At 61.2% G+C, this 54,920-nt stretch carries 59 protein-coding genes and 1 tRNA gene (1 of these 60 running past the window's edge); 29 read left to right on the top strand and 31 right to left on the bottom strand.

Annotated features, from left to right (window positions below):
* Positions 1-136: 136 nt before the first annotated feature.
* Positions 137-211 (bottom strand) — tRNA-Gln (locus IB244_RS19900).
* 161 nt (positions 212-372) lie between these two features.
* Between IB244_RS19900 and IB244_RS19905 the strand changes: the two genes are divergently transcribed.
* Both IB244_RS19905 and IB244_RS19910 read left to right on the top strand, forming a co-directional pair.
* Entirely contained in the window at positions 373-669 is a 297-nt protein-coding gene (locus IB244_RS19905) for a cupin domain-containing protein (RefSeq protein ID WP_018860464.1), read from the top strand.
* The gene (locus IB244_RS19910; protein ID WP_018860463.1) at positions 670-1,587 is read left to right on the top strand and encodes an MBL fold metallo-hydrolase; all 918 of its coding nucleotides are present in this window, start codon (positions 670-672) and stop codon (positions 1,585-1,587) included.
* Positions 1,588-1,661: 74 nt separating this feature from the next.
* On the opposite strand, the gene IB244_RS19915 is transcribed toward IB244_RS19910, so the two are convergent.
* Positions 1,662-2,570 carry a DUF1499 domain-containing protein gene (locus IB244_RS19915; RefSeq protein WP_018860462.1) on the bottom strand — a complete coding sequence of 303 codons (909 nt, stop codon included), beginning with the start codon at positions 2,568-2,570 and terminating at the stop codon, positions 1,662-1,664.
* Between the two features lie 218 nt (positions 2,571-2,788).
* Between IB244_RS19915 and IB244_RS19920 the strand changes: the two genes are divergently transcribed.
* A complete protein-coding gene (locus tag IB244_RS19920; RefSeq protein ID WP_018860461.1) occupies positions 2,789-3,175 on the top strand; it encodes a hypothetical protein in 387 nt (128 codons plus the stop codon).
* Between the two features lie 17 nt (positions 3,176-3,192).
* Here the strand turns inward: IB244_RS19920 and IB244_RS19925 are convergent, their stop codons facing one another.
* Positions 3,193-3,438 carry a hypothetical protein gene (locus IB244_RS19925; protein ID WP_018116436.1) on the bottom strand — a complete coding sequence of 82 codons (246 nt, stop codon included), beginning with the start codon at positions 3,436-3,438 and terminating at the stop codon, positions 3,193-3,195.
* A gap of 182 nt (positions 3,439-3,620) precedes the next feature.
* Between IB244_RS19925 and IB244_RS19930 the strand changes: the two genes are divergently transcribed.
* Entirely contained in the window at positions 3,621-3,896 is a 276-nt protein-coding gene (locus IB244_RS19930) for a hypothetical protein (RefSeq protein WP_083929893.1), read from the top strand.
* On the opposite strand, the gene ppdK is transcribed toward IB244_RS19930, so the two are convergent.
* The 4 genes from ppdK to IB244_RS19950 all read right to left on the bottom strand — a co-directional run bounded on the left by ppdK (position 3,829) and on the right by IB244_RS19950 (position 11,825).
* Positions 3,829-6,546, bottom strand: a complete 2,718-nt coding sequence (gene ppdK / locus IB244_RS19935; protein WP_018859032.1) for a pyruvate, phosphate dikinase — start codon at positions 6,544-6,546, stop codon at positions 3,829-3,831. The genes IB244_RS19930 and ppdK overlap by 68 nt on opposite strands.
* A gap of 397 nt (positions 6,547-6,943) precedes the next feature.
* On the bottom strand, positions 6,944-10,405 hold the full coding sequence (locus tag IB244_RS19940; protein ID WP_192305322.1) for a chromosome segregation SMC family protein: 3,462 nt from the start codon (positions 10,403-10,405) through the stop codon (positions 6,944-6,946).
* 78 nt (positions 10,406-10,483) lie between these two features.
* The gene (locus IB244_RS19945; protein ID WP_169682671.1) at positions 10,484-11,176 is read right to left on the bottom strand and encodes a DsbA family protein; all 693 of its coding nucleotides are present in this window, start codon (positions 11,174-11,176) and stop codon (positions 10,484-10,486) included.
* 160 nt (positions 11,177-11,336) lie between these two features.
* Positions 11,337-11,825: a DUF721 domain-containing protein gene (locus IB244_RS19950; protein WP_018859029.1), complete on the bottom strand. Its 489-nt coding sequence runs from the start codon at positions 11,823-11,825 to the stop codon at positions 11,337-11,339.
* Positions 11,826-11,922: 97 nt separating this feature from the next.
* Here IB244_RS19950 and mutY point away from each other — a divergent pair, with 97 nt between their 5' ends.
* From mutY to IB244_RS19965, 3 genes are read left to right on the top strand one after another with little or no spacing between them, the layout of a single operon-like run.
* Entirely contained in the window at positions 11,923-13,014 is a 1,092-nt protein-coding gene (gene mutY, locus IB244_RS19955) for an A/G-specific adenine glycosylase (RefSeq protein WP_026372017.1), read from the top strand.
* Between the two features lie 3 nt (positions 13,015-13,017).
* On the top strand, positions 13,018-13,626 hold the full coding sequence (locus tag IB244_RS19960) for an HAD family hydrolase (protein ID WP_018859027.1): 609 nt from the start codon (positions 13,018-13,020) through the stop codon (positions 13,624-13,626).
* A gap of 2 nt (positions 13,627-13,628) precedes the next feature.
* Positions 13,629-13,994, top strand: a complete 366-nt coding sequence (locus tag IB244_RS19965; protein WP_025661121.1) for a nuclear transport factor 2 family protein — start codon at positions 13,629-13,631, stop codon at positions 13,992-13,994.
* Here the strand turns inward: IB244_RS19965 and IB244_RS19970 are convergent.
* The 4 genes from IB244_RS19970 to IB244_RS19985 all read right to left on the bottom strand — a co-directional run bounded on the left by IB244_RS19970 (position 13,982) and on the right by IB244_RS19985 (position 16,598).
* On the bottom strand, positions 13,982-14,449 hold the full coding sequence (locus IB244_RS19970; protein ID WP_169682675.1) for a DUF6790 family protein: 468 nt from the start codon (positions 14,447-14,449) through the stop codon (positions 13,982-13,984). The two genes, IB244_RS19965 and IB244_RS19970, sit on opposite strands and share 13 nt — an antisense overlap.
* Before the next feature lie 177 nt (positions 14,450-14,626).
* Positions 14,627-15,757: a site-specific DNA-methyltransferase gene (locus tag IB244_RS19975; RefSeq protein WP_016553038.1), complete on the bottom strand. Its 1,131-nt coding sequence runs from the start codon at positions 15,755-15,757 to the stop codon at positions 14,627-14,629.
* 161 nt (positions 15,758-15,918) lie between these two features.
* Positions 15,919-16,272, bottom strand: coding sequence for an antibiotic biosynthesis monooxygenase family protein (locus IB244_RS19980; protein WP_018116426.1), 354 nt, complete (start codon positions 16,270-16,272; stop codon positions 15,919-15,921).
* A complete protein-coding gene (locus tag IB244_RS19985) occupies positions 16,269-16,598 on the bottom strand; it encodes an NIPSNAP family protein (protein WP_018859024.1) in 330 nt (109 codons plus the stop codon). The genes IB244_RS19980 and IB244_RS19985 overlap by 4 nt, the downstream gene beginning before the upstream one ends.
* A 72-nt stretch (positions 16,599-16,670) precedes the next feature.
* Between IB244_RS19985 and IB244_RS19990 the strand changes: the two genes are divergently transcribed.
* The 3 genes from IB244_RS19990 (at position 16,671) to IB244_RS20000 (ending at position 19,239) form a co-directional block, all read left to right on the top strand.
* On the top strand, positions 16,671-17,357 hold the full coding sequence (locus IB244_RS19990) for an ArsR/SmtB family transcription factor (protein WP_192305325.1): 687 nt from the start codon (positions 16,671-16,673) through the stop codon (positions 17,355-17,357).
* A gap of 120 nt (positions 17,358-17,477) precedes the next feature.
* Positions 17,478-18,167 (top strand): HAD family hydrolase, encoded by a 690-nt coding sequence (locus tag IB244_RS19995; RefSeq protein ID WP_018859022.1) that lies wholly within the window; start codon positions 17,478-17,480, stop codon positions 18,165-18,167.
* A 190-nt stretch (positions 18,168-18,357) separates the two neighbouring features.
* Positions 18,358-19,239, top strand: coding sequence for an MBL fold metallo-hydrolase (locus IB244_RS20000; protein WP_169682678.1), 882 nt, complete (start codon positions 18,358-18,360; stop codon positions 19,237-19,239).
* A gap of 43 nt (positions 19,240-19,282) precedes the next feature.
* Here the strand turns inward: IB244_RS20000 and IB244_RS20005 are convergent, their stop codons facing one another.
* Together IB244_RS20005 and IB244_RS20010 are read right to left on the bottom strand one after the other, a co-directional pair.
* Entirely contained in the window at positions 19,283-20,203 is a 921-nt protein-coding gene (locus IB244_RS20005) for a diacylglycerol/lipid kinase family protein (RefSeq protein WP_192305327.1), read from the bottom strand.
* Positions 20,204-20,252: 49 nt separating this feature from the next.
* Complete coding sequence (locus IB244_RS20010) at positions 20,253-20,897, bottom strand: hypothetical protein (protein ID WP_025661113.1); 645 nt, start codon at positions 20,895-20,897, stop codon at positions 20,253-20,255.
* Positions 20,898-21,134: 237 nt separating this feature from the next.
* Between IB244_RS20010 and thrC the strand changes: the two genes are divergently transcribed.
* Genes thrC through IB244_RS20030 form a run of 4 tightly spaced genes read left to right on the top strand, consistent with a single transcriptional unit; the run spans position 21,135 to position 27,404 of the window.
* A complete protein-coding gene (gene thrC / locus IB244_RS20015; RefSeq protein ID WP_409564075.1) occupies positions 21,135-22,526 on the top strand; it encodes a threonine synthase in 1,392 nt (463 codons plus the stop codon).
* A 26-nt stretch (positions 22,527-22,552) separates the two neighbouring features.
* Complete coding sequence (locus IB244_RS20020) at positions 22,553-23,851, top strand: M16 family metallopeptidase (RefSeq protein WP_025661111.1); 1,299 nt, start codon at positions 22,553-22,555, stop codon at positions 23,849-23,851.
* Positions 23,852-23,880: 29 nt separating this feature from the next.
* Positions 23,881-24,495, top strand: a complete 615-nt coding sequence (locus IB244_RS20025) for a GNAT family N-acetyltransferase (protein WP_062370482.1) — start codon at positions 23,881-23,883, stop codon at positions 24,493-24,495.
* Complete coding sequence (locus IB244_RS20030) at positions 24,492-27,404, top strand: sensor domain-containing phosphodiesterase (protein WP_192305329.1); 2,913 nt, start codon at positions 24,492-24,494, stop codon at positions 27,402-27,404. Before IB244_RS20025 ends, IB244_RS20030 begins: the two co-directional genes overlap by 4 nt.
* 29 nt (positions 27,405-27,433) lie before the next feature.
* On the opposite strand, the gene IB244_RS20035 is transcribed toward IB244_RS20030, so the two are convergent.
* Together IB244_RS20035 and IB244_RS20040 are read right to left on the bottom strand one after the other, a co-directional pair.
* Positions 27,434-28,501 (bottom strand): putative zinc-binding metallopeptidase, encoded by a 1,068-nt coding sequence (locus IB244_RS20035; protein WP_169682683.1) that lies wholly within the window; start codon positions 28,499-28,501, stop codon positions 27,434-27,436.
* Positions 28,502-28,656: 155 nt separating this feature from the next.
* On the bottom strand, positions 28,657-29,256 hold the full coding sequence (locus IB244_RS20040; protein ID WP_018859013.1) for a YqgE/AlgH family protein: 600 nt from the start codon (positions 29,254-29,256) through the stop codon (positions 28,657-28,659).
* Positions 29,257-29,396: 140 nt separating this feature from the next.
* On the opposite strand from IB244_RS20040, the gene IB244_RS20045 reads away from it, so the two are divergent.
* The 6 genes from IB244_RS20045 (at position 29,397) to IB244_RS20065 (ending at position 33,567) form a co-directional block, all read left to right on the top strand.
* The gene (locus IB244_RS20045; RefSeq protein WP_192305330.1) at positions 29,397-30,233 is read left to right on the top strand and encodes a protein-disulfide reductase DsbD domain-containing protein; all 837 of its coding nucleotides are present in this window, start codon (positions 29,397-29,399) and stop codon (positions 30,231-30,233) included.
* Between the two features lie 62 nt (positions 30,234-30,295).
* The gene (locus IB244_RS20050; protein WP_018859011.1) at positions 30,296-30,781 is read left to right on the top strand and encodes a peroxiredoxin; all 486 of its coding nucleotides are present in this window, start codon (positions 30,296-30,298) and stop codon (positions 30,779-30,781) included.
* A 135-nt stretch (positions 30,782-30,916) separates the two neighbouring features.
* Positions 30,917-31,045, top strand: a complete 129-nt coding sequence (locus IB244_RS32785; RefSeq protein ID WP_272481253.1) for a hypothetical protein — start codon at positions 30,917-30,919, stop codon at positions 31,043-31,045.
* Complete coding sequence (locus IB244_RS20055; RefSeq protein ID WP_018859009.1) at positions 31,042-31,782, top strand: metal ABC transporter ATP-binding protein; 741 nt, start codon at positions 31,042-31,044, stop codon at positions 31,780-31,782. The genes IB244_RS32785 and IB244_RS20055 overlap by 4 nt, the downstream gene beginning before the upstream one ends.
* Positions 31,779-32,651, top strand: coding sequence for a metal ABC transporter permease (locus tag IB244_RS20060; protein ID WP_018859008.1), 873 nt, complete (start codon positions 31,779-31,781; stop codon positions 32,649-32,651). Before IB244_RS20055 ends, IB244_RS20060 begins: the two co-directional genes overlap by 4 nt.
* A 16-nt stretch (positions 32,652-32,667) precedes the next feature.
* Positions 32,668-33,567: a metal ABC transporter substrate-binding protein gene (locus IB244_RS20065; protein ID WP_113471795.1), complete on the top strand. Its 900-nt coding sequence runs from the start codon at positions 32,668-32,670 to the stop codon at positions 33,565-33,567.
* Between the two features lie 37 nt (positions 33,568-33,604).
* On the opposite strand, the gene IB244_RS20070 is transcribed toward IB244_RS20065, so the two are convergent.
* Positions 33,605-33,913 carry a Dabb family protein gene (locus IB244_RS20070; protein ID WP_018859006.1) on the bottom strand — a complete coding sequence of 103 codons (309 nt, stop codon included), beginning with the start codon at positions 33,911-33,913 and terminating at the stop codon, positions 33,605-33,607.
* Between the two features lie 258 nt (positions 33,914-34,171).
* On the opposite strand from IB244_RS20070, the gene fdhA reads away from it, so the two are divergent.
* Positions 34,172-35,362 (top strand): formaldehyde dehydrogenase, glutathione-independent, encoded by a 1,191-nt coding sequence (gene fdhA, locus IB244_RS20075; RefSeq protein ID WP_018859005.1) that lies wholly within the window; start codon positions 34,172-34,174, stop codon positions 35,360-35,362.
* A gap of 66 nt (positions 35,363-35,428) precedes the next feature.
* Here the strand turns inward: fdhA and IB244_RS20080 are convergent, their stop codons facing one another.
* The 6 genes from IB244_RS20080 to IB244_RS20105 all read right to left on the bottom strand — a co-directional run bounded on the left by IB244_RS20080 (position 35,429) and on the right by IB244_RS20105 (position 40,023).
* Complete coding sequence (locus IB244_RS20080; protein WP_169682685.1) at positions 35,429-36,232, bottom strand: endonuclease/exonuclease/phosphatase family protein; 804 nt, start codon at positions 36,230-36,232, stop codon at positions 35,429-35,431.
* A gap of 91 nt (positions 36,233-36,323) precedes the next feature.
* Entirely contained in the window at positions 36,324-36,764 is a 441-nt protein-coding gene (gene rnhA / locus IB244_RS20085; RefSeq protein ID WP_018859003.1) for a ribonuclease HI, read from the bottom strand.
* Positions 36,761-37,726: a homoserine kinase gene (locus tag IB244_RS20090; protein ID WP_018859002.1), complete on the bottom strand. Its 966-nt coding sequence runs from the start codon at positions 37,724-37,726 to the stop codon at positions 36,761-36,763. Before IB244_RS20090 ends, rnhA begins: the two co-directional genes overlap by 4 nt.
* Before the next feature lie 107 nt (positions 37,727-37,833).
* Complete coding sequence (gene ispH, locus IB244_RS20095) at positions 37,834-38,835, bottom strand: 4-hydroxy-3-methylbut-2-enyl diphosphate reductase (RefSeq protein ID WP_018859001.1); 1,002 nt, start codon at positions 38,833-38,835, stop codon at positions 37,834-37,836.
* 62 nt (positions 38,836-38,897) lie between these two features.
* Positions 38,898-39,647 carry an SURF1 family protein gene (locus tag IB244_RS20100; RefSeq protein ID WP_025661099.1) on the bottom strand — a complete coding sequence of 250 codons (750 nt, stop codon included), beginning with the start codon at positions 39,645-39,647 and terminating at the stop codon, positions 38,898-38,900.
* Complete coding sequence (locus tag IB244_RS20105) at positions 39,640-40,023, bottom strand: DUF983 domain-containing protein (protein ID WP_018858999.1); 384 nt, start codon at positions 40,021-40,023, stop codon at positions 39,640-39,642. Before IB244_RS20105 ends, IB244_RS20100 begins: the two co-directional genes overlap by 8 nt.
* 131 nt (positions 40,024-40,154) lie before the next feature.
* Here IB244_RS20105 and IB244_RS20110 point away from each other — a divergent pair, with 131 nt between their 5' ends.
* Positions 40,155-40,796 carry a chloramphenicol phosphotransferase CPT family protein gene (locus IB244_RS20110; RefSeq protein WP_018858998.1) on the top strand — a complete coding sequence of 214 codons (642 nt, stop codon included), beginning with the start codon at positions 40,155-40,157 and terminating at the stop codon, positions 40,794-40,796.
* 62 nt (positions 40,797-40,858) lie between these two features.
* On the opposite strand, the gene IB244_RS20115 is transcribed toward IB244_RS20110, so the two are convergent.
* The 6 genes from IB244_RS20115 to coxB all read right to left on the bottom strand — a co-directional run bounded on the left by IB244_RS20115 (position 40,859) and on the right by coxB (position 46,175).
* A complete protein-coding gene (locus IB244_RS20115) occupies positions 40,859-41,737 on the bottom strand; it encodes a cytochrome c oxidase subunit 3 (RefSeq protein ID WP_018858997.1) in 879 nt (292 codons plus the stop codon).
* A gap of 58 nt (positions 41,738-41,795) precedes the next feature.
* Complete coding sequence (locus tag IB244_RS20120) at positions 41,796-42,401, bottom strand: cytochrome c oxidase assembly protein (protein WP_018858996.1); 606 nt, start codon at positions 42,399-42,401, stop codon at positions 41,796-41,798.
* Between the two features lies 1 nt (position 42,402).
* A complete protein-coding gene (locus IB244_RS20125) occupies positions 42,403-42,540 on the bottom strand; it encodes a hypothetical protein (protein ID WP_018858995.1) in 138 nt (45 codons plus the stop codon).
* Positions 42,540-43,496, bottom strand: coding sequence for a heme o synthase (locus IB244_RS20130; RefSeq protein WP_018858994.1), 957 nt, complete (start codon positions 43,494-43,496; stop codon positions 42,540-42,542). Before IB244_RS20130 ends, IB244_RS20125 begins: the two co-directional genes overlap by 1 nt.
* A gap of 69 nt (positions 43,497-43,565) precedes the next feature.
* On the bottom strand, positions 43,566-45,263 hold the full coding sequence (gene ctaD / locus IB244_RS20135; protein ID WP_018858993.1) for a cytochrome c oxidase subunit I: 1,698 nt from the start codon (positions 45,261-45,263) through the stop codon (positions 43,566-43,568).
* Positions 45,264-45,281: 18 nt separating this feature from the next.
* The gene (coxB, locus tag IB244_RS20140) at positions 45,282-46,175 is read right to left on the bottom strand and encodes a cytochrome c oxidase subunit II (protein ID WP_192305332.1); all 894 of its coding nucleotides are present in this window, start codon (positions 46,173-46,175) and stop codon (positions 45,282-45,284) included.
* A 337-nt stretch (positions 46,176-46,512) separates the two neighbouring features.
* Here coxB and IB244_RS20145 point away from each other — a divergent pair, with 337 nt between their 5' ends.
* From IB244_RS20145 to IB244_RS20155, 3 genes are all read left to right on the top strand, one after another.
* On the top strand, positions 46,513-47,100 hold the full coding sequence (locus IB244_RS20145) for an invasion associated locus B family protein (RefSeq protein ID WP_007793136.1): 588 nt from the start codon (positions 46,513-46,515) through the stop codon (positions 47,098-47,100).
* An 84-nt stretch (positions 47,101-47,184) separates the two neighbouring features.
* Positions 47,185-48,600: a metalloprotease TldD gene (tldD, locus tag IB244_RS20150; protein WP_018858991.1), complete on the top strand. Its 1,416-nt coding sequence runs from the start codon at positions 47,185-47,187 to the stop codon at positions 48,598-48,600.
* Between the two features lie 19 nt (positions 48,601-48,619).
* On the top strand, positions 48,620-49,117 hold the full coding sequence (locus IB244_RS20155) for a GNAT family N-acetyltransferase (protein WP_018858990.1): 498 nt from the start codon (positions 48,620-48,622) through the stop codon (positions 49,115-49,117).
* Here IB244_RS20155 and IB244_RS20160 read toward each other — a convergent pair.
* The gene (locus tag IB244_RS20160) at positions 49,114-49,422 is read right to left on the bottom strand and encodes a pyrophosphatase (RefSeq protein ID WP_018858989.1); all 309 of its coding nucleotides are present in this window, start codon (positions 49,420-49,422) and stop codon (positions 49,114-49,116) included. The two genes, IB244_RS20155 and IB244_RS20160, sit on opposite strands and share 4 nt — an antisense overlap.
* 58 nt (positions 49,423-49,480) lie before the next feature.
* Complete coding sequence (locus IB244_RS20165; RefSeq protein WP_025661095.1) at positions 49,481-50,758, bottom strand: D-alanyl-D-alanine carboxypeptidase family protein; 1,278 nt, start codon at positions 50,756-50,758, stop codon at positions 49,481-49,483.
* A 226-nt stretch (positions 50,759-50,984) separates the two neighbouring features.
* Between IB244_RS20165 and IB244_RS20170 the strand changes: the two genes are divergently transcribed.
* Entirely contained in the window at positions 50,985-52,037 is a 1,053-nt protein-coding gene (locus IB244_RS20170) for a polysaccharide deacetylase family protein (protein ID WP_112642984.1), read from the top strand.
* Between the two features lie 5 nt (positions 52,038-52,042).
* Here the strand turns inward: IB244_RS20170 and pdxH are convergent, their stop codons facing one another.
* Entirely contained in the window at positions 52,043-52,663 is a 621-nt protein-coding gene (pdxH, locus tag IB244_RS20175) for a pyridoxamine 5'-phosphate oxidase (RefSeq protein WP_113471801.1), read from the bottom strand.
* A 66-nt stretch (positions 52,664-52,729) separates the two neighbouring features.
* Here pdxH and IB244_RS20180 point away from each other — a divergent pair, with 66 nt between their 5' ends.
* From IB244_RS20180 to fabI, 3 genes are all read left to right on the top strand, one after another.
* Complete coding sequence (locus IB244_RS20180; protein ID WP_018858985.1) at positions 52,730-53,188, top strand: RT0821/Lpp0805 family surface protein; 459 nt, start codon at positions 52,730-52,732, stop codon at positions 53,186-53,188.
* Positions 53,189-53,439: 251 nt separating this feature from the next.
* A complete protein-coding gene (locus tag IB244_RS20185; RefSeq protein WP_169682689.1) occupies positions 53,440-54,609 on the top strand; it encodes a DnaJ C-terminal domain-containing protein in 1,170 nt (389 codons plus the stop codon).
* Positions 54,610-54,732: 123 nt separating this feature from the next.
* On the top strand, positions 54,733-54,920 hold the 5' portion of the coding sequence (gene fabI, locus IB244_RS20190) for an enoyl-ACP reductase FabI (RefSeq protein ID WP_025661091.1). 631 nt of this gene lie beyond the right edge of the window; the window shows 188 of its 819 coding nt (coding positions 1-188); it begins with the start codon at positions 54,733-54,735; its stop codon lies beyond the right edge, outside the window.

Below are 54,920 nucleotides of genomic sequence, written 5' to 3' on the forward strand. Positions count from 1 at the left end.
ATGGACTACGATCTGGGATACTTCGATGATGAGACATGCAGGCTTGAACCTTTGCCGAACCCTTTCGGTCCAAAAGTGTTACCTATGTCTCAGGAATAAAACGTAACCTATGTGTCCAGAACGGACCGGAATTCAATGGCTGGGGCGCCAGGATTCGAACCTGGGAATGCCGGTACCAAAAACCGGTGCCTTACCGCTTGGCGACGCCCCACCAGAGCTTGAAAGCGGAGACCCGCTTGCCAAATCGACGCCTGCTTAGCAAAGCTCGCTTGACGTCACAATCATTAAGTTTCGGGCCATTGCATATTTCTGTGCGCATTTTGCGTCACCATGCTAGGTCTCGCGTCAGCCGTCCAGGACGATGGAGTAACGATGAGCCAGTACCGCGCCCGCCCGCCTGCCCTCGCAACGCTGCTGCTCGACGATGCCGTGGTTCGGATCACGCGCTGGGACTTCGAGCCGGGAGCCGATACGGGCATCCATACACATGGGATGGGCTATGTCGTCGTGCCGATGACCGATTGCCAGTTCCTGCTGGAGGAAAAGGACGGCAGCCGCAGGGTCGATATTGCCAAGGGCGCTGCCTACCGCCGCGACGCCGGGATCGAGCACAATGTCGTCAATGCCGGCGATCAGCCGATGTCCTTCATCGAGATCGAATACAAGTAAATGGCAAGTCCCGAGTTCAATTTGGCCTTCGAGCCCGCCTATGGCCAGGCCGTGCCTGTTGCCTCAGACGTGCAGCGCATTACGGTCAACAATCCGAGCGCCTTCACGTTTCACGGCACGAACAGCTACATCGTCGGGGATCGCTCCGTGGCGGTCATCGATCCTGGGCCGGAGGACGAGGCACACTTGCAGGCATTGATGGCAGCGCTCGATGGACGCGAGGTCACCCATATCTTCATCAGTCATACCCATCGCGACCACTCCCCGCTGTCTCGGCGCCTGCAGGCGGCGACCGGGGCGCGGATCGTCGCCGAGGGACCACACCGCGCTGCCCGGCCACTGCATCAGGGCGAGATCAATCCCTTCGCCGAAAGCTCGGACCTGGAATTCCGGCCCGACGTCACAATCGGCGACGGCGAGACGATCGAGGGCGACGGCTGGGGGCTGACGGGCGTGTTGACGCCCGGGCATACCGCCAATCACGCGGCCTTCGCGCTCGAGGGAACCGGGATCCTGTTTTCCGCCGATCATGTCATGGGGTGGGCTACCTCCATCGTCGCGCCGCCCGATGGCTCGATGGCCGACTACATGGCCTCCCTCGACAAGCTGATCGAGAGGCACGACCGCCTGCTGCTTCCCGGACATGGCGGCCCCGTCCGCAAGCCGATCTCTTTCATGCGAGCCCTGAAGACGCATCGGCGGATGCGCGAACGCGCCGTGCTCGGCCGCATCCGCGCTGGCGATACGAACATCCCCGACATGGTGAAGGTGATCTATCGCGAGACGGATCCGCGCCTGCATGGCGCTGCCGCGCTTTCGGTTCTTGCCCATATCGAGGATCTGGTGGAGCGGGGTGAGATCGAAACGGATGGACCGCCTGCCCTTTTCGGCTCCTACCGACCTGCAACACGGAAATAGCTTACGTCGGCGCCTGTATTTGCCGACGACAAGCCTGTCATCGTCTTCGATGGCAGATATTGAGGCGAACGAGGCTAGCTGCCAGCGATGCCGAGCAATTCGGAATCGAGCGCCTTGAGGTAGTTCTCCGCGATATCGGCGCTGAGGCCGAGATCATGCGGGCCGTAGCGCGAGGCGACCCTGACGTCGACGAACGTGGTTTCCGCTTCCTCCCGCAAGCGGATGACGATGTCGAAACGCAGGCCGAGAACCAAGGTGCGGGTTTCGCCCTGCAGCGTTACGCCATTGGCCCGGCGAATCAGCTGCGCAACGTCGTCGTCGTAGGGCCGTGGCGTCGGGACCGGCACGGCTTCTGGCGCCTCAGCAACCGCGGCGTCATCTGGCTGCGGCTTCGCCGGTCGCTTCTCGAGATCGGGGCTTGGCTCGCTGTCACCGTCGGCGCGGGTAATGCGGATGCCATTCTCCTTGGCGACCTTCTTGACGGCTTCGAGCACGCGGTCGATAGCGCCGTCGTAGCGACGGCCTGTGAGTTCCGGGTAGGCTTCGAGCTGCTTTTCGCGGTCCTCAGGCGTGACCGCCGGCTCTCGCTTCAGCCAGATCTGATCTGCGTTCGGCGTCTTCAGCCAGTCCGGCGCCGAGACGATATCGGTTGACACGTCATAGATCGCCGGCAGCGCGAAATAGCGTTCGGCGGCAATCCCGCCGATGGCGAGCGGAAGGGCCACATAAATCAAGGCTTTCAAGGCATCGAGCCCGCCTTCGGCACCCGTCAGCCAGAGGCTGCGCAGCCCGGCAACGGCAAGCAAGGTCCCAAGCAGCGCGAAGCCCGCGGAGACGAGCAGAACCAGCACAAGGTATGGCGTAGAAAGGCCGGCGAAGCGATGACCAACCAGAGCCGCAAGGCAGAGAACCAGGGCAAACGCTGCGAAGCGCCGCGAGAAGCGGGCAGCATTTGAAACAGGGCGGTCGAAACGGATTGCCATCAAACTTACCGGTTACTCGCAAGCGGCGCGTCCCGCATGAACGCGCAAAATCGCCCTCCACTTGTTTAGTGCAAGATTCGCCTAAATTGAAACTGTTGTGTCATTCCGATGGGCGCAATCCACGGGGAAGACGACAATGGCGTGCGTAAGCATTTTCTGATATTCCTTGATTTGCAGTTGTATGGTTTGGGTCGCAACCGACCAACAGGAGAAGGGCAATGATTGCACCGGAGCCCGCATCGGGAACCCAGTCGCCGACGCTGGGCGCAGCCGATCATGCAGATCCGCTTCTGCCGATAGAGCTTCTGGAACTGGAATTGTCGCTCGACGGATACGATGGCAAATCCGACTTCTGCGAAACCGTCCGCGTAGCATCCGCCAAGGCTGGCGGAGAATTCCTGTTTGATCTTCCCGCCGAGGGATTGATGGACGATTGCAAGCGCATTGCAGTGCTGCGCATCCCGTCCATGAGCGAACAGATGCGTGTCGTTCTTGCCGTGCTGGATCACAGCGGCACGGAAATCCGCATGGAAGCGCCGGATCCTGCGACGGCCCACCTCATCCGCTTCGCCGACGCCTTCATCAAGGTTCTTGAACGGTTCTGACCTAGAGCCTTTCGGCTCTAATCGCGTTGCGCCGCTGCTTCAGCCAGGCTGCGGAACGGGAATTTGCGCCCGCACTCACACTTGATCATGGAAGTTTCCTGATGGTTGGACGCGCGCTGGATGAAGAAGCCGCGCGGTAGATGATCGACGCTAAAGCCCGGATGCTTGCGCTTCGGATCATCCGTCTCGGACGCTTCCGCAAAGCCGGCGTTGCCGCATTGCGGGCAGGTCAGTTTCTTCGAGAATCGATCGCGTAGTGCCATGTTTATCTTCCAATGTCGTCCGAGCCGTCTTCTTACAGACGATCCTCCACAGACGGAAGGCCACAGGCGTTGAAAGCAGCGATGCAAGCGCACCGCTTCGGCCTAAGTTATTCTTTTGGTTGACTGTAACCGCCGATTGGCGTCATCTGATGGCGCAGAGTTTTGATTGCAGAGACATGTCGATGCGTACGCTCGTTTTAGCTCTCGCGCTTGCCGCGCTATCAATCGGCCTCTCGGCCTGCCAAACAATGACGCCGGAAGAGCGGCGCGCCGCCGACGAGGCTCAATGCTTACGCTATGGCTTCCGGCGCGGCACGGAGGGCTTCGCGACCTGCATGCAGCGCATCGATCTCTATCGCCGTGCCCAGGCGCGTTACGACAGCGATATGCTCATGTTGCAGATGTCCTATGATCTCGACCGTCCTTACTACGGTCGCGGATACGGGCGCCATTGGTAATCACCGCCTGCGCGGCGGCAAGCCGGGCAATCGGCACGCGGAAGGGTGAACAGGACACGTAGTCCAATCCGATTTCCTCGCAGAAATGGATGGATACCGGATCGCCGCCATGTTCGCCGCAAATCCCGAGCTTCATGTCATTGCGCGTGCGCCGACCGCGTTCGGCGGCAATGCGGATCAACTCCCCGACACCGTCGAAATCCAGCGAAATGAAGGGATCGTGCTCGATGATCCCCTTGCGCTGATAGGTCGGAATAAAGGCGGATGCATCGTCGCGCGAGATGCCGAAGGTTGTCTGCGTCAGGTCGTTGGTGCCGAAGGAGAAGAACTCCGCCGCTTCGGCGATGATATGGGCCCTGAGGGCTGCACGCGGCAGTTCGATCATCGTGCCGACCAGGTAGTCGATCCGCATGCCGGCCTCCGCCATGACGTCCCCGGCGATGGCGTCGATGCGCTCCTTGACGTAGTCCAGCTCGGAGCGCAACCCAACCAGGGGCACCATGATCTCGGGCACGACGGCAGCACCCGTTTCATGGGCTGCCGCGACCGCCGCCTCGAAAATGGCGCGCGCCTGCATCTCGACAATTTCAGGGTAGGAAATCGCCAGTCGGCAGCCGCGATGGCCGAGCATCGGATTGAACTCATGCAGCGCATCGACGCGCTGGCGCAGTGCTGCAGCGTCCATGCCCATTGCGGCGGAAACGTCGGCGATCTCCTCGTCCGTCTTAGGCAGGAATTCGTGCAGCGGCGGATCGAGCAGACGGATCGTCACCGGCAGGCCGTGCATGACGTTGAACAGGCTGGTGAAATCGTGGCGCTGGACCGGCAGCAGGCTATCGAGAGCGGCGCGGCGGCCGGTTTCATCCTCCGCCAGGATCATCTCGCGCATCAGATGAATGCGGTCGCCCTCGAAGAACATGTGCTCGGTGCGGCAAAGGCCGATGCCCTCGGCACCGAAGGAGCGAGCCGCGCGCGCATCAGCCGGCGTATCGGCATTGGTGCGCACGGTCATGCGCCGCGCCCGATCGGCCCATTGCATGATGCGCCCGAAATCGCCGGAGAGCTCCGGCTGGATCATCTGCACGTCACCCTTCAACACCTGCCCGGCCGAACCGTCGATGGTGATGACGTCGCCCTTCTTCAGCGTGACGCCGACGCCGATCAGCCGCTCGTTGCGGGCGTCGATGCGCATGCCACCAGCGCCGACCACGCAGGGGATGCCCATGCCGCGTGCGACAACGGCGGCATGGCTGGTCATGCCGCCACGTGTCGTCAGAATGCCCTCGGCCGCGTGCATGCCGTGGATGTCTTCTGGACTGGTCTCGACACGCAGCAGGATAACCTTGCGCCCCTCCTCGGACGCTGTCACGGCCTCCTCGGCGGTGAAGACGATCTCGCCGGTCGCCGCGCCGGGCGAGGCCGGCAGGCCGGTGCCGATGATCTCGCGGGTAACACGCGGGTCAATCGTCGGGTGCAGGAGCTGGTCCAGTGACGAAGGTTCGATGCGAAGCACCGCTTCTTCTTCGGTGATGAGTTTCTCATCTACCATGTCGACGGCGATCTTCATCGCAGCCCGCGTCGAGCGCTTGCCCGCGCGGGTCTGCAGCATCCAGAGCTTTCCGCGCTCGATGGTGAACTCGATGTCCTGCATCTCGCGATAATGCGTTTCAAGCTCGGAACAGATGCCTGACAGCTCCTTGAAGGCATCCGGCATCAGCTTTTCCATCGACGGTCGTTCCGAACCGGAGCTGATGCGCCCCTCCTCGGTAATGCTCTGCGGCGTGCGGATGCCGGCAACCACATCCTCGCCCTGCGCATTGACGAGGAATTCGCCATAGAGCGATTTATTGCCCGTCGACGGATTGCGCGTGAAGGCAACACCGGTCGCGGACGAATTACCGTGGTTTCCGAAAACCATCGCCTGGATGTTGACCGCCGTGCCCCAGCCTTCGGGAATATTGTGAAGCTGGCGATAGGTGACTGCGCGGACGCTCATCCAGCTGGCGAAGACGGCGCCTACAGCGCCCCATAGCTGCACCTCGGGATCTTGAGGAAACTCCTCGCCCAGCTCCTCCTCAATCAGGCTCTTGTAGAGCGAGACCACGTGCTGCCATTCGTTGGCGGTCAGTTCGGTATCAAACTCATAGCCGAGCCGCGCCTTCTCGTCCTCGAGGATCTCCTCGAACACCTCGTGATCGAGACGCATGACGACGTCGGCATACATCTGGATGAAACGGCGGTAGCTATCCCAGGCGAACCGTGCGTCGCCGGCATCGTGGCCGAGCGCTTGTACGGTTTCATCGTTGAGGCCGAGATTGAGGACGGTGTCCATCATCCCCGGCATCGAAACGCGCGCTCCCGAGCGCACGGACAAGAGCAGCGGCCGATCGCCCGCGCCGAACCGCCGGCCGGTAATTTCTTCGATCCCTTGAATGCCCGCGCGGACCTGTGCCTTCAGCTCTTCTGCAATCTGCCGTCCGTTCTTGTAGTAGGCAGAGCAGGCGCCGGCGATGATCGTCAGACCAGGAGGGACAGGCAGACCCAGGTTGCACATTTCCGCGAGGTTTGCGCCTTTGCCGCCCAAACGCTCGCCCTCAAGGGCACTACCCTCTGCCTGACCATTGCCAAATGTATAGACCCACTTGGTCATATTCCCCCCAACACCAAATCCGGATCAACTTAATCCCTTGGTGTTGAAATGAAAATCGACAAATGCGGCCGAAATGTTGCGGCGCACAATAACTGCGACAGACTGAAGCGATTGAGGGGAGAAAAAGCTTTGCGGGACTGCAACAAAGTCCCGCAAAGCCTTATGTCCGTCCAGCCAGGAAAACCGGACGGGGGGTTCCGTCCATACGGACTGTCAGAGCCAAAACCATATTGCTCCGAGCGCGTCGCGCAGGAAACCATGCAGCCGATACCTTTTCGCGGTAATTCGGCGACACCATGAAGGAATCTCTAATACAAGATCGGTAGGAAAACATTACCTGAATGGTGGAGTCAGCCCATTCTGGCAGACTTTTTTTGGGCTTTTCCCAGCCTTTGGCTCAGGCAATCTCGCGCAGTTGTTCGGCGGTCTGAAGATCGACCGACACGAGCTGCGATACCCCCTGCTCCGCCATCGTCACGCCGAACAGCCTGTTCATGCGCGCCATGGTGATCGGATTATGTGTGATGATGACGAAACGCGTCTCGGTGGAGGCGGCCATTTCGTCCATCAGGTTGCAATAGCGCTCGACATTGTGGTCATCGAGCGGGGCGTCCACTTCGTCCAGCACGCAGATCGGGGCCGGATTGGTCAGGAAGACGGCAAAGATCAGTGCCATTGCCGTCAGCGCCTGCTCGCCGCCCGAAAGGAGCGTCATCGTCTGCGGCTTCTTGCCCGGCGGACGGGCGAGAATTTCCAGGCCTGCCTCGAGCGGATCATCGGATTCGATCAGTTGCAGTTCGGCCGTTCCTCCGCCGAAAAGATGGGTGAAAAGGCGCTGGAACTGGCCGTTGACCACGTCGAACGCGGCGAGCAGGCGCTCGCGACCCTCGCGATTGAGGCTCTGGATCGCGCCACGCAACTTGCGGATCGCATCGATCACGTCGTCGCGTTCCTTGATCAGCGCCTCGAGCTTCCCGCTCAGTTCCTTCTGTTCTTCCTCGGCGCGCAGGTTCACGGCGCCAAGGCGCTCGCGCTCCATCTTGAGGCGTTCGAGTTCGCGCTCGACCTCGCGAAGATCGGGTGCTGCCTGCAGCGACTCAAGTCCGGCAAGCCGAAGCGCCTCGTGCGGCGCAACGTTTAGCGCCTCACGAATTCGGGCCTCGGTTTCCTGTCGCTTTTCGCGCGCCGAGACCAGCCGCTCTTCGGCGCGACCGCGGCGCTCGCGGCTTTCGGCGAGTTCGGAAAGCGCTGTCGCCGCCTTGCGGTCGGCGTCACGCTGGACGAGCTCGGCTTCAGCAAGCACATCGGCCGCGTGGCGACGTGCTTCCTCGGCCTTCTGGAGTTCGGTCCAGAGCGCGCGGCGCTTGTCGTCGAACTCATCGGGCGCCATTTCGAGCTCAGACGCTTCCTCCCGCGCCTCCTCCTCGCGGTCGCGAAGTGTCGCGATGTGGTCCTCGGCACTGGCAGCGCGCTGGCGCCAGGTCTCGCGCTCCTGCCCGATGGCAATGATGCGGCGCTGACGGGCTTCGTTCTCGCGGTTCAGGCTTTCATGGCGTGCCCGCGCTTCTGCAAGTGCGCCACGATCGGTCGCGACTTCCGCCTGCTGCGCTCGAAGCCGTACGTCGATCGCCGTCAAATCAGGGGCGTCTTCCAACTCGATCCGGGCGTTCTCTTCCTGGATCGAGAGATCTTCAAGCTGGATCTGAAGCTGGCTGACAGATTCTGTAATGACATCACGGCGGCGGATGAGATCGCCAGAGGCCCGCTCGGCCGCTGCCAGCGCTTCGCGCGCCTCGGCGAGTTGCCGCGCGGATATACGGCTCTTCTCGCGCGCCTCGGCGAGGCGCTGTTCCTGAAGTCGGATGGCATAGGCCGCACTCGCCAGGCGTTCCTCCGCTTCATCAAGTATGTCGCGGGCAAGCGCGGCTTCGCTTTCCAGTTCGGCGAGCCGGTTCTTCTGTGCCAGCCGGAGTGCCGCCGCACTCGGCGCATCCGCGCCGGTGACATGGCCGTCCCATCGATAGACGGCGCCCTCCTTGGTCACCAGGCGTTGGCCTGGCTTGAGGTCCCTCATCAGGGTTGCCGCATCCGAACCGGAGACGAGGCCGATCTGCTTCAGGCGGCGCATCAGTGCCGCAGGAGCGCGCACATGGTCGATCAGCGGCGTCGCGCCAGCCGGCAATGCCGGGTCGGCGGCACCGTCACCATGGCCGGACCAATGCACCGGCGCCTTCGGATCGAGCGGGGATTCGATGTCGTCGCCAAGGGCCGCACCGAGCGCCGTCTCAAAGCCGCGATCGACGCGAAGTTCATCGGCAACGGGTGCAAATTCGCCTGCCGCGGCACCGGCAGCCAGCATGCGCGAAATGGTCCGGGCTTCCGTTTCGATGGCGTTCAGCTTCGCACGCGCCTGATCGACAGGCGATCGGGAAAGAGCCTCGGTCTGGCGGGCAGCGGCCAAGGCCTGCTCGACGCCCTGGATTGCGGCTTCCGCCTCGGCAAGAGCCTGCTCGCCCGCCTCGACCACGTCCCGCTTCTCGTCCGGATCGGGCAGGCTGGAAATCTTCTCCCCGATGGCCGACAGCTCGCGGTTGGCCTCATCCATCTGCCGTTCAAGGCGCATCTTGCGATCGGCAAGGTCGCGAATGGCGCGCTCGAGCTGGTTGCGCCCGGCTGCAGCCTCGGCGCGTTCGGCTGTCAACGCGGTAAAAGTGCGCTCACTGTCGGCGAGCTTTGCGGCAGCCTCCTCGAAGGCCTCGCGTGTCTCCTCGGCAAAACGGCCGGAATCGGCAAGGATCTCAGTGATCTCGCTCTCTTCGGCATCCAGCCGCGCCAGGATTTCGGCGTTATCGGCAACCAGCCGCTCCTCGCGGCGGATATCCTCGCCGAGCTGCGCAAGACGGCGGGTCAGTTCGTCACGACGGCGCAGGATGCGGTTGGCATCCTCCTCGAGCTGGGTCTTGGCGATCTGCAGGCGCTGCAACGCGGCAGCGGCGCGTGCTTCGGCGTCCCGCAATTCCGGCAGCTTCAGGCTTGTAATGCCCTGAACCTTGGCGGCCTCCATCTGCATCTGCGCCTTTTCGGCGACGACGACGGTGGCCTGATTGAGCGCGCTATCGGCCTCGGCTTCGGCCTCCTTGGCCTGAACCCAGCGGATGTGCAGAAGCAGCGCCTCGCGGGCGCGTATATCCGCGGACAGCGACTTGAAACGGCTTGCCTGGCGGGCCTGACGCTTCAGGCTCTCGATCTGGCTCTCCAGTTGAGAAGTCACGTCGTCGAGACGTTCGAGATTGCTTTCGGCGGCACGCAGGCGAAGCTCGGCTTCGTGACGGCGCGAATGCAGGCCAGATATGCCGGCTGCCTCTTCAAGCAACTGGCGGCGGGCCTGCGGCTTTGCCGAGATCAACTCGCCGATCCGTCCTTGCCCGACCATGGACGGCGAACGGGCGCCGGTGGAGGCGTCGGCAAAGAGAAGCTGCACGTCCTTGGCGCGGCTTTCCTTGCCGTTGATGCGGTAGATCGATCCCTGCTCCCGCTCGATGCGGCGCGTGACCTGGATCTCGTCGCTGTCGTTGAAGGCAGCGGGCGCCGTACGCTCGGCATTGTCGAGATAGAGTGCTACTTCAGCCGTGTTGCGGGCGGGACGATTGCCGGAGCCGGAGAAGATGACATCGTCCATGCCGGACGCGCGCATGTTCTTGTAGGAATTCTCGCCCATCACCCAGCGCAGCGCTTCGACGAGGTTCGACTTGCCGCAGCCGTTCGGGCCGACGATACCGGTCAGTCCGCGCTCGATGATGAATTCGGTGGGTTCGACGAAGGACTTGAAGCCGACGACGCGAAGCTTGTTGAACTTCATGCCGCGTCCCCGCGCCTGATAAAGCAAAAGACGGGCGTACGGCTTCCGCCGTCGCCCGTCGATCGGATACGGTTCAGATTAGAGCAGGCTGTCGATAAGGGCCGACATGGTGTCAACCGTCATGTCTCCAGAAAAGCGCTTGCCGTTGATGAGGAACGTCGGCGTGGCATTGACGCCAAACTCCTTGGAACCTCGTTCCCGCGTTGCGTTCACTTCATCCAGCAGCTTCTGGTTCGTCAAGCACTTCGTGAAACTATCCTCAGTAAATCCAGCAAGTTTGGCCATCTGCAGCAGTGCAGCGCGGCCATCATCGGCAGCGGCCCAGGTCTGCTGCTGCTTGAAGAGCATGGATACCATCGCGAAATACTGTTCCGGCGTGCTCATTTCTTCCGGCTTCTGCGGATTGCAGCGGGCCAGCATGAAGGCGGCAGCGGCGCGCGGATCAAAGGGGAATTCGCGGATGATGAAGCGGACCTTACCGGTGTCGACATACTTCTTCCTGATCGCGTCGAAGGTCGTCGTGTGGAAGTGAGCGCAGTGCGGGCAGGTCATCGACATGTATTCGACGATCGTTACCGGGGCGTCTTCCTTGCCAAGCACCATTTCCGGCAGCGGGCCCGGCTTCAGCACGGCGGCCATGTCGACCTCGCCATCGGGCTGAGGCACTTCGACAGCGGCATGCGCGCTACTGAAAACCGCCAGGGTCGCGGTCGCGGCAGCCACGCCGCCCAGAAGCTGGCGTTTCGTCAGTTGCATTTCAGAAATCGGCATGAAGGTCCCCATAAATGAGAGTAATGGCTGTGAGTCCGATATAGCGCCTCGAAGTCCTGAACAAGACACGGCTCGCGAACTTTCTTCAAAGAATTGTGACCTTGGTTGGACAGCCCGATTAAATTGCGGACAGAATTGCCGCGCCAACACTTGCAAGGCGTTAGCGACCGCGCTTGCCCAGCACGGCCGTGCCGAGCCGCTTCACGGCTTCGCGCAGCTTGTCGCCCTCGATCCCCTCCATCATATCCTCCAGCTTTGCCGCAGCCGCCCCCTTCAAGGGAGGAGGCGTGCGGGAGCGCTTCACCGCCGGATAGACGGGTTTCTGGACGATACGGATCTGGTGGACGGCGGCAAATCCGAAGAAGCTGTTGACGCGCTGGATCAACTCGCCTTGCGCATGGGTCAGGAACAGCGCGCGGGCGCCCTCGCAGGCAATCGTGAGCACACCGGGCCGAAAGCTGCCCTCGTCGTTGCCGCGCGCCCAGGCGATCTTTTCCGGACGCGTGCAATCGGCGAACTCCGCACCGGCGATTTCATCCCACGAGCCAAGCAGCGCAGTGTTGATTCCGGCACGGCGCGCCAGCACGGGATCGATCAGCCCGTTGGCCAATTCGGAGATCTGCTTTTCACCTTTGCGTGGATAACTCATCGAATCCTTCAGATCGCCCTGCGTTCAGGCACCACTGCCTTGATCGCGCGGCATTGCTTCGCCAAGTATAGGGCACTTCCCCTCACGACGGCAAATGATGACATCGACGACACTGGACGCGCCTGCCGCCAAGCCCCTTCTCGACTGGTACGACCGCCACCATCGCGATCTGCCATGGCGCGTCTCGCCGCCGATGGCGGCGCGCGGCATCAAGGCCGATCCCTATCACGTCTGGCTTTCCGAGGTGATGCTGCAGCAGACGACGGTGCCGGCGGTGAAACCCTACTTCGCCAATTTCCTGGCACGCTGGCCGAGCGTGCGTGACCTCGCCGATGCCGCCAGCGAAGACGTTATGGCGGCCTGGGCCGGGCTTGGATACTACGCCCGCGCCCGCAACCTCAAGAAATGCGCGGAGGCCGTCGCGTCCGATCATAACGGCATCTTTCCAGATACCGAGGAGGGGCTGAAGTCGCTTCCCGGCATCGGGGACTATACGGCGGCCGCGGTGGCGGCGATAGCCTTCAACCGGCAGGCAGCCGTGATGGATGGCAACGTCGAGCGGGTGATCTCGCGCCTTTACGCGATCGCTACGCCCCTACCCGCTGCCAAACCATTGATGAAACAGAAGGTGGCTCTGCTGACGCCGCAGGATCGGCCCGGCGACTTTGCGCAGGCAATGATGGATCTCGGCGCCACGATCTGTACGCCGAAGCGGCCCGCCTGTTCGCTCTGTCCCTTCAGGGGATCCTGCGAGGCGCTGCGCCTGCACGATCCCGAGCGCTTTCCGGTCAAGGCAGCCACGAAGGAAAAGCCGATCCGCCAGGGCGCAGCCTTTATCGCGGTCACGGCGGATGGCGACCTCATGTTGCGGCGGCGCATCGAGAGCGGCCTGCTCGGCGGCATGACGGAAGTGCCGACGACCAATTGGACGGCGCGGCAGGACGGGGAAAGCTCGGCCGATGCTGCGCCTTTCCCGGCTGCCTGGGAGCCTTGCGGGACCGTCACCCACGTCTTCACCCATTTCGAGCTCAGGCTCTCGATCTACCGCGTCGCGATCCCCTCGCGAATTCAAGTGGATAACGGTTGGTGGGAGCCGGTTACAAATCTAGACTCGCAGGCACTGCCGACCGTCATGAAAAAAGCAATCACCGCGGCTATCCCGCTCGCGTTCAAACATGCCAAGGATTAATCGATGCCCATCGACCATATTGTTTTCGACATCGGAAAAGTTCTCATCCATTACGATCCGAATATTCCGTTCAGCCGCCTCATTCCCGATGAGGCCGAACGCAAGTGGTTTTTCGAGAATGTCTGCACTCATGACTGGAACGTCGAGCAGGATCGCGGCCGCACCTGGGAGGAAGCTGAAGCCCTGCTGATCGAGGTTCATCCGGATCGCGAGGAGCATATCCGGGCCTTCCGCAAATACTGGCACGAGATGGTCCCCCACTCCTACGACGACAGCGTCACCATCATGGAAGGCCTGATTGCCGATGGCCAGGACGTGACGATGCTGACGAACTTCGCTTCCGACACCTTCCGCGAAGCGCAGGTCCGCTTTCCGTTCCTGACGAAGCCGCGCGGCGTTACCGTTTCCGGCGACGTCGGTCTCATCAAGCCCGACATTGCGATCTACGAAACACACGCCAAGAGCTTCGGCCTCAATCCGGCGGCGACAATCTTCATCGATGACTCCGCCCCCAACGTCGATGGCGCCAAGGCGGCCGGCTGGGATGCGGTTCTCTTCACCGGCGCCGACAAGCTGCGCGCCGATCTTGCAGCGCGCGGCGTGAGGCTCTGACGATGGCATTCGATCCGGTTGAGGAAATCAAACGTTTTCACGGCGCGATCAACGCGCTCGACTTCGATATGATCGAGGACTATTTCGCGGACGACGCGACCTATGTCTCGAACGGGGTCGGAAGCCTGTCGGGGCGGGCTGAGATCATGGTCGCCTTCCGCAAGTATTTCGAGGACTACCCGGACCAGACGGCAATCAACACGCTGGTCGAGAAGGTCAGCCCGAATGCCGGCCGCGCCGTGTGGTCCGTTCGCGCAACGCACAGCAAGACGGGCAAGCCACTCGTCCGGGAAGGCGAAGAGACGATCACCTTCAACGACGACGGTCGTGTCACTCACGTCGAGGTAACGGACTATCAGGCGTTTTGAAAGAACGCTGCGGAAAGATAAAAAGCGAGCACGAAGAAGAGCCACAGGTCGGAGAACATCGCGATCTTCCTCGACCTGTTTCTCGGCCGCTCGAGAAGATGCTTCAGACCGGCGAGCCCGTAGAAAAGGCAGGCGGTGATCGCTGCCGGGACAATCCACCGCGGCTCGAAGAGGCTGAATATGCCAAGCATGCCGATCGAGAGATTGCCGAAGCCGATCTCCTGCACCAATGCCTGCGCCTTGTGATCGGTGACACCGAAGATCGTCTCCGCAGTGAAGGCCGGGTTGATGATCTGCTTCAGGCTTGCCACGAGCAGTCGCAGGCCGACGCCCCAAAAGACGAACCATTTCCCGACGAGGAAGACGACGTTGGCGTCCGCGCTCCAATGGGCTTCGGCGGCAACCGAACCCAGCGGCAGGACAAGCATCAGCAACAGTATGATCGCAAGATACATGGCGGGGTCCTTGCCTCTTTCGGATCATCAGCCGCCGATACATGACACGGAATTGCGCTGCCGCGCGAGCCAAAATGAAGAGCGCCCGGGGTGTTGATCCCGGGCGCCAGGCCTTCTTCCGTAACTGGAGGTACAAAACACCGGAAGAAGGGAGTCTCGATCAGGTCGAGGCGCGCGTCATTCCGCCTTTGCCAGATCACTGCGGATCACGGACCGCAATTCGTCGATCGGGCGCAGGGACTGCCCGTCGTCGAAGTGCCAGAATGTCCATCCGTTGCATGCATCAAGGCCCTGAACCTTTGCCCCAAGGCGATGAATGGAGCCGGCCTCGCCACCGGAGGCGACCGTGCCGTCAGCACGAACGATCGCACTGTAGCGACGGCGCGCATCAGTCAGCACCTGGCCGGGCTTGATCAGGCCGCTTTCGACCAGCACGTTGAACGCCACGCGGACTTCCTGCTTTTTGCCGGTCATGACAGTGAGTTCAGCCTTGCCCAGCGGCTCCACCGCTTCGATGCGGGCGGAGGCCGCGTCGATGTAGTCCTGCTCGCGCTCGATGCCGACGAAGTGGCGGCCGAGGCGCTTGGCGACGGCGCCCGTCGTGCCGGAGCCGAAGAACGGGTCAAGGATGATGTCACCGGGCTTCGAGGAAGCCATGATGACGCGAGCAAGCAGCGCTTCCGGCTTCTGCGTCGGGTGCACCTTCTTGCCGTCGTCGCCCTTCAGGCGCTCGTTGCCGCTGCAGATCGGAAACAGCCAGTCGGAACGCATCTGCACGTCGTCGTTGGCAGCCTTCATGGCGTCGTAGTTGAAGGTGTAACCCTTGGCCTTGGCGTTCGGGCTCGCCCAGATCATCGTCTCGTGCGCGTTCTGGAAACGACGGCCCTTGAAGTTCGGCATCGGGTTGGTCTTGCGCCAAACGATGTCGTTCAGGATCCAGAAGTTCAGATCCTGCAGCGTGGCGCCGACGCGGAAGATATTGTGATAGGAGCCGATCACCCAGATCGTGCCCGTCGGCTTCAGGACACGGCGGCACGCGAGCAGCCAGGCGCGGGTGAAGGCGTCATAGGCTTCGAACGACGCGAACTGATCCCACTCGTCATCGACGGCATCGACCAGCGATTGATCGGGACGATGCAGCGTGCCGCCAAGCTGCAGATTGTACGGCGGATCGGCGAAAATTACGTCTACGGAGTGGTTCGGCAGGGCTTCAAGGGCAGCAACGCAATCGCCCTTGATGATCGTGTCGATCCAGGAGTCCGGCTTTGCGGAGGCCTTGAGATCGGCAAGCGGAAATACTGACGCCATCTGGAAACTCGCTCATACACATTACGCTTTTTACTGTCTGTTATGGTTACTCAGTTTGGTTACCAAAGCCTGAAGGCATGAGCGATTTCGGGAAAATAAGTCGCAGGCGCTTTGGCGCCGAAGGAGTTGGGCAGCGGCCCCTGCCCTTACGGCTGCTCTCGTTAGGCCGCCACGTCGTGCACCTTGCGGCTATCCGCCGGCGCTTCGCCGCGGTCATTCATGCCGTAGTCGCGGACGATGTGGCCGATGCGCAGCCGATAGTCCGCGAAGACGCCGTTGCGGCCGGCGTGCTGGGCGGCGCGGTGCGCCTCCAGGTTTCTCCACGTCTTCACAGCCTCCTCGTCACGCCAGAAGGAAAGCGAAAGCAGCTTGCCACGATTGGTGAGGCTTTCGAAGCGCTCGATCGAGATGAAGCCGTCGATCTTTTCCAGTTCACCGCGAAGCTCGCCGGCGAGATCGAGATAGGTGTGGCGTTCGCCCATGAAGGGCAGGACTTCGAAGATAACAGCGATCATGGCATCACCAGCTTTGCATGAGGAAGGGAAGTGTTTTTGAGGAAGATACGATCTTCCTTGAGAATGAAACGTTCGCGTTTGGCGAACTCGTAGTTTTCCTTGCCGAGCGTATCGGCGGCAAGACGGGCGCGATAGGCCTCGTAGGCGACGAGGCTTTCGATATTGTACACGCCGTAAGCCGTCGTGGCCGAACCCTCATGCGGTGCGAAATAGCCGATCAGGTCTGCACCGTTGCGCGGGATCGCCTGGCCCCAGTTGCGGGCATACTCGGCAAAGGCTTCCTTCTTGAACGGATCGATCTCGTAGCGGATGAAGCAAGTAATCATCGTGGTCTCCTTGTTGTCTGGAGATAGTTTTCGCACATTGTCCGACGACGATGCTTCGGTTATGATCGAAGTATGAAGGAAGGACCTGATATAGCTCAGATCGGCGCACTGATCGGCGACCCCGCCCGCGCCAACATGCTGACTGCATTGATGGGCGGCAAGGCGCTGACGGCGACCGAGCTTGCAGCGGCGGGCGGTGTTACCGTGCAGACGGCGAGCACGCACCTTGCCAAGCTGGAAGCGGGCAATCTGCTCGTGCAGCGCAAACAGGGCCGCCATCGCTATTTCACGCTGGCGGATGACAGCGTCGGCAAGTTCCTGGAGAGCATCATGGGCTTTGCGGCAGGGCGCGGCCATCTGCGCCATAAGCCAGGGCCAAAGGAACCGGCATTGCGCAAGGCCCGCATCTGCTACGATCACCTCGCCGGCGACTACGGCGTTCGCATGCTCGACAGCCTGATTGCCAAGGGAGCGATCGATGCCATGGGCGACGGTCTTGCCCTGACGGAGAGCGGCAAAACCGAGCTCAAAACTATCGGAATCGACGTCCACGCCCTGAAATCGTCGCGTCGGCCGCTCTGCCGCTCCTGTCTGGATTGGAGTGAACGGCGGGCGCACCTCGCCGGCAGCCTCGGCAAGGCCCTGCTTTCGAATTTCCTCGAGAAGGGCTGGGCCCGCCGCACGGCGGAAAGCCGCTCCGTGGTCTTTTCCCCGGAAGGCGAACGGCAGTTTCTTGCACTGTTTCCAGCCACCAAATAGCCGCGAACACCCGTAAAATCGAAGCCGCCCGCGACACGCAATCCAGCCATGCCCCGCTGTCGGTTGAGCTTCTGCGAGGCATCGTGTAAACGGGCATCATCCCAAACAAGGCGTGAGTAAATGGAAGGCTTCGACCTCATTATCTTCGACTGCGACGGCGTTCTGGTCGATTCGGAAATCATCGCTGCGGATGTCGAATCCAAGCTTCTCACCGAAGCAGGCTATCCGATCAGCATCGAGGAAATGGGCGAACGCTTCGCCGGCATGACGTGGCAGAATATTCTCTTCCAGGTCGAGCGCGAGGCCAGCATCCCGATATCAGCCTCGCTGCTCGACAAGTCCGAGAAGCTCCTCGATATGCGCCTGGAGCAAGACGTGCAGGCGATAGCGGGCGTCGAAGCCGCTCTTTCGCGTCTGAATCTGAAGCGCTGCATCTGCTCCAACTCCAGCACCGCGCGCCTCGACATGATGCTTGGCAAAGTTGGCCTGAAGCGCCTCTTCGCGCCCCACATCTTCTCGGCAAAGGATCTCGGGGCCGATCGCGTGAAGCCGAAGCCGGATATCTTCCTGCACGGCGCCAAGCAGATGGGCGTTTCGACCGAGCGTGTTGTTGTGGTTGAAGACTCCGTTCACGGCATCCACGCCGCACGCGCAGCAGGCATGCGAGTCATCGGCTTTACCGGTGCCTCGCACACCTATCCGTCACATGCCGACAAGCTGACCGATGCCGGCGCTGAAACCGTCATCTCCCGCATGAACGATCTGCCCGGCGTCGTCGCCGCGCTCGCCGAGTGGGAAGGCGCAGTGTAACTCCGGTTACTCTCGAGCAGCAGCCGCCGGAACAGTCCCCATTTGAAGTTCAGCTACAAGATCGGTCGCAGAGTCGAAACTCTGCGACCGATCTTGCTATGGGGACCGGGGTCCCCGCATAGCATCGCGACAGAACGAACTCATTCAGCTATCAAAGTAACTGTCTGTGTCTGAATGCTGGTTGTCTCGCATGACTATTTCCGTGGAACTGTGCACCCATCCCGAACTCGACGATCGGATTTCCATCCTCAGGGCGGGCGAAGAGGTTGACGCCGTCTTCGTCCGCACAGAGAGATTCAACGTCCTCGTCGACACTCTCGGAACGCCTGAGTTATGCCGGATGGCATTGGAGTTGCTTGACGACGACATGCGCGCTCGTCCTCTCATCGTTGTCAATTCCCACATGGACTGGGATCACTTCTGGGGCAACGCCGCGATTGCCGGCAAGGCCCCGATCATTGCCCACACGGCTGCGCGTGCACGTCTGAGCGACACTTCCTGCTGTCAAGTTCTGGACGAGAAGATGCGTGAGGAGCCGCGGTTCCGAAACGTCGAACTCATCGCGCCCGATATCACCTTTTCAGATTCGATGGCCCTTCATGGCGGCGACCTCACTCTGGAGCTCATCCACACACCGGGGCACACGCCTGACCATGTTGCCATCTGGATTCCGGAGATCCGTGTCTGCCTGGCTGTCGACGCCGTCGAGACGCCCATTCCGGAGGTCTGGAGTAAAAGCTCCGACGACCTTCGGCTGATCTGTTCATCGCTCGAACGGATCCGCGACTTGCACCCCAAGTTCGTCATCCCCGCACATGGACGGACGATCTCGCCGTCCACTGTTGACGACAACCTGTCTTATTTCCGAGCACTGGCGGCCCGGGTCGAAAACCTAAGCGCGACTGAACTCGCAGACCCGGAATTGGGAAAATTGGTGAGCCTTCGACTTCAGGATTTCGTGGCCATCCCGGCCGACATGTCGCCGGAAGCGGTGGCATTCTACGAGACGTTTCACGAAACCAATCTCGGGGCGATGATTCAAGCACGCCTGGAAGGGTTGAACGTCGCATGAGAGCCACGGCCTTGCCGATCGTCCCTTTGTTATCCTGCAATTGCTAGATTTTCAGGCTTAGCGCACCGACCATAATCTCGAAGCGCGCCGGAAGCTGCCCAGGGGCTTCGCCGTCGCTGTCGATCGGCACCGGCTCCCTGCCGATCGGCCAAGCCTCGACGAGCCTTGCGCGATGGATGCTGACGAGCGGGCTTTTCAGATGACCGCCGCTGTAGATGCTGTTCATCAGCGTCAGGACCTTCAGCCTGCCGGCGCCGCGGATGATGATTACGTCGAACAGGCCATCGGCAACATCGGCCTCCGGAGCGACCTTCATGCCGCCGCCGAACCATGCGCCGTTGGCAACGGCAACCGCGGTGATCGGCCCTTCATAGATATCCTCGCCGTCCAGCCTGAGACGGATGTCGCGTGGCGTGTAACGCAGGATTTGAAGCAGGCTGTGGAAGAAGAAGACCATCGGTCCCGGCAGACGCCTGCCCTTGGGCGCCTCGTTGACGGCCTGCACGATGTGACCGGAAACGCCGAAGCTCGCGATGTTGGCGAAGTGGCGGCTGACGGTGTCCCCATCCTCGTCGTCGCAGGTGAGCAATCCGGCATCGATCTGCCGTACCGTTGGAGAGGTCAGGCGGTTGGCGATCGTAGCAGGATCGCGTGACACCGGAAAATTGCGGGCGAAGTCGCATCCGGTGCCGGTTGCAATAAAGGAGAAGGCCGTGCCCGGCCGATGCGACTTCAAAATGCCGCCGGCCACTTCGCCGATCGTCCCGTCGCCACCGACGGCGATCACCAGATCGGCGCCGTCATCCGCCAGTTCGCGCCCGAACCGTTCGGCATCGCCGTGCCCCTTGGTTTCACGCAGGCTGAGATTGGTAAATCTCGCCTCTATGGCGCGCCGCAGCGCCGACCAGAACAGCTTCTTTCCGCGTCGACCCGACGCCGGATTCAATACGATGCCGATTTTCAAGCGATCTGCTCTCCCCGCGCCGATCAGCTTAGCGATACGGAAACGTTCCTCAGGCCTTCTTCTTTTTCGTCGAAACCGGCCCCTGGTCGAAACCGATGTTCACGCGCACCATTGAGCCGGAACCGACCGGAAGCTTGATACCGTCCTTGCGGAACAGCGCCTGGGTGGCTCCGGAGCCGACCTCGACCGGGAAATTCGTTACTTCGGAATAAAGCGCATCCTCGCCGTCAAAGACCGTGATGCGAACCGGGAGCGTGACCTTACCGGGCGAACCGTTCGGGCCGGCGAGAACCCGAAGCTGGGCGACAACAGTCATCGTCAGGTTTGCATCGTTCAGGCTGCACTGGCGCGTATAGTCACCGATCGATGCCTGGAAGGCGAGTTTGTCCGCATCGCCGGTCTTGGCGCCGCCGGCATAGGTGCGGAAGATCGCGTCCTTGTCCTTCATGAAGATCTGCGGGCATGCTCCCTGGACGACAGGGGCAGTGTTGCCCGACGCGGTCTTGGCGGTGCCGATCGATGCGTTATTGGACGAGGGATTGGCCGGCGCCATCGGCATGATCTGCGCATTGCCATTCGGCTGGGCCGGTGCTGTTGCGCTGTCTCCCCCGCCCACACCGAGCGAGTTGCAGCCGGCAAGAATTGCCGCAAAAGAAGCCGAAACGATGAGACGCGAGACCTTGCCAAGCACGATTATTCCACCCTCTTCACAAAGTTTTTTGGCAGGCCCAATCACTTGATGGCAGGCCTTTCGTGACAGTTTGCGATGGTCTATATCAGCGGCGCAAACAAAAATCGATTGGGTAAGAACCGTTTTGATGCACATTTCGGGATCGCGGGCCACCGCCGGCAGGGCAAGCGAGATGCGGCGACAGGCAGACTTCCCCTCCAACCCGGATTTCCTCCGGCCGGCACATCAAGGATGACGACAGTGGATTATATCTCGACCCGCGGCGAAGCCCCTCCCCTCGGTTTTTGTGATGCTTTGCTGGCCGGCCTGGCGCGCGACGGCGGTCTCTACGTGCCGCGTAAGTGGCCGCATTTCACGAAAAAGGAAATCCGCGCGCTTCGGGGCAAGAGCTACCAGGAGGTCGCCTTTACGATCCTTTCGCCTTTCACCAACGGCGAGATTCCCGACGAGACGTTCCGCTCCATGATCGACGAGGCTTATGGTACCTTCCGTCACCCTGCGATCGCCCCGCTCGTCCAGACCGGCCCGAACAGCTTCGTCATGGAGCTGTTCCACGGCACGACGCTGGCGTTCAAGGATGTCGCGATGCAGCTGCTTGCCCGGCTGATGGACCATGCCCTGGAGAAGCGTGGCGAGCGCGCGACCATTGTCGGCGCCACTTCCGGCGACACTGGCGGCGCGGCGATCGACGCATTTGCCGGTCGCGAACGCACCGACATATTCATCCTCTTCCCGAACGGCAAGGTCTCGCCGGTGCAGCAGCGCCAGATGACGACCTCCACGGCCTCCAACGTTCACGCGCTTGCCGTCGAAGGCAATTTCGACGACTGCCAGAACCTCGTCAAAGCAATGTTCAACGATGCACCTTTCCGCGACCGCGTTAAACTCTCCGGCGTCAACTCGATCAACTGGGCCCGCATCATGGCCCAGATCGTCTACTACTTCACGACGTCGATCGCGCTTGGCGGACCGGACCGTAAGATTTCGTTTACCGTGCCGACGGGCAATTTCGGCGACATCTTTGCCGGTTACTGCGCCAAGCGCATGGGCCTGCCGATCGGCAAGCTGGTGGTCGCCACCAACGAGAATGATATCCTCGACCGCACGCTCAAGACCGGCCGCTACGAGATGAAAACCGTGAAAGCGACGACTTCGCCGTCGATGGACATCCAGATCTCCTCGAACTTCGAGCGGCTGCTGTTCGAGGCCTATGATCGCGACGCATCGAAGGTTCGTGCGGCGATGAACAGCCTCAAGCAGTCCAACGGCTTCGAGATTGCAAAGGACGCCCTCGCCTTCATCAAAAAGGACTTCCGCGCCGGGCGCGCCAGCGAAAAGCAGGTCGCCCTGACGATCAAGAAAACCCATGCCGACACCGGCTATCTTCTCGATCCGCATTCGGCAATCGGCGTCTTCGTTGCAGGTAAACACGAGAAGCCGAACGCGCCGATGGTGACGCTCGCCACCGCACACCCGGCAAAATTCCCCGCCGCCGTAAAATCGGCCTCCGGTATTGACCCCGCGCTTCCGACGTGGCTTGCTGATCTGATGCACAAGGAGGAGCGCTTTCAGATTGTGAAGCCTGAGCTCAAAGCCATTGAGACCTTCATCGGCGAGCATACTCGGGCCTAAGTAACGCAGGCGCAGAAAGATAGCCAATGACAGTTGAGTGCACCCGGCTCAAATCCGGGCTGACAGTAGTCACACAGACCATGCCGCATCTGGAAAGCGTTGCGCTGGGAGTTTGGATCAAATCAGGATCGCGCAACGAGACGACAGACGAGCATGGCATCGCTCACCTGCTCGAGCACATGGCCTTCAAGGGCACGGCACGCCGCAGCGCGCGCGAAATCGCTGAAGAAATCGAGGATGTCGGCGGCGAGGTCAATGCCGCAACATCCACCGAAACGACCTCCTACTATGCCCGCGTGCTTAAGGATCATGTCCCGCTCGCGGTCGACATTCTGGCCGATATCCTTACGGAGTCCGCCTTCGAGGAGGAAGAACTCGAGCGTGAGAAACAGGTCATCCTGCAGGAAATCAACGCGGCAAACGACACGCCTGACGACGTCGTTTTCGACAAGTTTTCCGAGACCGCCTATCGCGACCAGACCCTCGGCCGGGCGATCCTCGGCACGCCGCAGACCGTGGTGTCGTTCACGCCGCAGCAGATCCGCGGCTATCTCAGCCGCAATTACACGACCGACCGGATGTTCGTCGTTGCGACCGGCGCCGTCCGGCACGACGAGTTCGCTCGCATGGTCGAGGAGCGCTTCGCGAGCCTTCCCACCTCGCCATCGGCGACGCCCGTCATGGAGCCTGCAAAATACATCGGCGGCAATATCCGCGAGACGCGCGACCTGATGGATGCGCAGATCCTGCTCGGCTTCGAAGGCAAGGCCTATCACGCCCGCGACTTCTACTGTTCGCAGATCCTCGCCAACATCCTCGGCGGCGGCATGTCATCCCGGCTGTTCCAGGAGGTGCGCGAGATCCGCGGCCTCTGCTATTCCATCTACGCCTTCCACTGGGGTTTCTCCGATACCGGGATCTTCGGCATCCATGCCGCCACCGGTGGCGAGAACCTGCCGGAGCTGGTGCCTGTTATCATTAACGAACTGCACAAGTCGGCGGCGACGATCGAACAGAAGGAAATCGAACGCGCCCGCGCCCAGATCCGCGCCCAGCTGCTGATGGGCCAGGAAAGCCCCGCCGCCCGCGCCGGCCAGATCGCAAGGCAGATGATGCTCTACGGCCGCCCCATCTCCAACCAGGAGATGATGGAACGCCTCGAAGGGATCACGGTCGAGCGCCTTACGGACCTTGCGGGACGCCTGTTCTTCGATACCGTGCCGACGCTCTCGGCCATTGGACCGCTCGAACATCTGGCCCCGATGGAGGATATTACCGCGTCTCTTTCCTCGCCCGATCACCAGGGCAAGCAAGCCCTCGTCTGATCCCAGATCCATCCTGCCGGGAGTGATCGATGCCAAAATCGGTTTTTCGGTTTCTGTCGCGGCAGCCGGATTCGGTCGAGCTCGAGAACGAGCACTATGTGCTGCGCCTGCCGCGCTACCAGGATTTCAACCAGTGGCACAAGCTGCGGGCGGCGAGCCGGCAGTTCTTGGAACCGTGGGAGCCGACATGGCGCCGCGACGAGCTGACGGAGGGCTCCTATCGCGCCCGTGTCATCCGCGGCAAGCAGGAGTACGCTTCCGGCCAGGCCATTCCGCTCCTTCTGTTTCACAAACAGGGCATGACGCTGCTCGGCGGCATCACGATCGGCTACATCAGGCGCGGGGCGGCACAAAGCTGCATGATCGGCTACTGGATGGGCGAGGCTTATGCCGGTCAGGGTCATATGTTCGCCGCACTTCAATTGGTTATACCCTACATCTTCGCAGGGCTTGAGTTGCACCGTATCGAAGCAGCCTGTATTCCAGACAATGCTCGGAGCATCCGCCTGCTTGAAAAAGCCGGGTTTCAGCGGGAAGGCTATCTGCGCGGATACTTGAAAATCAACGGTCATTGGCACGACCATGTAATGTTCTCATTGCTCGCCACCGACACGGATAAAGGCAGGATAACCGACAGCCGATGACCAACAACCGCATGCTGCTCTCATCACCGGCCAGGCGATCGATCGCGGTGATCGCAGCTCTCTTGCTGTCAGCCATCCTGCTAGTGGCTGGCCACGTTCAGGCCGCCGAACCGGTCAAGATTTCCCGCGACGACACGGCACTCGACCTGACTGCCACGACGGAGATCTACGCCAACCAGGGCGAAGCCTTTCAGGTCTCGACCGCTGCCGGTGCCGACGGTATCCGTCGCCGTATTGAGGTACGTGCCAGCTCCGACAACCACCAGGGCGACTGGGCCGTCTTCGCGCTTGCCAACGTCTCCGACGAGCAGCTTGAGCGCGTGATCGTGGCCCCCCACTTCCGCCTCGTGAATTCCAAGCTTTTCTGGCCGGACCTCGGTTCGCAGCGCGTTATCGCCATTACGCCGAGCGAAGGCTTTGCGCTCGACCGGCAGCCGAGCGACGAGGCGGACGTGTTTCGCATCACGCTCAACCCCGGCGCCGTCATCACCTTCGTTGCTGAGCTGACGACGCCGGAGCTGCCGCAGATCTACCTCTGGGAACCCGACGCCTACAAGGACACGATCAACGCGTTCACGCTCTATCGCGGCATCGTGCTCGGCATTGCGGGCCTGCTGGCGGTGTTCCTGACTATCCTTTTCGTCGTCAAGGGCACGTCGATGCTGCCGGCAACGGCGGCACTCGCCTGGGCCGTCCTCGGCTACATTTGCGTCGACTTCGGCTTTCTCGGTAAACTGATCAGCATTGCGTCGACCGACCAGCGAATATGGCGCGCCTGTGCGGAAGTCGCCCTTGCCTCCAGCTTCGTCATCTTTCTGTTCACCTATCTCAACCTCAACCGGTGGCACACGCACCTCGGCTACGTGACGCTCGCCTGGGTGCTCGGCCTGGCGTTGCTTTTCGGCGTCGCGATCTACGACCCGGCAATTGCCGCAGGCATCGCGCGCCTCTCCTTCGCGCTGACCGCGACGATGGGCCTTCTGCTGATCGTCTACCTCGGGCTCAACCGCTATGACCGCGCGATCCTGCTGGTCCCGGCCTGGGCCTTGATCCTTGTCTGGATCTTCGGTGCATGGCTGACGATTACCGGCCGGCTCGATAACGACATCATCCAGCCCGCACTCGGCGGCGGCCTTGTTCTCATCGTCCTGCTGATCGGCTTTACCGTGATGCAGCACGCCTTTGCTGGCGGCGCGTTCCAGCAAGGGCTGTTTTCCGATCTCGAGCGTCAATCGCTGGCTCTAACGGGCTCGGGTGATACGGTTTGGGACTGGGATGTGGCGCGCGATCGTATCGTCACGATACCCGATGTCTCCGTCAAGCTCGGCCTCCCGCCCGGCGCTATGCATGGCGCCGCGCGCAATTGGCTGCCGCGGCTGCATCCCGACGATCGCGACCGCTTCCGCGCGACGCTTGATGTGCTCCTTGAACATCGCCGCGGGCGACTAAACCACGAGTTCCGCATCCGCGCGGAAGACGGTCATTTCCACTGGCTTCTCATCCGCGCGCGGCCTGTGCTTGGCTCGAACGGTGAGATCATCCGCTGCGTCGGCACCATCATCGACGTCACCGAACAGAAGAACTCCGTCGAGCGGCTGCTCCACGACGCACTGCACGACAACCTAACCGGCTTGCCGAACCGCCAGCTGTTCCTCGATCGCCTGCAGGCCGTGCTGGCATTGGCGCCCGGTGGCGAGACGCTGCGCCCGACGGTGATGGTGATCGATATCGACCGCTATAAGCTGGTGAACGATACGCTCGGGATCGCCGCCGGCGACAATATCCTGATCGCGCTCACGCGCCGCCTGCGCCGCCTCCTCAAGCCGCAGGATACGCTCGCGCGCCTCTCCGGCGATCAGTTCGGTCTCATCCTGACGTCCGAACGCGATCCGACGAAGGTGGCCGATTTTGCCGATGCGATCAGCAAGGCGATCATGGTGCCGATCAACTTCTCCAATCGCGAGATCATCCTGACGGCGTCGATCGGGCTGGCCTCCTTCGTCGATCAGCAGGAAAGTGCTGCGGGCATGCTCAGCGACGCGGAGCTCGCGATGTACCGGGCAAAGCGCGCCGGCGGCAATCGCGTCGAGCCGTTCCAGCCCGCCTTCCGCGATTTCGGCGCCGACCGGCTGCAGCTCGAATCCGACCTGCGCCGCGCCATCGAGCGCAAGGAACTGTCGATGGTCTACCAGCCGATCGCAGGGCTTGAAGACGTGGAGATCGCCGGCTTCGAAGCTTTGATGCGATGGGACCATCCGAAACGCGGCAGCATTCCGCCTTCGGAGTTCATACCGATCGCGGAGGCATCCGACATTATCGACATGCTCGGCCGCTTTGCGCTGGAGCAGGCGACGAACGACCTGATGGGCTGGGAGAACCAGACGGGCGAACTGCCGATCTTCGTCTCGATCAACCTCTCCAGTGCGCAGCTGCTTAACAACGAGCTTTTCGACGACGTCCGCTCGGTGCTGGCGAAGACCCATTGCGATCCGTCACGCCTGAAACTCGAGCTGACGGAATCCATGGTCATGGAGAACCCGGAACAGGCGCGCCTCGTTCTCGAGAAGCTGCGCGAAATGGGCCTTGGCCTTGCTCTGGATGATTTCGGATCCGGCTATTCGTCGCTTGCCTATCTGACGCGCTTCCCGTTCGACACGATCAAGCTCGACAAGACGATGGTGTGCGACACTAGCGACAAGAAGGCGACCGTGATTCGCTCCGTGATCGCCATGGCGCGCGAACTGGATATGAAGGTCGTTGCCGAGGGGATCGAGTCCAACGAGGATGCGATGGAACTCGCCAAGATGGGCTGCACCTTCGGGCAAAGCTATCTGTTCGGACCGCCGATGGCATCGGAGTCCGTCTTGCGGCTGCTGAAGGAGCGGTTCCCGCTGACGAAGCGCGCCTAGCCGACCCGCGACCCAAGCTATGCCGCTCCCTATTGCGGCGCAGCGGCTCCCGCTATCAGCTGATGCATGTATTCAAGCTTGGTGACCACCGGCGCTGAGAGCACGAACGGATAGGAATCGGGCTGTCCCATGCTGCGCTGTATCGAGTTGATCGCAACGCTGAGCGGCACCCACTCGTCGACAAGCTGATCGGCACTTGCTGCCCTGTAGGGGTCGAAATCCACCTCGGCCGCCATCTCTTCGTGACCGCGGGGATCAATTGCAACGCCGAAGGCGCGAGCGGTCTCCAAGGTATCGACAATGTGAAGGTAATGAGCAAAACACTCAGCGAAGTCCTCCCAGGGATGAACGCTGGCATAAGCACTGACGAAACTCTCTTGCCAGCCGGGCGGAGCGCCATTCGCGTAGTGCCGTGCAAGGGCATCGCTGTAGTCTTTGCGCTCATCGCCGAACACCGCTCGGAATCCATCGAAGGCGTTCCTATCGCGCACGAGGCGGTTCCAGATGAAATGACCCGTCTCGTGGCGGAAATGACCGAGCAGCGTCCGGTAAGGTTCGTTCATCGAGGTGCGAGCCTGTTCGCGCGTGACGTCGTCGGCCTCGGCGGCCCGAATTGCGATAAGGCCCTCCTCGTGTCCCGTCATCGCTGGCACGACGCTGCCGTCTTCCTTGACGGTGTCTTCGAGGAAGTCGAAAACCAGGCCGCCTACGGGATCCTGCGTGCGGTCCGGGTGCGGCAGCCGCCAACGCAAGAGGGAGTAGAAGAGGTGCCGCTGTGCCTGGCTGATGCGGCGCCACCGATCGACGCCATCCTGCGTCGCTGAATTCGGCACAAGCCTGTTATGCCGGCAGGCGACGCAGTAATCCCCCGCGTCTCCGTCCTCCACCAGCCAGTTGCAGACGTCGAGGCCGGCATTGGCACAGAAGCGCATCAGATCCGGCTGAGCCACGTATTGCCAGACATCGCCGTCCTGCTGCTGAACTGCATGCATGCGCAGACTATTCGACACGAAGCCAAGGCGATGACCGCACCGAACACACTGGCGATTGTCGAAATGAACAACCTGGTCGCAGTTGTCACATACAAAGAGCCTCAACGCGCGCCTCCCTCGGGATAGGGATCAAAAACCCATCGTGCAACATGGACGGCGGGCAATTTCCGGTCGTGGTTTCCATCAACCTGCTTCTCCTGACTGGGCCTTATTGCCCGCGCCAGCAGAGAACGCGCTTTTTTTGCAGATCGTTCCGCCGATCAGGCGTGGCCGGCTTCGGCTGAAAGCATGGCGGCATTGATACCCATTGCTGCCAGTGCTCGCTCGTACTTGTCGTCGAGGCTGCGATCGAAGATCAGCTCCTCATTCGCCGCGCATGTGAGCCAGCCATTGTTGCCGACTTCGGCTTCCAGCTGTCCCGCACCCCAGCCGGCATAGCCGAGCAGCATGGTCGCCCGCTTCGGTCCCTTGCCATTGGAAATGGCGCGGATGATGTCGAGCGTTGCCGTCATGCAGATATCGTCACTGACGGGAATGCTGGATTCGCAGAGATAGTCATCGGAGTGCAGCACGAAGCCGCGGCCGCTTTCCACGGGCCCACCCGTCTGGATCGGGCAATCATGCTGAGGAAGGAGGATAGCTTCTTCGTCCTTGATCATTTCGAGATGCAGGAGAACGTCAGTAAAGGTCAGCTCTTGCGGGCGGTTGATCACGAACCCCATCGCGCCGGCATCCGAATGGGCGCAGATGTAGATCACCGTGCGGGCGAAATTGCGATCCTCCATGCCCGGCATGGCAATGAGAAACTGGCCATCGAAGAAGCCGCGTTCTCTTTTGTTTTTCACGGTCGCCAAGGACATCACTCCTCCTTCTGCCAGACCGCGCTAGGCCCCGACACCATGAGCATGAGCCAATGTCACGGATCAATCAACTGAAAATGAAAACTTAAATGTACGCGAGTTCTAGCCGAGCATAGGGATTTTCAATACATCATTGATCCATGCAGACTATTTCACTCACCATCCGCCAATGCGGTTCCGCCCTGTGCCTGTTCGTCGCCGTGCTGCAGTTTTCTCAGCCCGCCAGGGCGGAGATGAGCGCCTGGGCCGACAACGAGGGCGGTCGGATGCGCCTGATCGCGCTTCCGCCCGATGCAAACGGAAATATTCGCGCCGGATTGCAGATCGAGCCGAAGCCAGGCTGGATCACCTATTGGCGCGAACCGGGCAACAGCGGCATCCCGCCTCAAGTCACTCTCTCCTCCGAAGGCGTGTCGCTCGACAAGATGAGCTACCCCGTCCCAAAGCACATTGTCGCCGACAAGATCGATGAGGTTGCCTACGACGCGCCTGTCACCTTCCCGCTGCAACTGACGGCGAAAGACCCTGCTCTTCATGAGCTCAAGGCAAACGCCTTTATCGGCATCTGCAAGGAAATCTGCATCCCCTTCCAGGCAGAGCTATCGCTGACCTTTAGACCATTGGCCCAGTCGCGGCCGGCCGAAGAGGCTATTCTCAGGGATGCCGAGGCAGCCTTGCCACAAGCCGCCTCCTCCGCATTCAAAGTCGACGACCACGCGCTGTCGGCCGACATGAAGCAACTTTCCCTCAGCATTACCCTGCCGGAGAGTGGCGAGAGCGCGCCTGAGGTGATCGTCACAGGCCCGAGCGGGCGCGTCTTTACCAAACAGACGGCAACCCATCGCGACGGTCGCAACTTCACGACGACGCTGTCCGTGGACAAGCTTCCCAAGGCATATGACCTCAGCGGAAAGACATGGAGTGCTCTTGTCATCGACGGCTCGCGCGCCATCGAGACACCGCTTGCCTTTGAGTGATCGCGTTCTATAGTCGCGCCAAAATCGCGGCATTAGTGCCGCCATATGACAAGGAGACGTCCATGACCATCGCAATCGGCGACAAGCTTCCTGCGGCCACTTTCAAGGAAAAGACGTCGGATGGCCCGGTCGAAATTTCGACGGAGCAGCTTTTCAACGGCAAGCGCGTTGTTCTCTTTGCGGTCCCCGGTGCGTTCACGCCCACCTGCTCGCTGAACCACCTGCCGGGTTATCTCGAGAACCGCGACACCATCCTTTCCAAAGGCGTCGATGACATCGCCGTCGTCGCCGTCAACGATTGGCACGTGATGGGTGCCTGGGCCCAGTCTTCCGGCGGCATGGGCAAGATCCACTTCCTCGCCGACTGGGACGCGGGCTTTACCAAGGCGCTTGGCCTCGACACCGATCTCTCGGCAGGCGGTCTCGGCGTTCGCTCGAAGCGTTACTCGATGCTCGTCGAAGACGGCGTCGTGAAATCACTGAACGTCGAAGAAAGCCCAGGTCAGGCTACGGTTTCCGGCGCCGCCAGGATGCTGGAACAGCTGTAAGGCTTCGAGCCTCACCCAAACTGAAAGCGGCCCATGCGGCCGCTTTTGTGTTTCGTCGTCAAAGTTCACAGCACGCCACTTTTTTGCCTCATTTGTTATAACATAACTGTAATGTTATTACATTTTGGTGTTGCTATGACTTTTTGGGAGCTTCGACATTCTTCAGGCCTGATGGCGCTCTCTGCCGGCCGTCGCGTCTTCTATGTTGCCTTGATCGGCATCCCGCTCTGGGCGGCAATCCATTGGGCGACGCTGCTGCCATGAGCGCCATTGCGATCGAGCTTGAAGATCTGACGGTCGCCTATCAGCGGCATCCAGCCGTGCATCATGTGACCGGAACCATCGCGGCCGGAAGCCTGACGGCGATCGCCGGCCCAAACGGAGCCGGCAAATCGAGCCTGCTGAAGGCGATTATCGGAGAACTCCGTCCCTCCTCCGGCATGATAAGGCACCGGCTGAAGAGCACGGATTTCGGCTATCTGCCACAGGCAGCCAACATCAACCGCCGCTTTCCTATCTCGGTACTCGACACGGTTCTGCTGGGAGCCTGGCGACAGTCTGGGGCCTTAGGGCACATTGCATCAGCGGAGTGGCAGAAAGCGCACGACGCACTGGAGGCAGTTGGGCTGGGAGGCTTCGAACGGCGCGGCATCGGATCGCTGTCGGCTGGCCAGTTTCAGCGCGTGCTCTTTGCAAGGCTGCTGCTGCAGGATGCGAATGTCATCCTTCTCGACGAGCCGTTCACGGCTATCGATGGCCGCACCACGCGGGATCTTCTGGATATCGTTGCCAACTGGCATGGCGAAGGCCGAACGGTGCTTGCTGTCCTTCACGATTTCGCGCAGGTCCGCGCCCACTTTCCGCAGACACTCCTGCTTGCGCGCGACGTCATCGGCTGGGGCGCAACGGCGGATGTCATGTCCGAGGCGAACCTTCGCAAAGCGCGGGCGATGGCCGAGCGATGGGACGAGAGCGCCGGCATTTGCGAGCCCGCCAGATGACCGCCTACGATCTCCTCCTCGCGCCCTTCGCGGATTATGGCTTCATGCGCCGCGCGCTCGTCGCCTGCCTGTGCCTGGGGCTTGGCTCCGGGCCGATCGGTGTGTTCCTGATGCTGCGGCGAATGAGCCTCGTCGGCGATGCCATGAGCCATGCCGTTCTCCCCGGCGCCGCCATCGGCTATCTTATTGCCGGTTCGCTCTCGCTTACGGCAATGGGATTGGGCGGGCTCGTTGCCGGGCTTTCAGTTGCACTTTTGTCGGGCATGGTCAGCCGCGCGACCTCCTTACAGGAGGATGCGAGCTTCGCCAGCTTCTACCTCTCCTCGCTGGCGCTCGGCGTGCTCATCGTTTCGCTGCGCGGTTCGAATATCGACCTGTTGCACGTTCTCTTCGGCACCATCCTCGCGATCGATGCATCCGCCCTTTACGAGATCGGCGCGATCAGCACGGCGACGCTGGCAACGCTTGCGATCATCTACCGGCCGCTGGTCGCGGAATGCTTCGATCCCGGCTTTCTCCGAGCCATCGGCGGACGCGGACCGATCTATCACTTTATCTTCCTGCTGCTGGTCGTACTCAATCTGGTCGCGAGCTTCCTGGCCCTGGGAACGTTGATGGCGGTCGGCCTTATGATGCTGCCGGCCGCTATCGCGCAGCTCTGGTCGCCTAGCCTCCCGTCGATGATGGCAATCGCGGCGGCGAGTGCCACAGCCTCCGGCTATCTCGGGCTCATCGCCTCCTACCATCTCGAACTCGCCTCCGGACCGACGATCATCATGACGGCGGCGCTGCTTTACGCCATTTCGATCTTCCTTGCCCCGTCGGGCCTTGCCCGGCGGTATCTTCCTCGCCCGCATCTGAAGGGCTGACAACCGGAGACCCCCAATGATTTCCCGCAGACTGCTTTTCTCAATGATGCTTCCCGCACTCGTCGCGCTTTCGACGACGTCGGCTTCTGCCGCAACCCTCAAGGTGGTCGCATCGTTCACCGTGCTTGCCGACGTCGTCCGCCAGATCGGCGGCGACCGCGTCACGGTCACAAGCCTCGTCGGCCCGAACGGCGACCCCCATGAGTTTGAACCATCACCAAGCGACGCGAAGAACCTCAACGCTGCACAGGTTGCCTTCGTCAGCGGTGAGGGTCTGGAGGGTTGGATGGACCGCCTGATCAGCGCCTCGGGCTACAAGGGCAAACCGGTCGTCGTCTCGGAAGGGATCAAGTTCCGCACCATGGAAGAGGATGGGCAGACGGTCACCGACCCGCATGTCTGGAACAGCCCGGTCAACGTCAAGGTCTGGGTCGCCAACATCGAAGGGGCGCTTGCGAAGGCCGCGCCGGCCGATGCTGCGGCGTTCAAGACCAACGCCGAAGTCTATTTGAAGAAGCTTGATGCGCTCGATGCCTACGCGCACTCGGAGCTTGCCAAAATCCCTGAGGACCATCGCAAGGTCCTGACCAGCCACGACGCCTTCGGTTATTTCGGCCGTGAATATGGCGTGCAGTTCCTCGCTCCGGTCGGCGTCTCGACAGAGAGCGAAGCCTCCGCCGCCGATGTCGCCAAGCTGATCGAGCAGATCAAGGCCGAGCACGTGAAGACGTACTTCATCGAGAATTCCAACGATCCGCGCCTCGTCAGGCAGATCGCGAAGGCGACGGGGGCAGAGCCCGGCGGCGAGCTTTACGTCGAGTCTCTTTCCGACACCAAGGGGCCGGCTCCGACCTACGAGAAGATGTTGCGTTACAACGTCGACCAGCTCGTGGCGGCGATGGCGAAAGCTAGCTGACGGCGACGGCTGGGTCGCGCCAAGGCGCGGCCCGGCCTCAATAGTTGAGATCGAAGACGATCAGGCCGCCCAAGCCGCCGTCGGTCGAGGACACGATGCGCTCGCCGACGCCGACGTGCTCGGGATGCACGAGGTAGACGTCGCGCGCTTCCGCGCTTTCAAAGGTGACGGCAAAACCATCGACGTAGCCCGCATGTAGCCCCTCGGGCGAGACATTCGGGCCATACTTGATGTCGATGATGCCGGGGATCACCTGCTTCAATGCGACGATCGCGTCAAACAAGGACTGCTTCTCTTCCCCTGTCATGGCAGCCTTAAGCCGCATCAGCACGCAGTGCAGGATCATGTGGTGACCTCCCGGATCCGTTTTCAGGCGAGCATAAGGAGAAACGTCGCGGGGGCAAGTGACAAGGATGTGCCGTTTTGCAGAGATCCCCATCTGAATGGCCACGGCAAGACCGGCGTGCGAGACGTGACCAATTCGACGCCCTAAACCGTCGTAAACGGAACGGCGCGTCTTACATTCTCGTCTAATCTGTCGGTATCCAGTGCGCGGGGAAGAGGAGCCCCGCACGAGGCAGCATTTTCAACGGAGGAGATGGAAATGAGCAAGAACCGAGGCGTCGTCTACATGCGGCCCGGCAAGGTCGAAATCCACGACATCGACGATCCGAAACTTGAGGCACCCGATGGCCGCAAGATCGAGCACGGTGTCATCCTGAAAGTGATCTCCACCAACATCTGCGGATCGGACCAGCATATGGTTCGCGGCCGCACTACCGCGATGCCAGGCCTTGTTCTTGGCCACGAAATCACGGGCGAGGTGATCGAGAAGGGTGTCGATGTCGAGATGCTGCAGATCGGTGATCTCGTCTCCGTTCCGTTCAACGTCGCCTGCGGCCGCTGCCGCTGCTGCAAATCGCAGGACACGGGCGTCTGCCTGACGGTCAACCCGTCGCGCGCCGGCGGCGCCTACGGCTACGTCGACATGGGCGGCTGGATCGGCGGGCAGGCCCGCTACGTGACCATTCCGTATGCCGATTTCAATCTCTTGAAATTCCCGAACCGCGACCGCGCGATGGAAAAGATCCGCGATCTGACCATGCTCTCCGACATCCTGCCGACCGGTTTCCACGGTGCGGTGCGCGCCGGTGTCGGCGTCGGATCCACCGTCTATGTCGCCGGCGCCGGTCCGGTCGGGCTTGCGGCGGCTGCATCCGCCCGCATCCTCGGGGCTGCCGTCGTGATGATCGGCGACTTCAACAAGGATCGCCTTGCCCATGCCGCCAAGGTCGGCTTCGAGCCGATCGACCTGTCGAAGAGCGACCGGCTCGGCGACATGATCGCGCAGGTGACCGGCACTAACGAAGTGGACAGCGCCATCGACGCCGTCGGCTTCGAGGCACGCGGGCATTCGGGCGGCGAGCAACCGGCGATCGTTCTGAACCAGATGATGGAAATCACCCGCGCGGCCGGCTCGATCGGCATTCCCGGCCTCTACGTGACCGAAGATCCGGGCGCCGTCGACAACGCCGCCAAGCACGGCAACCTGTCGCTCCGCTTCGGCCTCGGCTGGGCAAAGGCGCAGTCCTTCCATACGGGCCAGACGCCGGTGCTGAAGTATAACCGCCAGCTCATGCAGGCGATCCTGCATGACCGGTTGCCGATCGCCGATATCGTCAACGCCAAGGTCATCCCGCTTGAAGATGCGGTACAGGGCTACGAAAGCTTCGACCATGGTGCTGCGATGAAGTTCGTGCTCGACCCGCACGGCGAAGTCGCCAAGGCGGCGTAATCAACAAGCCTCCCGAGGCTCGGCGCAGCGGGTGCATTCCGCATCCGTTGCGCCACCCCAAAATTCCTACGCGATATCCAGCAAGAGAGCCCGATGGTCGGACACCTCGGGCTGTTCAACGACGTCGAACCCCACGACGTCAACATTTGCCGTGACCAACATGTAGTCGGCGTAGCGGCCTTCCTTGGTGTAGTGCGAGGTTCGAGTATCCTTATGGCCGCGCGAGGTCACGAGGTCGGTGAGACCGAGTTCGGCAAGCGCGTCGAACATGAGGCTGTCAGGAAGCACATTGAAGTCGCCGCAGACGACGAGCGGCTCGCCCTCGCGCCATATGCGGCGGATGAGAGCGACCAAGACATCCGCCTGGCCGCGACGCGCTGGCGTGTCGCCCTTGCCGGCAAGGTCGCGTAGGCCATGCAGTTGGGCGATGGTAATCGGACGATTGGCGCGATAATCGAACAGGCGAAGGCACTGCGCGTTGCGCGCGCGGGGGTGTGCGCCATAGCCATCGCTCGAGAAGTCGCCGTGTACGAAGTCCATCGCCTGGCCAATGACCGGATGCGATTGGCGCACGAAGGTTGCAAGCCCGAATTCCGACACGACAGAGGTCTCGCCTTCGAAAAGTTCGCCCCTTGCGGTCGGCGCGTAGAGGGCATCATGGGCGGGAAGGATCGCCTTGATCTCGGCAAACAGATTGGCGCGTTGCGGCAGGATATGACTGCGGTCGCGGTAGACCAGCCAGTCACTGGAAACGGTTACCGAGCGCGTGATTTCCTGCAGGCAGAGAACATCGGCGTCGATCTCGGCGAGGTAGGGAATGAGCGGCGGATGCAGCTTTCCGCCCCATGCATTCAGCGAGACAATCCGCATCACATCCCTCCCCGATCTACGCCGAACGTTTCCTTGCAGATTCAGGGAAACGCGCGATGTCCTTGTTTCCGCACCATTCCGAGCACCAAGTCTAGCGCTTCTTGAACGGCTCCATGCCCTTGCGGGCGAGCTCGTCGGCGCGCTCGTTTTCCGGATGGCCGGCGTGGCCCTTGACCCAGTGCCACTTGACCTTGTGGCGCTGGTTGGCGGCGTCTAGCGCCTGCCAAAGTTCGCCGTTCTTTACCGGCTTCTTGTCGGCGGTCTTCCAGCCGTTTTTCTTCCAGCCGAAGATCCACTTGGAGATGCCGTCCATTACGTATTTGCTGTCGGTGTGGAGGTCGACCTCACACGCGCTCTTCAGCGCCGTCAGCGCCGAGATGGCGGCCAGCAGCTCCATGCGGTTGTTGGTCGTCTCCGCCTCACCGCCCGACAGTTCCTTTTCGACTTCGCCGTAGCGCAGCACCGCGCCCCAGCCGCCGGGGCCGGGATTTCCGGAGCAGGCGCCGTCGGTGTAGATATCGACGTGCTTCATGCCGAGAGTCCGTATTCCGCGGCGTTGGCGATCTGCCGGTGGAAGCGCAACTTGCGCAGATATTCGAGCGGGTCCTTCTTGGTGACCAGCGCCCCCTCCGGCGTCGTCAGCCAGTCGTAGAGGCGCGTCAGGAAGAAGCGCAATGCCGAACCGCGCGAAAGGATCGGTAGTGCTGCCAGTTCGGCATCGCTGAGCGGTCGGACGCTCTGGTAGCCTTCCAGCATCGCCATGCCCTTGGTGATGTTGTAGGCGCCATCCTTCTCGAAGCACCAGGCGTTCAGGATAATCGAGACGTCGTAGGCCAAGAGGTCGTTGCAGGCGAAATAGAAATCGATCAGGCCCGATAGCTCGTCGCCGAGGAAGAAGACGTTGTCGGGGAAAAGATCCGCATGGATGACACCGTCAGGCAGGTCCTTCGGCCAGTGGGCCGCGAGAAAATCGAGCTCCGTGCGGATCTCGTTCTGCAGCCCCTTCTCCACCTCGTCGGCGCGAGCCTCGGACTTCTCCCAGAGTACCTTCCAGCCATCGACCGACAGCGCATTGGGCCGCTTCAACTCGAAGCCGTCGCCAGCGACGTGCATCATTGCCAGCGCCTTGCCGACCTCGCGGCAATGCTTGGCTTCCGGCTTGCGCAGCCACATGCCTTCCAGGAACGAGATCAGCGCCGCCGGGCGATCGGACAGCGTACCAAGCAAGGCCCCGTCCTTTCGCGGCAACGGCAGCGGGCAGGACAGACCGCGAGCGGCCAGATGCTGCATCAGCCCCAGAAAGAACGGCAGATCGTTCTTCTCGACGCGCTTCTCGTAAAGGGTGAGGATCAACGGATCCTTGGTGGTGTGCAGCAGGAAGTTCGAGTTCTCGACGCCTTCCGCGATCCCCTTGTAGGAGAGCAGCGTTCCGGTGTCGTACTCCGTCAGGAACCACTTCAAATCGTCTTCGGAAATATCGGTATAGACTGCCAATTTACGTCCCACGAAAGCTTGATCAATCGAACGCCAGCGCCCCGCAGAGCGTTGGCAGCCACCGCAATCGTCCCCTCGACGACTGCTCCCCTAACCGGGATTGCGGCTCACCCGTTCACCCACGCCATATCCTCATGCGTCAGCTCTATGCTGCGCAGTTCGCGGTTGACGAGGAAATGCTCGTTTTCCTGAACCGTCTCGGCAAGCTCGACCTTGGCGTCGAAGCGCGCGCGGAAGGCCTCGATGATCTCGTTGACGATCACCTCGGGCGCCGATGCACCGGCTGACAGACCAAGCGTGGAGATCGGGCCGATCTCGTCCCAATCCAGTTCCGAGGCGCGTTGCACAAGGAGCGATTTCTTGGCCCCTGCCCGCAAAGCCACCTCGACGAGCCGCTTGGAGTTCGAGGAATTCGGCGCTCCAACGATGATGAAGAGATCGCAGCCGGGGGCTGCCTGCTTCACCACTTCCTGCCGGTTGGTCGTGGCGTAACAGATCGAGTCGGCCGCCGGTGCGGTCAGATTGGGGAAACGTTCCTGCAGGCGCGCGATCACGCCGGCCGTATCGTCCACAGACAGGGTCGTCTGCGTCACGTAGCCGAGATTGTCGGGATCGGCGGGCTGATAGACGTCGGCGTCCTCGACCGTCTCGATGAGAGAGACCGTGCCCTCCGGCAGTTGGCCCATCGTGCCGATCACTTCCGGGTGGCCCGCGTGGCCGATCAGAACGACATGGCGACCGAGCTTGTTGTGGCGCATCGCCTGCTTGTGCACCTTGGAGACCAGCGGGCATGTGGCGTCGAGATAGAAGAGGTTGCGGGCGCTTGCATCCTCCGGCACGGATTTTGGCACGCCATGCGCGGAGAAGACGACCGGCTGAGCGCGGTGCTCTTCCGGGATCTCGTCGAGCTCCTCGACGAAGACGGCGCCCTTGGCTTCCAGGCCTTCGACCACATAGCGATTGTGGACGATCTCGTGGCGGACATAAACAGGCGCACCGTAGGATTTCAGCGCCAGCACGACAATCTGGATGGCACGGTCGACGCCTGCGCAAAAGCCGCGCGGTCCGCAGAGCCTGATCGTCAAGGGAGGTTTCGCCGCAATATTCATGTCTGTTCCGGTTCGTAGGGATAGGGCTCTCTAGCCCAATATAGGCAAGAATTGAAGCGATACTATTGCGCGGGACCCCGCTTACGGAAACGCGCGACTACGACGATGATGACAAGCGTTGCCGCAAGCCCAAACCATGTGAAGGCATATTGCAGATGGTTGTTGGGCAGATCGACATCGGTGACCCCGCCGATCGGCAGCCCCTTCGGATTGGGGGTATCGTCCGCATCCACGAAGAACGGAACCACCTCGGCCTTGTCGAGCCCGACGCTCGACGCCATCACGTCGAGGTCCTTCCAGTAGAAGATATTCTTGGCGACATCATTATCAGGCACCACCCAGGACGGCTTGCCCGGAAGTTTTGCACGAGCAAGGCCGGTCACCGTTTGCTGATCGGTGAGCTGGCCCTGCATCCGCATTTCCGGCTCCTTGTTGTCGTAAGGAACGAAACCTCTGTTGACGAAGAGATAGCGGCGATCGGCAAACTGCAGCGGGGTGTAGACATAGAAACCCGTCTGGCCATGCCAGGTCGCAAAGAAGTGCCGCTCCTTGCTGTTGACGTATTCGCCGCTGACCGTGATGTGGCGATAGTCGATATCCTCGCCCGTCGCGGCCATTCCTTCGATATCAGCAAGCGATGCCGGCGACGCCTGCCGGCGCTCGGTGATATTGGCCAACAGCTTTTCCTTCCAGTGCAGCCGTTCGACCTGCCAGGTGCCGAGCGAGAGGAGGATGGCAAGCGCAATGACCACCGCGATGCCGGTGAGGACCGGTCGCTTTCGGCGTGACGCCGAAACATGAAATTCAGTCACGGGAAATGCGCCCCTCGCTGGCGTTGTGGCGATACTGCATCGCGATCAGGATCCCCTTGCACCAGCGAAGGGCAAGCAGGGAGAGAATGACGGTCAGGGGGCCGAACAGCATAATGTGCAGCCAGATCGGCGGCGCGTAGTTGACTTCCAGCCACAACACCGAGCCGATGATAATGAAGCCGACGATCAAAATGACGAACACGGCGGGGCCATCGCCAGCATCGGCAAAGGCGTAGTCCAGACCACAGGCCGAGCAGCGGGGCTTCAGCGCGAGCAGGCCATCAAAGAGCTTCCCCTGGCCGCAGCGCGGGCAGCATCCCCTGATGCCTGTCTTCACCGGATCGACCGGTGGAAAATGCGCGCTGTCCTCGTTCATGCCATCCTTCCAATTGCCTATGGCCAACCTGTGCGTCTGCCTTAACTCACCCATAAAGTATTCGCAGAGGGAAAGGAAATACCTGCGCTCTTTCGCCTCAGCGATTCGCGCCAAACAGAAGAAGAAAACTGATGACATACGACAGCTCGGCCGGACAGATCGTCATTCTGAACGGCGCCCCGCGCAGTGGAAAATCGTCGATCGCCAACACGATCCAGGAGCACTTCGACGGTCCCTGGATGAACCTCGGCGTCGACACCTACAACGACATGACCCCGGAACGCTATCTGCCGGGCATCGGGCTCCGCCCGGGTGGGGAACGTCCCGACCTCGAGGAGATGGTGCCGTTCTTCTATGCTGCGCTTTACGAGTCGATTGCAATCCATGCCGGCCTCGGGCTCAATGTGGTGGCTGACCTCGGTCATCACGACAGCTACTCTCGGCCGCTCGGTATTCTTTCCGATTGCGCGCGTCGGCTTGAGGGATTGCCGGTGCTTTTCGTCGGCGTCAAATGTCCGATCAAGGTCATCATGAAAAGGCGAAACATTCCTGCGCCCGGACGGCATACGCTGTATGTGCGCGCCGACGAACACGACGCCGTCCCCCATCCGGTCCAGCTCTGGCAGGAGCAGGTGCATATCCCCGGCATCTACGACCTGGAGGTCGATACCTCTGTATTGACGCCTTTCGAATGCGCCGAGGCGATCCGGCAACGCCTGGACCTCGGCATTCCGGAACCCTCCGCGTTCGAGCGCATCGCCGCCATGCGCTAATCCCCAAAACGAATAGGGCGGGTGCCGTGGCACCCGCCCTATTCAAATTCCAGACAGCCCGCTCAGCCTGCCGCCAACGGAGCGCCCCAGCCGCCCCAGACGTAGATGCAGAAGAACAGGAAGAGCCAGACGACGTCAACGAAGTGCCAGTACCAGGCCGCCGCTTCGAAGCCGAAATGCTGCTTCGGCGTGAAGTCGCCGCGGATCGCGCGCAGCAGGCAGACCAGCAGGAAGATCGTACCGACCAGAACGTGGAAGCCGTGGAAACCGGTCGCCATGAAGAAGGTCGCGCCGTAGATCGAGTTCTTGAAGGCGAACGGAGCGTGCGCGTATTCGTAGGCCTGCACGCTCGAGAATAGGACACCGAGCAGAACGGTCAGCGTCAGGCCCTGGATCAGGCCCCTGCGGTCGTTATGCAGCAGCGCGTGATGCGCCCAGGTGACGGTCGTGCCCGACAGCAGCAGGATGACGGTGTTGTAGATCGGCAGGTGCCAGGGGTCGAGGACTTCGATGCCCTTCGGCGGCCACTGGCCACCGGTGAAGGCAACGCGCGAGGCCTGGATCGCTTCATTCGGGAACAGGCTGGCGTCGAAGTAGGCCCAGAACCAGGCGACGAAGAACATCACTTCGGAAGCGATGAACATGATCATGCCGTAGCGAAGGTGCAGCGAGACGACGCGCGTATGCGCGCCCTCATTCGCTTCCTTCACCGTGTCCGACCACCAGCCGAACATGACGTAGAGGATGAGCGCGAGGCCGATGAAGAACAGCCACGGATGCGCCCATTCGACGCCGAAGAGATGCAGCGAGCCACCGTTGAGGTAGCGCATGAAGCCAACGCCGCCGAAGGTGATGATCAACGCGCCGATCGAAGCCAGCAGCGGCCACGGGCTCGGATCGATGATGTGGTAGTCGTGATGTTTCTGATGCGCATCAGCCATGTAAGCTATCCCCGGATCTCTTCCTCTCCGCTCCGGCATCGCCGGACACGAACCTCAATCAAAGTTTCTTTTCAAGCTTTACCGTTCCACCCTCATTCGAAGCCACCGGCTTCGGACCCTCTTTAGGGTAGAACGTATAGGACAAGGTAACAGTGTGGATATCTTTCGATTCCACGGCCTTGGTAATGTCAGGGTCAATGTAAAATACGACCGGCATTTCAAGCTTTTCGCCCGGCCTCAACACAGTCTCGTTGAAGCAGAAGCACTGCACCTTGTTGAAATAGACGCCAGCTTCGCCGGGGGTGACGTTGAACACCGCCTGGCCGCGCTGTGGCTCGTTCGACTTGTTCACCGCGGTGAAATTCACCTGAACGGTTTCGCCGATGCGCGGGTTGACCTCGCGCTGGACCGGCTTGAACTCCCAGTCGAGACCCGGCGCAATGTTGGCGTCGAAGGTGACGCGCATCTTGCGGTCGAGAATCACGCTGGAGGCCTGCTCGACGCGCTGTGTCGTGCCGTTGTAACCAGTAAGCTGGCAGAACATCCGATAGAGCGGAACAGCCGCATAGCTCGCAGCGCCCATGCCGACGACGAAGGCAAGGCACATGAAAACGACGGCGCCATTGTTGCGCTGTTTCCTCGGCGTGCTCTGCATCTCGCTCATCTTACATGTGCCCCGATGTGAACTTCACGATCGTGACCGCGTAGAAGAGTACGACAAGGCCGGCCAGAACCAGGCCAAGAGCGACGTTGCGATTGCGGCGCGACTTGCGTTGCGCTTCCGTAAGCTTGACGACGTCCATCAGAAAATGCCTCCCGCATGCGAAACGAGCACGGCCGCCAGCCGGTCGAACATCAGGGCGGAGAAAATTGCGAAAAGATACAGGATTGAGTAGCCGAAGAGCTTCTTGGCCGGGATCATCTTCTCATCGCCGTCCGGCATCCGCCAGACGGCGATGGAACAGTAGATGAAGATTGCGCCCAGGACTGCGGCAACCAGGCCGTAGCCGAGGCTCGCAAAGCCTAGGACAGTCGGCAGCACGCCGCACACCGCCGTCAGCACGGCATAGGCAACAATCTGATGCTTGGTGGTGCGCTCACCCGAGACATTGGGCAGCATCGGAACACCGACGGCCTCATAATCCTTCATCTTGAACAGAGCCAGCGCCCAGAAATGGGCTGGCGTCCAGAGGAAGATGATCATGAAGAGCACGAAGCTTTCGATCGTGACGGTACCCGTCACGCAGGCCCAGCCGATCATCGGCGGAAAGGCGCCGGCGGCACCGCCGATAACGATGTTCTGCGGCGTCGAGCGCTTCAGCCACATCGTATAAATCACGGCGTAGAAGAAAATCGTGAAGGCGAGGATCGAGGCTGCGAGCCAATTGACGGCGAGCCCCAGGATAACCACCGAAAAACAGGAAAGCACCAAGCCGAATGCCAGCGCCTCGCGCGGAGCGACACGACCGGCCGGTATCGGACGCTTTGCTGTGCGGGTCATGATCGCATCGATATCGGCGTCGTACCACATGTTGAGCGCGCCTGAAGCGCCTGCGCCAATGGCGATGCACAGGATGGCAATGAGACCGAGAACCGGATTGATGTGCCCCGGTGCCAGAACGAGACCGGCAAATGCCGTGAAGACCACGAGCGACATGACGCGCGGCTTCAGAAGCTCAAAATAATCGCGCGCGCTCGCCTCCGACAGGCGGAACTCGCCGTCGTGTGCAAGAGCTTTGCGATTGCCGATAACTGTCATTCTATTGTCCTGCAAACTTGTAAGCCGACCGCCGCACTGTAACACGCGGCGGTCGCGATTTCTCGCATCTTACTTGATGCGCGGGAGCTGTTCCCACTGGTGATACGGCGGCGGCGAAGACAGCTGCCATTCGAGCGTCGTTGCGCCTTCACCCCACGGATTGTCACCGGCAACGCGCTTCCTGGCGAAGGCTTCGAAGACACCGACGAGGAAGATCAGCACGCCGACGGCCGAGATGTAGGAACCGATCGAGGAAACATAGTTCCAGCCGGCAAACGCATCCGGGTAGTCGATGTAGCGGCGCGGCATGCCCGCGAGGCCAAGGAAGTGCTGCGGGAAGAACACCAGGTTGACGCCGATGAACATGACCCAGAAGTGCAGCGTGCCAATGAACTCGTTGTACATGTAGCCGGTCATCTTCGGGAACCAGTAGTACCAAGCAGCGAAGATGGCGAAGACGGCGCCAAGCGACAGAACGTAGTGGAAGTGAGCCACGACGTAATAGGTGTCATGCAGGGAGCGGTCGAGACCGGCATTGGCGAGCTGGACGCCCGTCACGCCACCGACGGTGAACAGGAAGATGAAGCCGATCGCCCAGACCATCGGCGTGCGGAAGCTGATCGAGCCACCCCACATCGTCGCGATCCAGGAGAAGATCTTCACGCCCGTCGGAACGGCGATGACCATCGTTGCGAACACGAAGTAGCGCTGCGCGTCGAGCGACAGGCCGACCGTATACATGTGGTGCGCCCAGACGACGAAGCCGACGGCACCGATCGCGACCATGGCGTAGGCCATGCCGAGGTAGCCGAAGATCGGCTTGCGCGAGAAGGTCGAGATGATGTGGCTGACGATGCCGAAGCCGGGCAGGATCAGGATGTATACTTCGGGGTGACCGAAGAACCAGAACAGGTGCTGGTAGAGGATAGGGTCGCCACCGCCTTCCGGCACGAAGAAGGACGTACCGAAATTGCGGTCGGTCAGCATCATGGTGATGGCGCCGGCAAGAACCGGGAGCGACAGCAGAAGCAGGAAGGCGGTGATCAGAACCGACCAGGCAAAGAGCGGCATCTTGTGAAGCGTCATGCCCGGAGCGCGCATGTTCAGGATCGTGGTGATGAAGTTAATCGCACCGAGGATCGAGGACGCACCGGCAATGTGGAGCGCGAAGATCGCAAGGTCGACAGCCGGACCCGGCGTGCCGGAGCTCGACAGCGGCGGATACATCGTCCAGCCGCCGCCTGCGCCGTAAGCGCCCGCCGGACCTTCGACGAACATCGACATGACCAGCAGAAGGAAGGCCGGAACGATCAGCCAGAAGGAGATGTTGTTCAAACGCGGGAACGCCATGTCAGGCGCACCGATCATGATCGGCACCATCCAGTTGGCGAAGCCACCGATCATCGCCGGCATGACCATGAAGAAGATCATGATCAGCGCGTGCGCTGTGGTGAACATGTTGAACATCTGCTTGGCGCCGTCGATGGCGGCGTCGCCTTCATAGCCGTAAACCATCGATGCCAGACCGTGGAAGATCTGGATGCCCGGCTCCTGCAGCTCCATGCGCATGGCAACGGAGAGCGCGCCGCCGACGATGCCGGCCATGATCGCGAAGATCAGGTAAAGCGTGCCGATATCCTTGTGGTTCGTCGAAAAGAACCAGCGATTGATGAAGCTCGGCTTGTGCGAGTGATCGTGATGGTCGTCATGGGCGTGTGCGCCATGACCGTGATCATGCGAATGATCGTGTGCGGAAGGTCCAGCCATGTCCCGTTCCCTCTTCCCTTACTGTGCGACGTTTTCGGCAACGTCGACGGTCTTTGCGGGACCATCGGTTGCGGCCATGAGTGTCTTGTACGCCCCAGGCAGATCAGTAGCAGCACCGGCGAGCCACTGCTTGTACTTGTCCTCGGAAACGACGTGGATAGCGATCGGCATGAACGCATGGTCCTTGCCGCAGAGTTCGGAGCACTGGCCGTAGAACAGGCCTTCCCGCTCGGCACGGAACCAGGTTTCGTTCAGGCGACCCGGTACGGCGTCGATCTTGACGCCGAAAGACGGCATTGCAAAAGCGTGAATGACGTCGGTGGGAGCAGCCGTCACGAGAACACGGACGGTCTTGTTGACAGGCAGGACCAGCTCATTGTCCACGGCCAGGAGGCGCGGATAACGCGACTTGTCTTCCTTGCCGGCAGCGGCGCGGTCCTGATCCTTCAGAAGATAGGAGTCGAAAGCGACCGGGGTTTCGCCCGAGCCTTCATATTCATAGTTCCACTGCCACTGGGTGGCCGTCGCCTTGATGGTGACATCCGGATTTTCCGGCAAAGTCAGCTGGGCGGTCAAAAGGTTAAACGAAGGCACCGCGAGGAAAAGAAGCACGAGAACCGGTCCCACGGTCCATGCGACTTCGATCAGCGTATTGTGGCTCGTTTTGGAAGGCACCGGATTGGCACCGGAGCGGAACCTCAGACAGACGACAATAAGAAGGACCAACACGAAAAGCGTGATCGGAACGATAAACCACAGGGTATATTGCTCAAACCAATGAATGTCTCGCATGATCGGCGTGGCTGCCGGCTGCAATGTTGCCTGCCACGGCTGCGGCTGGTCGGCATAACTGCCGGAAGCAAAAAGCAGACAGACCAGCGCGGTCAGAGCTGCAGAAGCCTTCTTAATCACCTTAATATCTCCCTCGAGCGCTGGTCCGTGCAAAATCGCGCACAGAATCCTTGCCATCTCAGCGCTTCAAACCACAGTTTGTCATTGATCGCAACCGCCCAAAGCGTTTGTTCGTGCGGCATTTTCGCATTCAAACAGCTTGATCCAAGCATAAAGAAACATTCCATCTTTTCGCTATCACCGACGAAATAAAGCTTGTGCAGCGCCCGACTACGCCAACATTCTCGGATAAACGTCCCATTTCCGCCGTAGTCCCCGGCTTTTCAGCGGGTGGGGCTTTTCATTTTTGGTGGCGCGCCCCAATTTAGCGGCACTGATTCGAATTGCAGAGGTTTTCATGGGTTTCCGTTCCCTCGCACGGCCGTTCGTGCTGACAGCGTGCATTGCGGCCGCAGCGACTGCTCCCGCTTTCGCCCAGCAGCAGCCCGCGCCGGCACAGCCCGCGCCCCAAGCTCCCGCCACACAGGCAACGCCCGGCCAGACGCAGCCGCAGGCACCCGGCACCGTAAAGTCGAACCACGGTGCATGGTCGGTCGTCTGCGACAAGCCGGCCGGCGCCTCGACCGAGCAGTGCGCCTTGATGCAGAACGTCATAGCCGAGGATCGGCCTGAGGTCGGTCTCTCCGTCGTGGTGCTGAAGACCGCCGACCGCAAGTCAAAAATCCTGCGCGTCCTCGCCCCGCTCGGCGTCCTGCTGCCGAACGGCCTCGGCCTTAACGTCGACGGCAAGGATATCGGCCGCGCCTATTTCGTACGTTGCTTCGCCGATGGCTGCTACGCTGAGGTCGTTCTCGAGGACGAGCTGCTGAAGACCTTCCGCAGCGGCGCGAGCGCCACCTTCATCGTCTTCCAGACGCCGGAAGAGGGGATCGGCATTCCTGTCGACCTCAAGGGTTTCGCTGAAGGCTACGACGCCCTCCCCTGATCGTCTCGCCTTCGGGGCTTGCTCGAACCGTCCACCGAACCTACATCGGCTGATAGCATTCCTGCTTCAGCGGAGCATAAAGATATGAATACGGATCTCCTGACGCTTTTCGATGCCGACGAAGCGAAGATGCGCTCGCTTGTTGCCGAGGCGCTTTCCGGCGCTGATGATGGGGAGCTCTACATCGAACATTCCCAGGCGGAATCGCTGATGTTCGATAACGGACGCCTCAAGGGCGGCAGCTTCAACACCGAGCAAGGCTTCGGCCTGCGCGCAGTTGCCGGCGAAGCGGTCGGCTATGCGCATGCGGGCGACCTCTCCGTCGCGGCCCTGAAGCGCGCCGCCGATGCGGTTGGCGCCGTCACCCGCGGTCATGCGGGCAGCTATGCGGCGGCTCCCCAGCGGACCAACAAGAAGCTCTATTCCGACGAGAACCCGATCGGCACGCCGACCTTCGAAGAGAAGGTCAAGGTGTTACAGGACATCGACGCCTATCTGCGCGGCAAGGACGCCAAGGTGCGCCAGGTGACCGCATCGATCGCCGCCAGCTGGCAGGTTGTCGATATTCTGCGCGCCGATGGTCACCGCGTTCGCGATATCCGGCCGATGACGCGTATCAACATCTCGGTCATTGCAGGCGAAGGCGACCGCCAGGAGAGCGGTTCCTACGGCAGCGGCGGCCGCATCGGTTTTGGCGATTTCATCGCCGAGGACAACTGGCAATACGGCGCCGACGAAGCCTTGCGGCAAGCGCTGGTGAACCTGGAGGCGATCGAGGCGCCCGCCGGCACCATGGACGTCGTGCTTGGTTCCGGCTGGCCGGGTGTCATGTTGCACGAAGCGGTAGGCCACGGTCTCGAAGGGGATTTCAACCGGAAAAAGACGTCGGCCTTTGCCGGTCTCCTCGGCCAGATGGTTGCGGCGCCCGGCGTCACAGTCGTTGACGACGGTACGATCGACAACCGCCGCGGCTCGATCACCATCGATGACGAGGGCACGCCGTCCGGCTACAACGTGCTGATCGAAAACGGCAAGCTGGTCGGGTACATGCAGGACCGACAGAACGCCCGCCTGATGGGCATGACACCGACGGGCAACGGCCGTCGGCAGGGCTATGCCCACGTTCCAATGCCCCGCATGACCAACACCTACATGCTGGGTGGCGACAAGACGCCGGAGGAAATCATTTCCTCCGTCAAGAGGGGCATTTACGCGGTTTCGTTCGGCGGCGGCCAGGTGGATATCACATCGGGCAAGTTCGTGTTCGGCTGCACGGAGGCCTACCTGATCGACAACGGCAAGATTGGCGCCCCGATCAAGGGCGCGATGCTGATCGGCAACGGGCCGGACGCCATGAAGCGTGTTTCAATGGTCGGCAATGACATGAAGCTCGACACCGGGATCGGCAATTGCGGCAAGGCTGGGCAATGGGTTCCGGTTGGTGTCGGCCAGCCGCACCTCAGGATGGATCAGATCACCGTCGGCGGCACGAAAGCCTAGTCTAGAACGAGCAGCGGCGATGAGCGAAATCGAAATCAGACCTTTCGTTGCCTCCGATATCGATGATGTTTTCGCGGTGATCCTGCCGATCCAGCGCGAGGAATTCGGCATCGCGATCACAGCCGACGACCAGCCTGATCTCGCCGCCATTCCTGATTTCTATCAATCCGGAAAAGGTCAGTTCTGGGTGGCGGTGCGCAATGGCCAGATCGTCGGCACGATCGGGCTGAAGGACATCGGCAACAGCCAGACGGCGCTGCGCAAGATGTTTGTTGCTGCCGATGTGCGCGGTCGCGAACATGGAGTCGCAGCCCGTCTTCTTGCCGGGTTGGTTGACCATGCGGAGGCTCAGGGGATCAAAGACATCTTCCTTGGGACCACGGACAAATTCCTCGCCGCCCACCGGTTCTACGAGAAGAATGGATTCGCCGAAGTTTCGAAAAGTGAGCTTCCGCCATCGTTCCCACTGATGGCCGTGGACAGCAAATTCTATCGGCGCAGGATTACTGCAGCCTAGCGCTGCTCTGGCCGGAAGAGCCATTTGCGCTTGATTGCCGCTGAGAGATCCAGATCGTTCCTGTGCGCGAAAAGAAGGATGTGGCCGAGGACATCGGCCGCCTCGTCGGCAAGGTCCAGCCGTAGCTCCTCATCCGACCTGCCCTTTTTGCGCCCTCTCCCGCTGACACGGTTCCAAGCCTGGGTAAGCTCGCCGATTTCCTCCTGAAGCTTCAGCAGAAACCAGTCGGCGTCGCGCTCGATGCCGTTGGCATCGGCGTAGTTCCGCGACGCACGCTCGAACTTTTCGGCGAGATCACTCAGCATCATGTTCTCCTTTTGTTTACAAAGGAGAACCCTGATTCTGTCGGAAAGTCGAGATGGATCAGCCGTGATCGGGCAACAGCATGCAGTCGTAGGAACGCTGCTTCAGCGCGTCGCAGGCAGATGTAGCGGCCTCGCGGCTCTGAAAGCCGATAAAGCGAGCGCGATAGACCTTGTTCGCGCCATTGCCGACAGCCTCGGTATAAGGCGATGCGGCCTTCAGTGCCGCACCACCTTCGGCCTTGGCCTGGGCCAGAAGGGCACGGGCGGCATCGTCGCTCGATGCAGCCGAGATCTGGATCTGCCAGTCGCCGGATGCCGACGGCGCGCCTGCGGACTTGGCGGCGATCTTGCCGGCATTGGCGGGTTCGGCGGCGGCGAACGGGCGCTCCAACGGTACAGTCGTATCGCTCAGAAAGCCGAGCGCCTTCGGCGCGAGATCATTGGTGCGCGGCGCAGTTCCCGGGATCGGCAGATCGGCATCAGCGGCAGCCGAAGCAACTTCGACTGTCTGGCGCGAGTTGGTGCTCGCGACGAGGTTGCCGCCCGCCGAGCGGCCAAGATACTTGTCGAGCAGACCGGCCATTTTGGCGTCGCGGCTGCGGGCAGTGCGGCCACCGAGCACGACGCCGACGACCCGGCGGTCGCCATCCTTGACAGCGCTGACCAGATTGAAGCCAGACGCGTTGGTATAACCCGTCTTGATGCCGTCCATGCCCTGGTAGCGGTACATCAGATTGTTGTGGCCGCGGATCGTGCGCCCACGGAACGTGAAGCTCGCCGTCGAGAACAGGCGGTATTCGCTCGGGAAATTCCGCATCAGCGCCACGGCAAGCGTGGACATGTCCCGCGCCGTAGTGACCTGCCGACCATCCGGAAGGCCGGAGGCATTGTAGAAGGCCGTACGGCGCATGCCGAGCTGCCGCGCCTTCTGCGTCATCATGGCTGCAAAGTTGGCTTCGGAACCGCCGAGCTTCTCGGCCATGGCTGCGGCAGCATCGTTGGCCGACTTGGTGATCATGCCGAGGATTGCTTCTTGAACGGTGATGGAATCGCCCGCGCGAACGCCGAGCTTTGTCGGCGGCCGCGAGGCGGCGTATCTCGACATGACAAGCGGAGTGTTCCAGCTGATCTTGCCGCGCTTGATCGCCTCGAAGGCCATATAAATGGTCATCATCTTCGTCAGCGACGCGGGATGATTCAGCACATCGGCGTTCTCGGCACTGAGCACCTTGCCGGTTCGGGCATCCAGGATCAGGGAGGCGCTGCCTGCCATCGCGGTCAACGGCGCCGCAACGACGAGCGTCGCTGTCATAATCGCGGCCAACAGCTTCTTCATGAAATTTCCCCTCAATGAACGAATAGCCGGCGCCATTCGGATTTGTCCCGTTCCACTACAGCAGTCGCCGATATGGCGCGACTTTGCGGCAACCGGTACCATTTTTGTCAAGTTTTACCTTTCATAGTGAAAATCCCGTAAAGAGGACACTCAAAAATCTTCATTCAGCAACACTTAACCGCAGGCTTGCTAGTTTCGCGGCTCCAGAAACCAGCGAGCAGTTGAGATGGCGGCGAGTATCAAAGGGCTTGCAAAGCAGATTGCGATTGCAGGCGGTCTTGAGACGGCCAACCTCCTGCGCGCAGCAGGCGTGATGCGCGGCGCGCGCGGACTTGGGGCCATCTGCACGCTCCATCATGTCCGTCCACGCGAGGAAACCGCTTTCGCGCCGAACGCGCACCTGGAAATCACGCCGGTATTCCTCGATCTCGTTCTCGATCGCCTGAAGAGTGACGGCTATCGTTTCGTGGCGCTCCACGAGATTCCAGCGCTGCTTTCGCAAACCGGGTCCAGCCAGCCCTTTGCCGCCTTCACGCTCGATGACGGCTACCGCAACAATCTCGTCTACGCCCTGCCCATCTTCGAAAAGTACGATGCGCCTTTCACGGTATTCGTCGCCAAGGGCCTCGCCGAACGCACGCATACGATCTGGTGGGAGACGCTGGCAGCGCTTCTGCGGAGAGAGGAGAGGCTCGGCTTCGATTTCGGTAGTGGCCACGAGATGCTTGACATCACGACGACCGAAGCAAAGGGCCGCGCTTTCGCGCGCATCGCCAGCCATCTTCATCGACATGACGAACGCGCCGCCGTCGCGGCCATCGACCTGATGGCGCGAAAGCACGAGATCGATCCGGACGAAATCGTCGACGATCTCGTCATGACACCGGCGGAATTCAATCTGCTTGAGGCGAGCCCCCTCGCCTCACTCGGCGCCCATACAATCAGCCACCGGGCGATCTCACGCCTCTCCGATCAGGAGGTTCGCGACGAGATGGAGGTGTCCCGCGACTACGTTGCAGCGATCACCGGACACCGGCCGGGCTCCTTCGCCTACCCTTATGGCACGCGCGAGGCCGTAACCCAGAGACAGGCACAGATCGCGCGCGAAGTCGGTTTCGACCTCGCGGTGACGACACAGGCGGGTGTCGTCACGAAGCGCTCGCTCAACAACATGACCTATCTGCCGAGGCTTTCGATCAACGGTCTCTATCAAAAGGTGCGGTACGTGTCCGGCCTTGCCTCCGGTATTCCGTTTCGGTTTGCGCCAAACAGGAGCTGAACGCTTCACGGATACATGCGAACCTTCGTCCAATCGCCTTCCGGCGAAGCCCGGCGAAACTCGATACGATCATGCAGGCGGAACTTCTGGTCCTTCCAGAACTCGATCGACACCGGCCGGATCCGAAAGCCCGACCAATGCGCAGGACGCGGGATCTCGCCGATCGCGTAGCGGGCGGTGTATTCGGCAACAGCTTTCTCAAGCGCGAACCGGCTCTCCAGCGGCCGCGACTGCTTCGACGCCCAGGCGCCAATCCGGCTGCCGCGGGCGCGCGTCTTGAAGTAAGCGTCTGCTTCTTCGTCCGTCACAGCTTCGACAGGCCCGCGCAACCGAACCTGGCGGCGCAGCGTTTTCCAGTGGAAACACATGGCCGCCTTCTTCTGTCCGAGAATTTCCTGGCCTTTCTGGCTCTCGAAATTCGTGTAGAAGACAAAGCCGTCGTGATCGAATCCCTTAAGGAGTACCATGCGGACGTTGGGAAGGCCGTCCTCGTCGACCGTCGCAAGCGCTACCGCATTCGGGTCATTGATCTCGGAAGCTTCTGCCTCTTTCAGCCACTCCGAGAAAAGATCGAAGGGTTCGTTTCGCTCGGTGAAGTCACCGCTTGTTAACTCATTTGCCGACATATTAGCTCAAATGCCCCGGGTTTATTCGAAGTTTGCCCAGCTTTTAGCTACTGGACAGGACGCAGGGTGGAAGTCATAGCAAAGTCAGATCGCCATACAAAGGGTCTGCTGCGTCGCAGCGCGGACCTCTGCGTTGTCGGTACGGCGGTGCTCTCCCTCTCCGCCTGCGTCTCCAGCGGATTGGACCTCTTCAGCAGCTCGAAGGTCGATCGGTCGGTTGCGACTGGCACCGTGCCACAGCCAGCGCCGACGAGCGACTCGATTTCCGACGAAATGACCGTCGGCAACGCCGTGACCTCGGCCGATATCCAAAGGTTGGAGGGACGCCCCCTCCCCTGGGCGAATGCCTCGACCGGCAGCGCCGGCGTCATCGACACGATCGTCGAGAACACGGATTCCGGCCAGGTTTGCCGCCAGTTCCGCACGACGCGGCACTCCTATGTCGGCATCGCGAAATTTTACGGCAAGACCTGCCTGGTCGGCGGCGGCAACTGGCAACTGATGAGTTTCCAGCCGGAAAGCTGAGTGCCGCGCGTTGCGTGCTTAACGCGCGCGGTTCCGTCCTCTCATGATGTTTAGCAAAAGGCTAACCATTCGGCGCAAAAGCGAGTTGTCCGCCACGCGGGCTAAGAACTGATTAGCAACTTCTACTCACAATCCGCCTGACGTGCGCACGGCTGCTTCCCTGGGGATGAGGCCGAGCGCCAAGTCAGAGGCTTCGGGGTGCTAGGGCAAGGGACAGGCACACCGCATCGGAACACCGGCGGTTTGGGGACATGCGCGATCCTTATAAGATTTTGGGCGTCAAGCGGGACGCGGGGCAGGACGAGATCAAGGCAGCCTGGCGCCACATGGCCAAGGCGGTTCACCCGGACCACAATCAGGGTGATCCGATGGCGAGCGCCCGCTTTGCCGAGATTGGCCGCGCCTATGAGACGTTGAAGGATCCGAAGAAGCGGAGCCTCTTCGACAATGCCGCGCGCATGGCGGAAGCCAAAGCCAATGAGAACACGATCATGCAACAGCGCCAGGCGGCTCGCGAAGCTGCCATGCGTGCCAAGGCAGCGCAAGCCAATGCCGAGCGCGTGATGGAAGAACTCGCGCGCGCCGCCGCCCAGAAGGCCGCGGCCGATGCCGCCAGCCAGCAGAAGACGGGTGCTGCCGAACCGGCAGAAGAAATGATCGAACGTATCTTCGGCACGCAGGCACGCGCCGCAGCCGGTGGTGGTCGCGACCAGGGTTTTAGCGCTGGCGCCGCGAGGCGGCCGGAACCGGAGGCCGCGATCGCAGACAAACAGCCGGAGGCCGGCAAGGCCGAGGCTGAGCAGCAGGCTGCCGAGGACGCGGCCGCTCAGGCCTCTGCGATCATGCAGCCTCTCAGCTTGCTGACTTCCCTGGTGCGTCGCTTCACCGGCAGCGGGACGCAGCAGGCACCTGAAAAGGTGCCCGACCAGTTCGCAACGAAGACCGTGAGCATCGACGATCTCATCAAGGGCAGCTGGCTGACGGTCGATCTCGGCGAAGGCCGGGAGGCCGGATTTGCGCTGGCCGCCGGTACGACGGAAGGCCACCAGGTACGTCTCAAGGGCCAAGGCCACAAGCTGACCGGCATGCAGCGGGGCGATGCGGTCATCAATATCCACATTGCGCGCGATGAGCGGTTTACCGTCAGTGGCTTCGACCTGCACACCGTGCTGCCGGTGACGATCGAAAATGCCGTGCTCGGAACCGATGCGCGCATCGAGGGCCCTCGCGGGCCGATCAACGTCACGGTTCCCGCCTGGTCTGGCTCCGACAAGACGATCCGAATTTCCGGTCAGGGACTTGCGAACGCAGATGGCGGCAAGGGAGATCTCGTCGTCGAACTGCGCATTATGTTGTGGGAAAAACCTGACGACAAAGTCACCGATCTGATGCGAAGCATGAAGAACGGGCTGTTTCTGTGAAATTTAGGTGACAAGCGCACCCTTTGTTACGATCCCTAACAGTTGATGATTGCTACTAATCTTGAACCGATTAGCAGCCTATGCCATAGGCAGGACCTATCAGAATTTCTTAGGGGGCAAAATATGGCTCAGGCAACAGGCCTCATGTCAGGCAAGCGCGGCGTCATCATGGGCGTTGCCAACAATCGTTCGATTGCGTGGGGTATTGCCAAGGCTATTCATGCACAGGGCGGCGAAATCGCATTTACCTACCAGGGTGATGCACTGAAGAAGCGCGTCGAGCCCCTGGTTGCAGAGGTAAACGGCGTTCT

The sequence above is a fragment of the Rhizobium sp. RHZ02 genome (assembly GCF_014851575.1).
In the GTDB taxonomy this organism is placed as follows: domain Bacteria; phylum Pseudomonadota; class Alphaproteobacteria; order Rhizobiales; family Rhizobiaceae; genus Rhizobium; species Rhizobium altiplani.

What these genes read in the sequence shown, in the direction of transcription:
- IB244_RS19905 (WP_018860464.1), top strand. Translation starts at nt 373, where the DNA reads ATGAGCCAGTACCGCGCCCGCCCGCCTGCCCTCGCAACGCTGCTGCTC.
- IB244_RS19910 (WP_018860463.1), top strand. Translation starts at nt 670, where the DNA reads ATGGCAAGTCCCGAGTTCAATTTGGCCTTCGAGCCCGCCTATGGCCAG.
- IB244_RS19915 (WP_018860462.1), bottom strand. Translation starts at nt 2,570, where the DNA reads ATGGCAATCCGTTTCGACCGCCCTGTTTCAAATGCTGCCCGCTTCTCG.
- IB244_RS19920 (WP_018860461.1), top strand. Translation starts at nt 2,789, where the DNA reads ATGATTGCACCGGAGCCCGCATCGGGAACCCAGTCGCCGACGCTGGGC.
- IB244_RS19925 (WP_018116436.1), bottom strand. Translation starts at nt 3,438, where the DNA reads ATGGCACTACGCGATCGATTCTCGAAGAAACTGACCTGCCCGCAATGC.
- IB244_RS19930 (WP_083929893.1), top strand. Translation starts at nt 3,621, where the DNA reads ATGCGTACGCTCGTTTTAGCTCTCGCGCTTGCCGCGCTATCAATCGGC.
- ppdK (WP_018859032.1), bottom strand. Translation starts at nt 6,546, where the DNA reads ATGACCAAGTGGGTCTATACATTTGGCAATGGTCAGGCAGAGGGTAGT.
- IB244_RS19940 (WP_192305322.1), bottom strand. Translation starts at nt 10,405, where the DNA reads ATGAAGTTCAACAAGCTTCGCGTCGTCGGCTTCAAGTCCTTCGTCGAA.
- IB244_RS19945 (WP_169682671.1), bottom strand. Translation starts at nt 11,176, where the DNA reads ATGCCGATTTCTGAAATGCAACTGACGAAACGCCAGCTTCTGGGCGGC.
- IB244_RS19950 (WP_018859029.1), bottom strand. Translation starts at nt 11,825, where the DNA reads ATGAGTTATCCACGCAAAGGTGAAAAGCAGATCTCCGAATTGGCCAAC.
- mutY (WP_026372017.1), top strand. Translation starts at nt 11,923, where the DNA reads ATGACATCGACGACACTGGACGCGCCTGCCGCCAAGCCCCTTCTCGAC.
- IB244_RS19960 (WP_018859027.1), top strand. Translation starts at nt 13,018, where the DNA reads ATGCCCATCGACCATATTGTTTTCGACATCGGAAAAGTTCTCATCCAT.
- IB244_RS19965 (WP_025661121.1), top strand. Translation starts at nt 13,629, where the DNA reads ATGGCATTCGATCCGGTTGAGGAAATCAAACGTTTTCACGGCGCGATC.
- IB244_RS19970 (WP_169682675.1), bottom strand. Translation starts at nt 14,449, where the DNA reads ATGTATCTTGCGATCATACTGTTGCTGATGCTTGTCCTGCCGCTGGGT.
- IB244_RS19975 (WP_016553038.1), bottom strand. Translation starts at nt 15,757, where the DNA reads ATGGCGTCAGTATTTCCGCTTGCCGATCTCAAGGCCTCCGCAAAGCCG.
- IB244_RS19980 (WP_018116426.1), bottom strand. Translation starts at nt 16,272, where the DNA reads ATGATCGCTGTTATCTTCGAAGTCCTGCCCTTCATGGGCGAACGCCAC.
- IB244_RS19985 (WP_018859024.1), bottom strand. Translation starts at nt 16,598, where the DNA reads ATGATTACTTGCTTCATCCGCTACGAGATCGATCCGTTCAAGAAGGAA.
- IB244_RS19990 (WP_192305325.1), top strand. Translation starts at nt 16,671, where the DNA reads ATGAAGGAAGGACCTGATATAGCTCAGATCGGCGCACTGATCGGCGAC.
- IB244_RS19995 (WP_018859022.1), top strand. Translation starts at nt 17,478, where the DNA reads ATGGAAGGCTTCGACCTCATTATCTTCGACTGCGACGGCGTTCTGGTC.
- IB244_RS20000 (WP_169682678.1), top strand. Translation starts at nt 18,358, where the DNA reads ATGACTATTTCCGTGGAACTGTGCACCCATCCCGAACTCGACGATCGG.
- IB244_RS20020 (WP_025661111.1), top strand. Translation starts at nt 22,553, where the DNA reads ATGACAGTTGAGTGCACCCGGCTCAAATCCGGGCTGACAGTAGTCACA.
- IB244_RS20025 (WP_062370482.1), top strand. Translation starts at nt 23,881, where the DNA reads ATGCCAAAATCGGTTTTTCGGTTTCTGTCGCGGCAGCCGGATTCGGTC.
- IB244_RS20030 (WP_192305329.1), top strand. Translation starts at nt 24,492, where the DNA reads ATGACCAACAACCGCATGCTGCTCTCATCACCGGCCAGGCGATCGATC.
- IB244_RS20040 (WP_018859013.1), bottom strand. Translation starts at nt 29,256, where the DNA reads ATGTCCTTGGCGACCGTGAAAAACAAAAGAGAACGCGGCTTCTTCGAT.
- IB244_RS20045 (WP_192305330.1), top strand. Translation starts at nt 29,397, where the DNA reads ATGCAGACTATTTCACTCACCATCCGCCAATGCGGTTCCGCCCTGTGC.
- IB244_RS20050 (WP_018859011.1), top strand. Translation starts at nt 30,296, where the DNA reads ATGACCATCGCAATCGGCGACAAGCTTCCTGCGGCCACTTTCAAGGAA.
- IB244_RS32785 (WP_272481253.1), top strand. Translation starts at nt 30,917, where the DNA reads ATGACTTTTTGGGAGCTTCGACATTCTTCAGGCCTGATGGCGCTCTCT.
- IB244_RS20055 (WP_018859009.1), top strand. Translation starts at nt 31,042, where the DNA reads ATGAGCGCCATTGCGATCGAGCTTGAAGATCTGACGGTCGCCTATCAG.
- IB244_RS20060 (WP_018859008.1), top strand. Translation starts at nt 31,779, where the DNA reads ATGACCGCCTACGATCTCCTCCTCGCGCCCTTCGCGGATTATGGCTTC.
- IB244_RS20065 (WP_113471795.1), top strand. Translation starts at nt 32,668, where the DNA reads ATGATTTCCCGCAGACTGCTTTTCTCAATGATGCTTCCCGCACTCGTC.
- IB244_RS20070 (WP_018859006.1), bottom strand. Translation starts at nt 33,913, where the DNA reads ATGATCCTGCACTGCGTGCTGATGCGGCTTAAGGCTGCCATGACAGGG.
- fdhA (WP_018859005.1), top strand. Translation starts at nt 34,172, where the DNA reads ATGAGCAAGAACCGAGGCGTCGTCTACATGCGGCCCGGCAAGGTCGAA.
- IB244_RS20080 (WP_169682685.1), bottom strand. Translation starts at nt 36,232, where the DNA reads ATGCGGATTGTCTCGCTGAATGCATGGGGCGGAAAGCTGCATCCGCCG.
- rnhA (WP_018859003.1), bottom strand. Translation starts at nt 36,764, where the DNA reads ATGAAGCACGTCGATATCTACACCGACGGCGCCTGCTCCGGAAATCCC.
- ispH (WP_018859001.1), bottom strand. Translation starts at nt 38,835, where the DNA reads ATGAATATTGCGGCGAAACCTCCCTTGACGATCAGGCTCTGCGGACCG.
- IB244_RS20105 (WP_018858999.1), bottom strand. Translation starts at nt 40,023, where the DNA reads ATGAACGAGGACAGCGCGCATTTTCCACCGGTCGATCCGGTGAAGACA.
- IB244_RS20110 (WP_018858998.1), top strand. Translation starts at nt 40,155, where the DNA reads ATGACATACGACAGCTCGGCCGGACAGATCGTCATTCTGAACGGCGCC.
- IB244_RS20115 (WP_018858997.1), bottom strand. Translation starts at nt 41,737, where the DNA reads ATGGCTGATGCGCATCAGAAACATCACGACTACCACATCATCGATCCG.
- IB244_RS20120 (WP_018858996.1), bottom strand. Translation starts at nt 42,401, where the DNA reads ATGAGCGAGATGCAGAGCACGCCGAGGAAACAGCGCAACAATGGCGCC.
- IB244_RS20125 (WP_018858995.1), bottom strand. Translation starts at nt 42,540, where the DNA reads ATGGACGTCGTCAAGCTTACGGAAGCGCAACGCAAGTCGCGCCGCAAT.
- IB244_RS20130 (WP_018858994.1), bottom strand. Translation starts at nt 43,496, where the DNA reads ATGACAGTTATCGGCAATCGCAAAGCTCTTGCACACGACGGCGAGTTC.
- ctaD (WP_018858993.1), bottom strand. Translation starts at nt 45,263, where the DNA reads ATGGCTGGACCTTCCGCACACGATCATTCGCATGATCACGGTCATGGC.
- IB244_RS20145 (WP_007793136.1), top strand. Translation starts at nt 46,513, where the DNA reads ATGGGTTTCCGTTCCCTCGCACGGCCGTTCGTGCTGACAGCGTGCATT.
- tldD (WP_018858991.1), top strand. Translation starts at nt 47,185, where the DNA reads ATGAATACGGATCTCCTGACGCTTTTCGATGCCGACGAAGCGAAGATG.
- IB244_RS20155 (WP_018858990.1), top strand. Translation starts at nt 48,620, where the DNA reads ATGAGCGAAATCGAAATCAGACCTTTCGTTGCCTCCGATATCGATGAT.
- IB244_RS20160 (WP_018858989.1), bottom strand. Translation starts at nt 49,422, where the DNA reads ATGCTGAGTGATCTCGCCGAAAAGTTCGAGCGTGCGTCGCGGAACTAC.
- IB244_RS20165 (WP_025661095.1), bottom strand. Translation starts at nt 50,758, where the DNA reads ATGAAGAAGCTGTTGGCCGCGATTATGACAGCGACGCTCGTCGTTGCG.
- IB244_RS20170 (WP_112642984.1), top strand. Translation starts at nt 50,985, where the DNA reads ATGGCGGCGAGTATCAAAGGGCTTGCAAAGCAGATTGCGATTGCAGGC.
- pdxH (WP_113471801.1), bottom strand. Translation starts at nt 52,663, where the DNA reads ATGTCGGCAAATGAGTTAACAAGCGGTGACTTCACCGAGCGAAACGAA.
- IB244_RS20185 (WP_169682689.1), top strand. Translation starts at nt 53,440, where the DNA reads ATGCGCGATCCTTATAAGATTTTGGGCGTCAAGCGGGACGCGGGGCAG.